The following is a 57,671-nucleotide window of genomic DNA, read 5'->3' on the forward strand; positions in this document are numbered from 1 at the left end:
AAAGCTGTTCGTTTAAAAATTTTCAAAAGAATTTTCGAAGATTTTCAAAGCACTATTTAATTATCAAGGTTCATGTTTTTCTGTTTTGTTGTCTCACTGACAACTCTGATAGAATATCATATCTTGTTATATTTTGTCAACAACTTTTTTAACTTTTTTTATAAGTTTTTATAAGCTGTGATACTTAACAAAACAATTTATCTTTCAGTCTGTGGCTGCTCTCGCAACCAGCTTGATTAGCATAGCATCAGAGCCATCGATTGTCAATACCCAATTTTACATTTATTTACAAATTTTTTATTCGCTCTTTATATGACTTTAAGCCTCATTCTTGTCATCCAATTCAAACCAGAATTCTACACCATTGTCGTAGTTGATCACGCCATACTGCTGATGCATGGACTCCATGATTGCTTTTACAATAGAAAGGCCTACTCCACTGCCTCCATACTCTCTGGTTCTTGCCTTGTCAACTTTATAGAATTTGTCCCAGATACGTCCCACATCTTCCTCTGGAATCGGTTTTCCGGTATTGAAGACACCAGCTCTCACATGTCCATCTTGTCTCTGGATCGTAATCTTGATAATTTTCTCCCCATCCACATGATTCAATGCATTACTGATATAGTTATTAAGTACCTGCTCCATCTTGAATTCATTTGCCCAGGCATAGACTGGCTCCTGCACATCATACACCAGCTTCACATCCTTCTGTTCAAAGAGCACCTGCATGGAACGAAGCATATTATGGATCATGGAAGCCAGATCAAACCGTTCCATAGTCACCACTTCATTGCCAAATTCCAGTTCATTGAGAGTCAGCAGATTCTTCACCAGCTTGTTCATCTTACCCGCTTCATCCATGATTACATCGCAATAGAACTCCCGACTCTCCGGATCGTCGTTGATACACTCTTTTAATCCTTCTGCATACCCTTGTACCAGTGCAATCGGTGTCTTCAATTCATGTGACACATTGGAGAGAAATTCTTTTCTCATCTCATCTCGCTTCTCTTTCTGCTCAATATCCCGCTGCAGTTCGTTATTGGCTGTCTTCAATTCTGAGATGGTCTTCTCCAGGGTCTCCGATAACTGATTCATATGATTTCCCAGAAAAATAATCTCAGAATCTCTTCCGCCTTCAAATTTCACATCAAAATCCAGATCACTCATACGTTCTGATAGCCGTGCCAGTTCCAGGATCGGTTCGGAAATACGTTTGGACACCCAATGGATGATAAATGCGCCAACCAGCAATACGATACTTCCCACATAGATGAGAAAACGGTTTGCCAAAGACACACTTTCCCTGATCGGTTCTACCGCTGTCCGGATAATAAAAGGTTCTCCGCCGCTTAACACACCTGCCATTTTCAGATATCCACCGTTTGGTGAATCCCTGTTCACACTCATCAGATACTGATCATTCTCTGCCAGAATAGATTTCTGATTCGGCCGTATTCCCAGCACATATTCATACAGATCCCGCTGTAGTTCCTCCGAATCATGAACAGATGTCAGCCTTGCCCGTCCATTTTGATCCATGACAAACAGACTGATATTATCGGTCTCACAGATTGTCCGAAGTCCAGCCAGAAATTTTTCGCCGCTCAGATTATCAGCCTTCGAAGCTTCATCCATATATTCATAAGCTTCTTTGATCGCCATGAGTTTGTTCTTTATATAGTAGTCCTGCAGGAAAAAAATATTTGCCACCCAGCAGGCCGCCAGTGCCACGATCAGGACTGCCGAGAAAATAATAGTCATTCGGGTTCCTATGGATCTCACTTTTTTCACTTTATTTTTCTGTCTTTGTTCTGTATGCATACTTCCATCTCCCGTACTGAAAAAAGGCAAAGCACCGAGGCGCTTTGCCTTTTACTGCTGTATTTTATTGTATCACATCACAGAAAAACGTCTATGCTTTTCACAGGAATTTCATATTCCTTCCTATGAAGAACAAAACTCATGATTATGAAGCAGTTCATGTTCTTTTCCTTTGAGGAATCCTTCGTACAGAGACATGATCATCGGGTTTTCATCACTCTTCTTGATCACTGCCACATTATCTGCCCGATAGATGCCTTCCGTTCTGGCTGCCTTGGTACGGTCGCCTGCCAGTCTCGGCTGGCCTCCACCCATAATACAGCCTCTGCGGCACGCCATTACTTCGATCAGATGGTAATTCTTCTCTCCGCTCTTCACCTGCTCCATAACTGCTCTTGCATTTGCCAGTCCACTGACAACGCAGATATTCAGGTCGATTCCCTCATAAGGAATGGAGAACTCTCTGATAAATCCACCGTCACGAACACCACACTCGGCAATAGCTTCCAGCGTTTCTTTGTCATGTCCTGGCACCAGCCGGCGGATCACCGCCTCGGTTACTCCACCAGTTACACCAAAGATCACACCTCCGCCGGAACCAAATCCAAACGGAATATCAGAAGACTCTGGCTCCAGTTCTGCAAATTCAATACCGGTCATGCGGATCATATCGATCAGCTCCGTGGTAGTAATTACATAATCTGTATCCTGTTCTCCATGTGTGAAACTGTTAGATCTCTTTGCCTCCATCTTCTTAGCTGTACACGGCATGAAAGAAACCATCACTGTCTTCTTGCCTTCCGGATTGTTTGCCGGATCGCGGAACCATTCTTTGGTCACTGCTGACATCATTCCCTGTGGAGAACGGCAGGTAGATACATGTTCCTTATATTCCGGGAACTGATCTCCCACAAATTTAACCCATGCCGGACAGCAGGAAGTCAGAAGCGGAAGCTTCTCGCCAGTTTTCAGGCGGTTCAGGAACTCCGCAGATTCCTCCATGATAGTCATATCGGCACTGAATGTAGTATCATATACTTCATCAAATCCAATACGGTGAAGCACATTGACGATCTTGCCCATGACACTCTTACCCTTTGGCAGACCAAAGGCGCTTCCTACTGCCACACGGACAGCCGGTGCCACCTGTGCGACAACTCTGACATCAGGATCAGCCAAAGCTTCCCATACTGCCTCTCTGTTGTGACGGATACTGATTGCTCCGGTCGGACAGAAGATCTGACACTGACCACAGTTTACGCAGTCTGTCGCAGCGATCTCTTTGTCAAATGCCGGCATAACCATAGCTTCTGAACCACGAAATGCAAAATCCAATGCGCCTACACCCTGCAGTTCGTTGCAGACACGAACGCAATTACCACAGAGAATACATTTATTCGGATCTCTGACGATAGACGGAGAACTGAAATCCAGTGGCTTCTGTTCTCTGTAATTGCTGTATCGTACAGAAGTCACGCCAAAACGGTGTGCCAGTGTCTGCAGATTACAGTCACCACTCTTAACACAGGTCGTACAGTCTCTGCAGTGAGATGCAAGCAGAAGCTCAATGATCAGTTTTCTGTATTTTTTTAATTTTCCGGTATTGGTGTAGATCACCATGCCGTCTCTTGGTTCTTCTGAGCAGGAAGCAAAAGTTCTTCCTCTGTCATCCTCTACCGTACACAGACGACAGGCTCCAAACGTGGACAATTCCGAGTGATAGCATAATGTTGGAATATCAATACCCGCTTTGCGGATAACAGTCAGGAGGTTCTTCTCATCGGTAAATTCTACTTTTCTTCCATCGATTGTAATTGTTCCCATATTCGTCCCCCCTATGCTTCAATATAGACAGCGTCAAATGCACAGTTATCCTTACATGCCGAACACTTGATGCACAGGCTCGGATCAATGTGGTAGCTCTCCTTACGCACACCTGTGATAGCTCCCACCGGACAGTTCTTTGCACACTTTCCACAGCCCTTACAGAACTCTGGGTTGATAATGAATCTGCGCATTGCCTGACAGACTTTTGCACGACACTTGTGGTCACGGATATGTTCCTCATACTCATCCCGGAAGGTCTTCAGAGTACTGAGCACCGGCAGCGGCGCACTCTTCCCAAGTCCGCACAGAGCCATGCTCTGAATCATTTTTGCCAGTTCCTCCAGACGGTCCAGATCTTCCATTTCACCTTCATCATTCACGATCCGCTCCAGGATCTCCAGCATTCTCTTGGTTCCTTCCCGACACGGAACACATTTTCCACAGGACTCTCTCTGGGTAAAGCTCATGAAGAAACGGGCAACCTCTACCATACAGGTATTGGTATCCATAACTACCATTCCACCGGATCCTACGATTGCATCGAATTTCTTTACAGAGTCAAAATCCAGAGGCTCATCCAGATGTTTCTCTGTCAGACATCCACCGGAAGGTCCACCGATCTGAACTGCTTTGAACTGAGCACCATTTTTGAGACCGCCACCAATATCAAAGATGATCTGGCGAAGGGTACTTCCCATCGGCACCTCGATCAGACCTGTATTTTCAATAGATCCAGTCAATGAGAAGGTCTTGGTTCCCGGGCTGCCCTCTGTACCGATGGTACGATACCAGTCTGCTCCTTGCAGAATGATTTTCGGCACATTGGCATAAGTCTCTACGTTATTTAATACGGTCGGCTTCTCCCACAGACCTTTTTCTACGGTTCTTGGCGGTTTCACACGCGGCATACCACGCTTGCCTTCAATAGAAGCAGTCAGTGCAGAACCTTCTCCACAGACAAATGCACCTGCTCCTCTGTTAATATGTAAGCGGAAAGAAAAATCTGTTCCCAGAATATGGTCTCCCAAGAGTCCTCTCTCTTCCAGCTGTGCAATAGCATGACGAAGTCTTGCTACAGACATCGGATATTCCGCACGTACATAAATATATCCCTCTGAAGATTCTACTGCGTAAGCGGCGATCATCATGCCTTCGATCAGTTTGAACGGATCGCCTTCCATAACGGAACCATCCATGAACGCTCCAGGGTCACCCTCATCACCATTACATACTACATAACGGGTCTTCTCAGCCTGACGTGCCACCTGTTTCCATTTCTTACCACAGGGGAATCCTCCGCCTCCACGTCCACGAAGTCCGGAACGGTCAACTTCATTGATCACATCCTCTTTGGACATCTCAAACATGGCTTTTGACAGTGCTTCAAAACCTCCTGCTGCAATATATTCATCCAACGACTCCGCATCCACACGACCACAGTTTTCCAGAACGATTCTGGTCTGCTTTGCCATAAACGGAATATCTTCCGGATGACGATAATGCACGTCTTTCTTTGAATAAAGAAGGCGTTCTACCACTTCTCCATGTAGAACAGTCTGTTCAAAAATCTCCTGGCAGTCCTCTTTCTGCACTTTTACGTACTGGATAGTCTCTCCGCCTCTCTGAATTCTGACCAGGGGTCCTAACTCACAGAAGCCCTGACATCCTGTCTTCTTTACCCCCACATGCTCTCCCTCATCATGTGGTGCAAAATCCAGACAGACATTTGGCGTATCTCTTACAAGTTCCAGAAATTCCTCATAAATCTTTGTTGAACCGGTTGCAATACAGCCGGTGCCGGAACAGACAAGAATGCGGCAGTCACAGTCTTCTATATGCGCTTTGGCCGCCGTCCGCACCTGCATTAAATCTTCTCTGTTTTTAATCATCAGCCAATACCTCTCAATTCTTCAATCACTGCCAGCGCTTTCTCCGGTGTCATGGAAGGATGCACCTCTTCATTGACCATCATGGTAGGCGCAAGTCCACAGGCACCCAGACAGGATACGGTCTCTACGGTGAACATCATGTCGTCAGTCGTATGCTTTTTCCTGCTCAATCCAAGTTCTTTCCAAAGTGCTTCCAACACCGGCATAGATTTACGTACATGACAGGCCGTTCCGTCACACACTTTGATCACATATTTTCCCTTGGCTTCAAAAGAAAAATTCTCATAGAAAGTAGCGACGCTGTAAGCTTTTGCCTCTGTGATTCCGATCTGTTCGGCTACATAAGTTAACAGTTCCCCCGGCAGGTAGCGGTACTCCGCCTGAATATCCTGCATAATTGGAATCAGCGAACCGGCTTTCTTGCCGTAGTGCTCGATGATCTCGTCTGTCTTACGATAATAAGACTGGTCCAGCATTCCTTATTCCTCCTTGTCCCATATATTTATTTTGTGCAGTTCGCACATAACCCTATGAATATATATTATCATTTTCTGGTATTATGCACAATATACGAAATAAACAGTTTTTTACTATGCATTTTGACAAATTCAGCAGTTAGTTTTTATAAATGTGCTTTATACAAACGATGTATCTTCTGTCTTTTGTATTACAAAAACTACTTGACATCGTACTTTCCATCCTCTATCATGTATCAAAGATGCAATTTCACTTTGGCGTAAGCTTTACATGTTTTCGGGCTTGTAAAGGTTTCGACGGGGGTTTTGAAGTTGTGGCAGCCATCCGAAGGCACCGCGTAAGGTGCAAATCTAAATATAAACGCTGAAGATAATTTAGCAATCGCTGCCTAATGGCAGCTGTCTGACTCAGAGCACCTACACTTTGTGACCCAGGCATCGACTATGTAGGAAACGACACACGCTAAGCTTTGCGCGTGTGGGCGTATCATGAAGCTACTAAAACTGTAAGCCTGTCATTTGGCGTGCAGCGGAGGGAATGTCAAACAAGTGACTGTGATGGGAGATACCGCAATGAATGGGCTTTCGGACGCGGGTTCGATTCCCGCCAGGTCCATATGGACGAGGAGTTCTGATTTTTAGAATCGGGGCTCTTTTTTTATAAACAAAACCTTACATCGTTGTCTCATTTTCACAAAATAAACATATTCCCTTGCTACAATAAAACAAAAAGACCGGGAGGAGTGTCTGTCATGGATAAACTGAAGATCCTTGTAGTTGATGATGAAAGTCGCATGCGCAAGCTGGTCAGAGACTTTCTTGTAAAACAGAATTTTGATGTACTGGAAGCCGGAGACGGTGAAGAAGCGGTGGACATTTTCTTCCGCGAAAAAGATATTGCACTGATCATTCTGGATGTAATGATGCCGAAGATGGACGGCTGGCAGGTATGCCGTGAGATCCGCGCCTATTCCAAGGTTCCGATCATCATGCTGACTGCTAAGAGTGATGAGCGAGATGAACTCCAGGGATTTGATCTTGGTGTAGACGAATACATTACCAAGCCGTTCAGTCCTAAGATTCTGGTTGCACGCGTGGAAGCGATCCTGCGCCGTTCCAATCTGCTCACCAATGAAGATATCATCTCTGCCGGCGGCATTGAACTGAATAAATCTGCTCATCAGGTGAAGATTGACGGCAAGGACATTGAACTGAGCTTCAAGGAATTCGAACTGTTGGCTTATTTTATGGAAAATCAGGGCATCGCTCTGTCCCGTGAAAAAATTCTTAATAATGTGTGGAATTATGATTATTTCGGTGATGCCAGAACCATTGACACCCATGTAAAGAAACTGAGAAGCAAACTGGGTGAAAAAGGAGAACTTATCAAAACCATCTGGGGAATGGGATATAAGTTTGAGCCATAAAATGCGATACTTGTAAACTTGTAACAGCCCGGGGTGACAGCATAAAAGCTCGTATGACGTGTATCGGACAACGCAATCTCTGTGCATCGGCTGAATACGTACACTTTCAGTGTACGCACCAGCCGATACACGGAGCTCACGTATGTTCGCTCCAAGTCATACAGCGCAGTTTATTGCTGTCACCCTGGGCTGTTGTAGGTTATAAAAGTATATTTTTTATTTGCTTCTTCTTTAGAAGTGAAGATTTCTATTTCTTCACAGACTTTTAATTCAGATTTCCAGTTCTTGCAATTTTCCAAAAATTCTTTAAGATCAGCAGCAATCAGATAAGTTTTTCTGTCTTTGTCGATATAGCAGATCGGCAAATCACTTTCTATATCTGTCGTTCCACCAACGGTTCCGATATAACCATCATCACTGTCCCAAGCCATAATATCGATCCATGGAACGGTAAAAAAATCTATATTCACCATCCTGTCATCAAAAATGAAATGAATGTCATACTCATCTGCATATCTCTGATATTCCTCATCTCTGTCTTCCACCGGCATGGAATATGCCGTTGTTCCCACCGGGACGACCTCTTTTCCTGATACAAAAACCCCAATACAAGCTCCATCCACCTGACTCATGTCTACATAAACTCTCTCCATATTGCTCCCCATAAACACCAGCTTACTAACTCAAATATAGATGAATTTGTCGCTTTTGTAAACTTCCAACAGTTCCTCAAAAATCTTAACAACTATGCATCTGAATAAGTTTCATCAGAATCTGCAACAGCTCCGGACGGCAACATAAAAGTTTTCAAAACCTGAATCAGCCCATGCTGATAGATTTCTACAAACTTTTATGCTGTCGTCCGGAGCTGTTTACAGTATTATTTATTCCTGCGTCGGCTCCTGTGCATTCAAAATCTGCATAAATTCATCACCGGTAATGGTCTCTTTTTCATACAGATATTTTGCCAGTTCGTGGAGCTTCTGCTTATTATTTTTCAGAAGATCCATAGCTTTCTCATATTCTTTCTTCAAAAGCGTTTTTGCTTTTTCATCAACGATTGCTGCGGTCTCAGCGGCACAGGCAAGGGAAGTGTCTCCGCCCAGGTACTGACCATTGACAGTCTCCAGTGCCATCATACCAAACTCATCACTCATACCGTAACGTGTGATCATGGCACGGGCGAGCTTGGTCATCTGCTCAATATCATTGGAAGCACCCGTGGTAATAGAACCAAAGATCAACTCTTCTGCTGCACGGCCTCCCGCATAGGTTGCAATCTTATTTTCCAGTTCTTCTTTGCTGAGCAGATACTGATCCCGTTCCTCCACCTGCATGGTATAGCCAAGTGCTCCAGAAGTTCTCGGAATGATCGTGATCTTGGTGACCGGTGCAGAATGACTCTGCAGGGCTGCCACCAGCGCATGACCCGTCTCATGGTATGCTACGATCAGTTTTTCCTTATCAGAAAGAACAGCATTTTTCTTCTGATATCCAGCAATAACTACTTCGATACTCTCTTCCAGATCTTCCTGGATCACATACGTACGACCATTTCGGACTGCACGGAGAGCTGCCTCATTTACCATATTTGCCAGCTCTGCACCAGACGCACCTGCAGCGGCTCTTGCGATAGCATGGAAATCTACGTTATCTCCCAGCTTCACTTTCTTTGCATGTACTTTTAAAATGGCTTCGCGGCCTTCCAGATCCGGCAGTTCCACCGGGATTCGTCTGTCAAAGCGACCCGGCCGAAGCAGTGCAGGATCCAGAGTCTCCGGACGGTTAGTTGCTGCCAGGATCACGACACCCTTGGAGCCATCAAATCCATCCATCTCTGTCAGAAGCTGGTTCAGGGTCTGCTCCCGTTCATCGTTGCCGCCCACACCGGCACTGTCTCTCTTCTTACCAATGGTATCGATCTCATCAATAAATACGATACAAGGTGCTTTTTCATTTGCCTGCTTGAACAGATCACGGACCTTGGCAGCTCCCATGCCGACAAACATTTCCACAAATTCCGAACCGGAAATGGAGAAAAACGGTACTTCTGCCTCACCGGCAACAGCTTTAGCCAACAATGTCTTACCAGTTCCAGGAGGGCCTACAAGCAGGGCTCCTTTTGGCATGGTTGCACCAATTGCCTGATATTTCCCCGGATTATGGAGGAAATCAACGATCTCCTGCAGCTGCTCCTTTGCCTCATCCTCACCAGCCACATCATGGAATTTGATTCCCGTCTCGCTGGCCACATAAACCTTGGCATTACTCTTACCAAACTGCATGGCATTTCCAAGACCGCCGCCACCCATCTTTTTCATCAGCATCCGGGACAGCATCTGCCCGATTGCCACAAAGACAGCGATCTGCAGGACAAACAAAATAAACTGACTTACCCAGGAATCTTTTTCATCCTGTATTTTTCCAAATTTACATCCGGAATTATAGAGTCGATCTACCAGATCCGGATCATTAAACACAACCGTGGAATAAGCCTGCTGCTTTTCTGCCTTATCAGTGAAATAAATCACATCATCTTCCACCTGAGCAGTATCCACTTCTTTGTCATTCAACATGGTCAGGAAAGTTCCGTAATCCACTTCCTTAATCTGTGTCTTTAATAATGACGGAACTACGATTGTATTTAGCAGCACCATCACAAGAAGGACAACACAATAATAGAAAATCAACGGTTTCTTTGGTTTCTTCACCTGTTGCATCTCGTCACACTCCTCTTTTTTCAGTCTTACCAACAGTTGCCATTATGATACGACAACATAAATTAAATGTAAACCCTGGGAAATATTCAGATTTCGCATAGATTTTCACTTTTCTTTTCTCTTAGTAAATAGTACAATAATCATAATTATTTTAAGACATAGGTCACTTGTCTTTATATCGGAAAGGGGTTAAAATCATGGAATTTTTTGAAAAAGTAAACGAACTGGCAAAAGCTGCCGCTGATAAGACTGCTGAAGTGGTAGAAGATACCCGCCTGAAAGCACAGATTTTGAACGATGAGAAATCCATCCGTGAGCTGGAAACCAAGATCGGCGCCTGGTACTACGAGCAGTTTTCCGCAGGTCTTCCTGTAGCTGAGGAAGTCAGCGAATGGTGTACCGCCATCTCTGTCCATAAGGCAAATATCGAAGAGAAAAAAGAGGCGCTGAAACATACTTCCGCGAAAGATGCTGAGGTGGCAGATGATGTCGCAGAACCGGAAGAGGATCCTTTTGAGTAATTTTATGTATATGTAAAACAAGGGGCTGCTGCACATGCAGCATCCCCTTGTTCAACCATTTTATTCCACCACAATATCTGCAAATTCTGCATTTGCCGCTTTCCGAAGATCCTCCGGCTTTAATTCCAGCTGAGTTCCCAGATGTCCGCCACTGACCACCATGGTCTGCAGATTCTGTGCACTGGCATCGATACGGGTCACGTACTGCTTTTTCATACCAACTGCCGTACAGCCGCCTCTCACATAGCCGGTCACCGTGTTAATGTCCTTCACATGCAGCATGGCAAGGGATTTCTCTCCCACCTCACGGGCTGCTTTTTTCAGATCCAGTTCTCCTTCGATTGGAAGTACAAACACAAAATAATTCTTACTGTTTCCCACCGTCACCAATGTCTTGTATACTTTCTCATGGGGCAGACCCAGCTTGTCTGCGATCTGTATCCCGTCAATAAATTCACCACACTCATAAGTCATCGCCTCATATGGAATCTTCATACGGTCCAGCATACGCATGGCATTCGTCTTGATTTCTTTCTGTTTTGCCATCTTTTTCATCTCCTGCTTCTTCTGTCGGCTCTCTTGTCCCTTATGGCTTTCGCCGACCTTCGCGCCTCATCATAGCACATATTTTTTCAAAAATCCATACAATAATCATATATCGATCAGGCAGGGAGGTATCTCTATGGACACACTGCTTTCCGTCAGTCATGTCTCGTATTCCTACCACACATTGTCGGGTGAGACCCCGGCACTGTCAGATATTACCTTCTCTGTAAAAGAAGGGGAATTCCTATCCATTGTTGGTCCCAGCGGCTGTGGTAAATCCACGCTGCTTTCACTGTTGGCCTCATTGATGGAACCGGAATCAGGTACGATCATTCTTCGAGGGAAGCCTCTGGCTCCTCACACCGCCAATATCGGATATATGCTGCAAAAAGATCATCTCTTTGAATGGCGCACCGTCTACCGGAATATTGTGCTCGGTCTGGAGATTCAGAAAAAAATGACTCCTGCGTACCTTCATCATGTGAATCAGCTGATGGAGGCTTATGGGCTGTGGGCATTTCGTAATTCCAGACCTTCTGAACTGTCCGGCGGCATGCGGCAGCGGGCAGCCTTGATCCGTACACTGGCCCTCGACCCGGAGCTATTACTTCTGGATGAACCATTTTCTGCTCTGGACTATCAGACCCGTCTGACAGTCTGTGATGATGTGCGGCAGATCATCCGTCAGGAAAAGAAAACAGCCATTCTTGTGACCCATGATCTCTCTGAAGCCATCAGCATGGCTGACCGGGTGCTGGTCTTAAGCAGACGCCCTGCGACGATCCATCTGGATCTTCCGACCATCTTCGAAGATCAGACTCTGTCTCCTATGAACCGGCGGCAGGCACCAGAATTTCAGGGGTATTTCAATCAAATATGGAAGGAGCTGAATCACCATGAATGAAACAAGTTCCCTTCAGTCTGCCTTCTTAAAGAAGCACCGGCAGCACCATCATCTGGTACTGTTCTTACGGATTCTCGGATGTATTCTCTTTCTGGGGCTCTGGGAGATCAGCACCCGTCTGTCCTGGATCGACTCCTTCATCTTCAGCAGTCCTTCCGGAATCCTTAAGACTTTAGCTGTCATGAGTGGGGATGGATCCCTCTTTCTCCACACAAAAGTCACCTTATATGAGACATTGGTCAGTTTTCTGCTTGTCATCGGCATCAGTTTTCTGACTGCCACTCTTCTGTGGATCTTTCCAACTGTCTCCGAGATACTGGAACCCTGGCTGGTCGTCCTCAACAGTCTTCCAAAATCTGCACTGGCCCCTCTTCTGATCGTATGGTTAGGAAGCGGTTCCCGCACTATTATCGTTGCAGGCATGTCCGTGGCCATCTTTGGCAGCATTATCAGCATGTATACTGCATTTCGGGAGACTGACAGCGAAAAGATCAAGCTCATCCATACTCTTGGAGGTGGTAAACGAGAAGCTCTGTGCTATGTGATCTTCCCTTCCAGCCTGCCTTCCGTGATCAGCATTCTCAAAGTCAATATCGGTCTCTGCCTGGTCGGTGTGATCATCGGAGAATTTCTCGCTGCCAGAGAAGGTCTCGGGTATCTGATCATCTATGCCAGCCAGATCTTCAAGCTGAACTATCTGATCGCCGCTCTCATGGTGCTGTGTCTGATCGCCCTGATCCTCTACACCGTTATTCAAAAATTTGAGCACCAGATCAAGAGAAGCCGGTCCTGAACGAACCGGCTTCTCTTTCTATTCTTCATCATATTTTGTGACCTGTACACGAATTTTTTCAAACAGCTTTTATTCCAGTCCCGCTTTTTCATCGCGCACTCTCTACAGCCTTCACAATGGCCCGCTCCATCACATGGGCTGCCAGTGTTCCGGTCACATTGATATCTGCTTTCACATCACCAATAGATGCGGCATAGATACTGTCTCCATCTGCCATAGTTCCCACCGGATTAATACAGCGGGCATAGGCATTTCTTGTCATGGATGCGATCTTGTTCATCTGTGCTTTGTTGAACTGGCCATTGGTGATCACTGCACCAATGGTGGTATTTCCCGTAAACAGGTTCTGCGGACAGCCAAGCTTCCACAATTCCTCGCAGCTGTCACCGAATGCTGTTCTGCCTTCATTCATAAGACCTGCCATCTTCGCTCCATTTGCAGGATCAAAAATATCTCCCAGGGCATTGACCACAACGACTGCTGCCACCTGAAGTTCTCCTAATGCCATGGCATAACATCCAATTCCGGTCTTGGAAGCGCGTTCCATACCGCACAGCTTTCCAACAGTCGCACCCGTTCCAGCTCCCACATTTCCCATTGCGGTGGTTGGATGCTCCAGTGCCTGCAGGCAGGCTTCATATCCCATCTTCGCATCCGGGCGGATCGTAGCACTTCCCAGTCCCAGATCAAAGATACAGGACTGACATACCAGCGGAACCTTCGCAAATCCCGTCTCAAATCCAATACCATGGTCTTCCAGACAACGCATGACTCCATCGGATGCTGCCAGTCCATAAGCGGATCCGCCAGACAGTACGATAGCATTCAGCGGATTGTCCGCTGTCACCGGCGAGGTAAGCGGTGTCTCTCTGGAAGCCGGGCCTCCACCGCTTATATCACAGCCTGTCACTGCTCCTCTGTCTTTGTCAAACAGAAGCACCGTCACACCGGTCTTCGCCTCCTGATCCTGTGCGTGTCCCATGGACAGTCCCTTTATCTCCGTGATCGGTATCTCATGAATCAATGCCATGTTCTCTCTCCTCTATGCTCTGTGCAGTGCTGCACCCAGTGTTCTTGAGATCGCACCTGCAAGAACGAAGCACACAACTGCCTCGATCAATCCCTGAACGCCCACGAAGGCTACAACAAAGGTAAACGGATTGCTCACACCAAGAGCAGATACAAATCCCTGAATATATTCGGTGTTATAAAATACTACTACCAGACTGGTCATAAAAAATAGAGTATTCAGAAGCGGACAGGAAAGACTTGCCACCAGATAAGCTCCGTTTTTCATAGATTTTTTCAATGCCTGAAAAATCAGTCCACAGAGCAGTCCTTCCAGAAGTCTTGGTACGATACACACAAATGCAGTTCCCAGCGGATTGATGGAAAACAGCATCGTTCCAAATGCACCCATTCCAAAACACTGCATAAAGCTGGTGATTCCAAATGCAAGTCCACAGATTGCTCCGCCCTTTGGTCCTAAGATAATAGCTCCTACAGCTACCGGTACGGTCAGGAATGTGATGGAAAGTCCCATGGTCTGAAAATATCCCAGCGGGGTAAATGCCATAACGAAGATAATGGCTACCATCAGGGCCAGTTCTACCATAAATTTGGTACGTGCTGCGTGTTGATTGTTCATAATAAGTTTTCTCCTCTTCTTCTCCGATGAAACGGCGTATCAATACGTCCCCTGTCTCTCGGAATATAAAATATGGTCAGCAATATAAAAAATTTCTGCTGCCTGTTGGGGATGTATGAACGTAATAACGGGAAAAACACACAAAAAGAAACTGTCAGTGGGACAGTCTGAGATACATGGCAAATTTTCGCGAACAGTTGCCGCCAGCTCCGGTCAGCACTCTTCTTCTTTGCTTTGTATATAAATAAATGAATGATGCGTTTTCACTCAGGAATAACGTTCTTTTCTACTATACCATTTTTTTCAGAAATCGCAAGAGAAAATTTCAGATTGCTATTCGTTTCAGTTTTTGTTATGATGAACCGGAAGACATACTTTAGGAGGTATTATCATGGAGAAAATTGCAAGTTTTACCGTTGACCATATCCGCCTGATCCCGGGAGTCTATGTATCCCGCAAGGATTCTGTGGGCGATTCTGTTGTAACCACATTTGACCTTCGTATGACCAGCCCCAACGATGAACCAGTCCTGAACACAGCTGAAGTTCATGCTATTGAGCATCTGGGTGCAACATTTCTCAGAAATCATCCGGTCTATGCGTCCAAGGTCGTATATTTCGGACCTATGGGATGCCGTACCGGCTTCTACCTGATCCTGGCTGGAGATTATGAATCCTCCGACATTGTAAATCTGATGATCGAGATGTATGAGTTCATCCGCGACTTTGAAGGCGAGATTCCTGGTGCCTGCGCAAAAGACTGCGGAAACTATCTGGATATGAACCTGCCTATGGCAAAATATGCTGCCCGCAAATATCTGGATGAAGTTCTTTATGATATTACTGAGGATCGTCTGAACTATCCAGACTAAATATTATAACTGCCTGTCCACTGTCAGGCACACACTAAGATGCCGCAAGACCATCTTCTGATGGATCCTGCGGCATCTTTTTTCTCTTTTCTCTTTTCTCTTTCCTATCGAAAACTCTTTACCCAGTTGATCAGGGAATTGTGATACACATTTTCCATCACATCCCGGCGCATCTGATCGGTGATAGGACCGTTTTTGGCCATTTTGTCGAGAATTGCCTGCTGCAGTTCCTCGATAGTCATCTCTTCGTAGGCTTTGTTGGTCGGAACTTCGATCTTATGCTCCGGTGCTGTCACCTTCGCTGCCTGCCCGGACGACTCCAGCCTTAGTTCCTTTGTCTGTACATTCTCCGGCTCAGTCACGGGCATCGCTACCTCAACTTTAACTGCTTTGAATTTCACCGGCTCTATCGGCGTATGCTCCGGTTCTTCTGCTCCACCTTCTTCCGGAATCCAGATTTCTCCACTGTTTGGCTGTAAGGTTACATTGATCTGACCCTGTTCCACCGGAACTTTCATTCCGCTCAGTGCTCCCACATAAGCTCCGCCATTTCCGGCTGCCACATGGATCTGTGCCAGATTCTCATCATTATTGACCGTCACTACCACAGATGTTCCATTCAGATCTCTGGAAAATGCATACTGACGATTGGTCAGCAAAAGTTCTTTATAATCGCCCAGACTTAATGCTTTCGTCTGCTGACGAATCTTCCCTAATGCGGTGATCAGTCTGGTACACGGATTTTCCGTGGCTGCATTTTTGTAATCAGCCAGCTGCAATGCAGGGCGCAGAGAATCGTCACTGTAGCGCTCCTTCTTTCCTTCTATGCCAAATTCCGATCCATAATAAATGGAAGGGATCCCCGGCAGGGTATACAACAACACATGTACCGGGAAGAACTGTGCCTTATTCTGCAATTTTGTATAGATCCGTTCCACATCGTGGTTGTCCACAAAATTATAGAGCTTCAGTCCATCTGGCCGGTTGCCTCCCATCTCATAGAGGCGGCGGACCGTATGTGCAATTTCAAAATAGTTGTGATCGTTGTGCCCGGAGTACAGTGCTTTGTGCAATTGATAGTTGGTCACAGAATGAAGAGTTCCTTCATTTACCCAACGGGTATAATCCCCATGGATCACCTCGCCCATGAGCCAGAACTCCGGCTTCACTTCATTTGCCGTCTGACGCAGGGCTTTCATAAAATCAAAATCCAGTACATCCGCTGCATCCAGACGGATCCCATCAATATCAAACTCACTGACCCAGAAGCGGATCACGTCACAGATATAATCTTTGACTGCTGGATTTCGCTGATTCAGCTTTACCAGCAGATTGTAGCCACCCCAGTTATCATAGGAAAATCCATCGTTATATTCATTATTTCCATAGAAATTCACATTACAGTACCAGTCGCGGTACGGAGACTGCTCCCGGTTCTTCTGAATATCCTTAAATGCGAAAAAATCTCTTCCTGTATGATTGAACACACCATCGAAAATCACTCGGATTCCCTGCGCATGACATTCTGTCACAAATGCTTTCAGGTCTTCATTGGTTCCCAGACGGCTGTCCAGCTTCTTATAGTCTGTCGTCTCATAACCGTGACCCACGGATTCACATAGAGGACCAATATACAGAGCTGTACATCCTATGTTTCTGATATGTTCGATCCATGGGATCAACGTATTTAACCGATGTACCGGTTCCCCATAAGAATTTTCCTTTGGAGCCCCCGTAAGTCCCAGGGGATAAATGTGATAAAATATTGCCTCGTCATACCAAGCCATTCTTGTATTCCTCCCAAAAGAATCAATCTTTTGATTCGATCATAATAAAAATGCCCTGCTTCAGGCTGATCCTTGCTTCATCAGCAGCGATCTCATTGGACACGCCAAAACCACCGCTTCCCTGTACGGTAAAATGCTGATTCTGTACTGGATATTTCAGTCCCTCTAGCGTAACCCCATTCACATCAGTAGTAAATGGAATCAGGGATACATATTTTCCATATTGTTCTGCCTTTTTGATCCGGTATTCTCCCTGGATCAGACGGATGCGATTATGCTCATCCAGGATCTCACAGTCCACTCCTTTTTCCAGCGCCAGGTACAGGCTCTGAATATTTCCCAGCACATGATCCAGTCTGGTTCCTGTTCCTCCAAGAATCGTAACATGATCACTTCCAAGGGAAAGTGCCAGCTCCACGGCGATCTGTGTGTCTGTGGCATCTTTTACCGGATTGTATTCCCGGATCTCGATCTGTGTATTCTTCTTATACCATGTAAGAATTTCCGGGGATAAAGTATCAAAATCCCCAACGATCCGTGTAGGGACGATCTTATGGTCATAACAGAACTTCAATCCACCATCCACGCCGATGATATGATCAAATCTTTTTATTTTCAAAAGACCGAGGGCAAGATCGATCCCGATATTGCCCCCGCTGATAATCAGTGTATCCATTTATGCCTGCCTCTTCTTAAGAATCTCCATGAAATCTCTGGTATTTTTCTCGATGTCATCTTTGAAGATGGCACTTCCTGCCACGATCACATTGGCTCCTGCATCCAGAACCATTTCCAGATTATCCTTTTTGATACCACCATCAACTTCAATATCTGTGGTCAGTCCTCTGTCATTCAGCATCTTACGCAATGCACGGATCTTATCTGTGGATTCAGGAATATATGCCTGTCCGCCAAATCCCGGTTCTACCGTCATCAGAAGTATCATATCTACCTTATCCAGCAACGGTTCCAGAACACTGAGCGGAGTCTTTGGTTTAATGGTAACACCTACTTTTACACCTTTCTCTCTGATCATCTGGATGGTCTTCTCCACATCCTTACATGCTTCATAATGAACCGTGATAATATCAGCACCGCTCTTTACAAATTCATCAATATAGCGGTCTGGATCCTCAATCATCAGATGTACATCCAGAACCAGATCCGTGATCTTACGGACAGACTTCAGAACCGGCATACCAAAAGAAATGCTCGGAACAAACATGCCATCCATAACATCATAGTGCAGATACTGGGTTCCACCCTTCTCCGTTGCTGCAATATCGTCTCCCAGATGTGCAAAATCTGCGGATAAAATTGATGGTGATAAATAGTACTTCATATCAGGAATACCTCCGTCTTTCTCTCTCTTTTAATTCTCTGAAAAAACTGATGTAGCTTTCGTAACGTTCTTTACTGATCTTCCCGTCTTCTACAGCTTCTTTTACTGCACAGCCAGGTTCCCTGTCATGAATACAGCCTTGAAACTTGCAGCTGCCCTCATAGGGATCAAATTCCGGAAAGCAGAACCGCAGTTCTTCTTTCTCCATAGCTTCCGGCTCCAGTGCAGTGAAGCCCGGAGTATCCAGAATGTAACTGCCTTTCTCAAGCCGAAACAGTTCGCTGTGACGGGTAGTATGTTTTCCTCGATCCGCTTTTTCGCTGATCTTTCCGGTCTCCATCTCTGCTTCCGGCACCAGATGATTGATCAGTGTAGATTTTCCCACACCAGAAGGACCTGCCACAGTTGTCATATGTCCTCTTAAACAATCTCTGACCGCGTCTGTTCCTTCTCCTTTTTTTGCACTGATAAACAGAAGCTTACTTCCACAATCCCGGTAGATTTGCCGAAAATGCTCCCTTTCTTCTTCTGACACCATATCGCTTTTATTAAAACAGATAATCGTCGGAATCTCTTTCTGTTTCATCATGATCAGAAAGCGATCCAGAAGCGGCAAGTTCGGAGTCGGTCTTGACAGTGCAAAGATCACCAGTGCCTGATCCACATTGGCTACTGCCGGTCGGATCAGTTCACTTTTTCTTGGCAAAATGGAAATCACGCTGCCCTCTTTTTCTTCCTGGCTTAATACTTCCAGCTCCACCAGATCTCCAACCAGAGGCTTTACCTTCTGGTTTCGAAAAATTCCTTTGGCGCGGCACTCAAAGATACCGTCCTCTGTATCTACATAATAGAATCCTGCAATTCCTTTGACAATTCTTCCCTGCATAAGCTGTTACTCTGTGGTTGACTGCGTACCAAGGCTTACATAGATAGTCACCGTTCCGTCTGGATCGACCGTCTTGCTTGGACTGTATCTGGTCACAAATCCATTTCCTACAGATGCACTGTACTCGGTTGCCTCTTTGACTGTTCCTTTGAATCCGGCATCATTCAATGCCTCCACTGCCTCTTCATAGGTCATTCCCACGCTGACAGATGGAATCGTTACCTGTTCCCGGCCTTTGCTGACAGTGATCGTCACTGTGCTTCCCGGCTGCACATAGGTTCCTCTGTCCGGACTGGTGCTGACTACCAGGCCTGCACGCATATCATTACTATATGTTTCTTTTACTTCTACTTTAAATCCATCCCCCGCCAGTTCTGACTGGGCTCTGCTGGATTCATGACCGATAACATCGGTCACTTTCTTTTTATTCGGTCCGCTGCTCAGCACAATGTTAACTTTTCCACCGCTCTCCGTCTCGGAATTGGCTGACGGAGACTGGCTGATGACAAGACCGGATTCTACTGTATCGCTGGACGCTTCGCTGACCGTACCAACCGTCAGACCTGCTGCCGTGATCGCACTCTTCGCTGCATTTTCATCTTTACCAACTACCGACGGAACTGTCACTTTGCTGTTAGTGGTCGTGGTGGTTGTACCGGAAGTGGTGCTTCCTGTACTGCTGGTTCCATCTGAAGAAGCAGTAGATCCTGCTGCCGCCAAGGTTACTGTCACCGTTGTACCTACCTTCACGCTGTTTCCTGATTCTTCACTCTGCGCAATGATCTGACCTGCAGAATACTGATTGGATTTTTCAGATTCTCCACGCTCGATCTTCAGTCCAAGTTCTTCCAGAACCGTTCTTGCCTCTGCATAAGTCTTTCCAAGAAGGCTCGGCATGTTCACTGTATTCCCCTGGGATGCGGAACTGCTGTCATCTTCTTCGTCCGCGCTCTGCTCTGTCTGCTGGCTGTCGCTGGTATCTGTATTGGATTTTTTGCCGATTCCAAGCACTTTTGAGAACAGCAGAAGCATAATGATCACAATGATCACTGCCAGAACCACTCCTGCGATCGTCATGGCACGTTCAACGGTCGGACTCAGTTCTTCATCATCCTCATCATCTTCGCTGTCTTCGTCTTCTTCCTCATCATCCTCGTCCTCATCCTCATCCTTGCTCAGATTCACTCTGCGGGACTCTTTGACCTTGGACGTGGTTCCTTTTGTCATAATCACGGTCTTGGCCTGCTCATCAAGATCTACCATCTGTACGAAATCACCATCCGGATCTACCAGAGACTGTTTCAAATCTGCCATCAGATCCCCGATATCCTGATATCTGCGGTCCGGACTCTTCTCCGTGCATTTCTTGATGATCTGCTCCAGACTGTACGGAATCTCCGGGCAATACTTGCTGGGCGGAACCATCTGTTCCTGCAGATGCTTCACTGCCACAGTCACCGCAGTCTCCCCATCAAACGGAACACGGCCTGTCACCATTTCATACATGACGATACCAAGAGAATAAATATCGCTTCTATGATCTACATATCCGCCTCTTGCCTGCTCCGGAGATGCATAATGCACAGAACCCATGGCACTGGAAGTCGTGGTCTGGGAAGTGGTTGCCTTGGCAATACCAAAATCTGTTACCTTTACTTTTCCTTCTCTGGAAATAATAATGTTCTGTGGTTTGATATCCCTGTGTACAATATGATTATTATGGGCAACCTCCAGTCCTGCAGATACCTGAATTGCAATACTGGTTGCCTCTTTGATGGTCAGGCGGCCTTTTCTCTCAATATAATTCTTCAGAGTGATCCCTTCCACCAGCTCCATCACAATATAATAGATACCGTTCTCATCACCGACATCATATACATTTACAATATTGGGATGAGCAAGCCCGGCTGCTGCCTGAGCTTCCTCCTTAAATTTCTTTACAAATCCGTCATTGTCACGGAATTCCTCTTTCAGTACTTTGACTGCAACGTAACGGTTCAGCTTATGATCTTTTCCCTTGAAGACCTCTGCCATACCGCCGGTTCCTATTTTTTCCAGAATCTCATAGCGGTCTCCCAGAATCGTTCCCGTCTTTATCATAATCCTACCTCACTGTTATCTATTTCAACCAATACAACTGCAATATTATCCAGTCCACCATTCTTGTTCGCTTTGAGGATCAGCTCCGCACCGATCTCCGAGATATCTTTCTTCTGACTGATCAACCTGCAAAGCTCCGTATCCTCCACCATATTGGTCAGTCCATCAGAACAGAGCAGATAGCGGTTTCCTGTCTCCACACGAAACGGAAACAGATCAATCTGCGCCTCGTCCTGGATTCCCAGTGCCCTTGTAATAATATTTTTATCTGGATGTCTTCTGGCTTCTGTGGCACTTAGTTCTCCCTTTCGCACCAGCTCCGCCACCAGGGAATGATCTTCTGAAATCTGCCGGATCTGCTTCTGTGAGATCTCATACAGCCGACTGTCTCCGATATTGGCTGCCAGCGCTTCATCTTTATATACTGTCAGCACTACCAGTGTTGTTCCCATTCCATGATATTCTTCCCGCTCTTCCGATTTTTCATATAACCGGTAATTGGCGTAGCGGATCGCCTTCTGAAGGATCAGCGCCGGTCTGGTCTCCACGCTCCGGCTGATAGCCTCCACAATGGTCTGCACCGCATAGGAAGATGCCAGGTCTCCTGCTTTATGACCTCCCATTCCATCTGCCACAATGTACAGATTCGGAAGATTTCCGACCGGTGTGTCGGAAGCATACACATAATCCTGATTCACTTTTCTCACACGGCCCACGTCCGTCATTGCGACCGATGTCTGCACTTCCACTTACCTCTCTTTTTCAGTATCCATATAGCTCTTTCTGAGCTGTCCGCATGCGCCGTCAATATCCCGGCCCATTTCCCTTCTAATAGTAACATTTATCCCTGATTTTTCAAGTTTATTTTTGAAATTGAGGATTGCACGGCTGTCCGACTGCACGTAATCCCTCTCTTTGATCGGATTGACCGGGATCAGGTTGATATGACAGTTCAGGTCTTTGACCAGCTCCGTCAGTTCTCTGGCATCCTCGCTGCTGTCGTTGACGCCTCCTACCAGACTGTATTCAAATGTGATCCGTCGGCCAGTCTGTTCAAAATAATACCGGCAGGCATCCAGCACATCTTTCAGATCAAATTTATAGGCCACCGGCATCAGCGTCTTGCGCTTCTCCTGGCTGGACGCATGAAGGGATAATGCCAGCGTGATCTGAAGCTTCTCATCTGCCAGACGACGCATATTCGGAACAATACCGCAGGTAGATACCGTCAGATTCCGCTGACTGATATGAAGTCCTCCCTCATCGGTCAGCAAATGAATAAACCGAAGCAGAGAATCGTAATTGTCCAGAGGTTCTCCTGTTCCCATAACGACCACGTTATGCACCCTCTCCTGGGACCACTTCTGGATCTTATAGATCTGATCCAGCATCTCGGATGGTTTTAACCCACGCTCCAGTCCGTCCAACGTGGACGCGCAGAACCGACAGCCCATACGGCAGCCTACCTGCGAGGAAATACAGACTGAATTGCCGTGGTGATATTTCATCAACACGCTCTCGATCACATTTCCATCTGACAGGCGGAACAGAAATTTACTGGTCTCATCGATCTTCGATGTCTGTACTTCCACCAGCTCCAATGATATCAGTTCATACTGCTCCTTTAATTTTTCCCGCAAGCCTTTGGAGAGATTGGTCATCTCATCAAAACTGTCCACCAGCTTCACATGCATCCACTCATAGATCTGTCCTGCACGAAACTTCTTCTCTCCGATCTTTTCCATCTCTTCCTGCAGTTCTGGAAGAGTCAGTGATTTTATATCAATCATGTTCTTTTCTCTCCATCCCGGCGATGAAGAATCCATCATACTTATCCACGCCAGGAAGCATTATTATCTCTTTTTTCAACAAAAACGGGTGCGTTTTCAAAAACCAATCCACAGTTTCCACATTTTCCGCTTTGTGGACGGTACAAGTACTGTAGATCAGCTTTCCACCCGGCTTCACATACTGCCATACTATATCCAGGATCCTGTGCTGAAGCTCTACCAGCTCCTGCTGTTGTTCCGGTGTCATCCGGTATTTCAGATCATTTTTCTTATTTAATACTCCAAGGCCGGAACATGGAAGATCAGCCAGCACAATGTCTGCCTTTCCGATCCAGGATTCATCAAGGACGGTAGCATCATGGCAGACTGCACGAATATTCGTAAGCTCTGAACGATCGATATTGTCCTGGATCAGTTCAACTTTATAATCCGTCAGATCTCTTGCCTCCACAAGTCCGGTTCCATGAAGAAGTTCTGCCAGATGAAGACTCTTTCCTCCAGGTGCCGCACAAACATCCAGACAGATGTCGCCTTCCTTCGGCGCTGCAGTCAATGCCACCTGCATGGAACTGACATCCTGCACATGGAACAGCCCTTCCCTGAAGGAAGAAAGAGCCCGCAGATAATCAAACCCGGAGATTGCCAGTGCGCAATCCATGCCGTCCACCTCCTGAACGGTCACACCTTCAGATTCCAGACGCGCCTTCAGTTGCTGCTTTGTTGTCTTCGTCTCATTGATCCGAATGGTCACCGGCTTCTCTACATACTGATCCGCCAGCATCCGAACTGCCTTGTCTTTCCCATATTCCTCGACCCACTGGTCTACGATCCACTGAGGTGTAGAATAACAGATGGACAGATCATCAAAAGAAATCTCTTCTATTCCTCTGGCAATGCTTCTGAGCACGCCGTTTACAAACCCTTTCAAGGTTCCGAAGCCTTTTTTCTGCGCCAGACGCACTGCCTCGTTACAGACGGCAGAATCCGGCACCTGATCCATGTATTTCAGCTGATAAACCGACATTCTCAGCAGATTACGGATCACCGGCTTTTGTTTCTTCACCGGCACTTTAGAAAAATGGTTGATGATGGCATCCAGCTCCAGTCTGCGCTCCAGAGTTCCTTCACAAAGGCGGGTCAGGAATGCGCGTTCCTGCTTATCCAGATACTGGTATCGCTCCAACATACCACGAAGTGCCACATGGCTTAAGGCTCCTTTTTCCACTTCCAGCAGAAATTCCAGCGCGAGCCCTCTTGTATTTACCTGATCAGTCACGTCTTCTGTTACCTCCGAACAGGATAATAAGTCTTAACATGGACAGGATCGATGCTGCCGCTGCTGCCACGTATGTCATAGCTGCCGCTGACAGTACTTTCTTTGTCTTAGACAATTCATCATCAGACATCATCCCTGTCTCTCTTAAGATCCGTACCGCACGGCCGGATGCATTAAACTCTACCGGCAAAGTGATCAGCTGGAACAGTACACCAAAGAAGAAGCACAGCAGCCCCACCTGGATCAGGAAATGAGAGCTTCCCAGAAATACACCCAGAAGAAGGATAGGAAAAGCAACCTGTGTTCCCAGATTCGCTACCGGCACAAATGCAGAACGGAACCGAAGCGGAACATAGTCCTCCTGATCCTGGATCGCATGACCACACTCATGAGCAGCCACACCGATGGCAGCTACGGAATTAGATCCATAGACACTGTCGGACAGGCGAAGCACTCTGGCTTTTGGATCATAATGGTCTGTCAGATTACCACTCACATGCTCGATCCTCACATCATAGATACCTGCCTGTCTGAGAATCTGTGCAGCTGCCTGCGCTCCGGTCAGTCCGGAATAACTGTATACCCGAGAGTATTTGTTATAAGTTGATTTTACTGTTGCAGACGCCCACAGTGACAGAACTGCTCCAATGAGTACCAGAATATACGTAGGGTCATAATAATAGAAAAACGGCATAATTTCCTCCTATTCTGCCGAAAGTACCGTTCCCGGAACTACTTTGTATCCTCTTAAAAATGCACCTGCATCCATTCTTGCTTTTCCTGCAAGCTGGATCTCGCGAAGCACCAGGATACCGTCCCCGGTCTGTACATGAATGGCATCTTTTGTCACTTCCAGTATCTCACCACTTTCTCCCTTTGATGCACTTTGGGGCAGCACATCACATGCCCATATTTTCAATGTCTTTCCGTCAAGATGAGTATATGCACTGGGCCACGGATTCAGTCCACGGACCAGACGTTCAATCACGACTGCACTCTTGTTCCAGTCGATATTTCCCATTTTTTTATCCAGCATGGATGCATAAGCAGTCGGTGACTCTCCCTGCTTTTCCGGGGTGATCTCGCCCTTTTCCAGCTTTGCAAGAGTCTCCACACAGAGACGTCCACCAGCCTCACTCAACTTATCAAAGAGACTTCCTCCCGTCTCCTTTTCATCCAGCGGTACGATTGCCTTTGCCAGCATATCGCCGGTATCCAGTCCTTCATCCATCTGCATGATCGTCACACCGGACTCTTTTTCCCCATCGATGACTGCCCACTGGATCGGTGCTGCTCCGCGGTACTTCGGAAGCAGGGAAGCATGCACATTGATGCATCCATATTTTTTCATATGAAGAATGGACGCTGGAATGATCTGTCCAAAAGCCGCTACCACACACACATCTGCTTCCGTCTTCTCCAACACATCCTTTGCCTCACGGATCTTCACCGGCTGGAATACCGGAATTCCCAGCTCTTCAGCCACAACCTTCACCGGTGTGGGAACCATCGCGTGTCCACGTCCCTTTGGCTTATCCGGCTGACTCACTACCAGTGTGATCTCATGACCGGCTTCTGCCAGGGATCTGAGCGTTCCCACTGCAAAATCCGGTGTTCCCATGAAAATAATTTTCATATTCGCTTATTCCTCCTCGTCCATGACAGTATCGTGAAGTTCTCCTTCCACCAGATCCACATACAGCTTTCCATCCAGATGATCGCACTCGTGGCAGATGGCTCTCGCCAGCAGTTCTGTTCCTTCCAGATCATAGGTATTGCCATCCTCACCGGTAAAGCGGACAGTCACTTCGTTAGGTCTGGTCACGATTCCAGCTTTTCCCGGTACACTTAAACATCCTTCGTCTCCGGTCTGAGAGCCTTCCGTCTTTGTGATCTGTGGATTGATCAACACGAACGGACCATCTCCCACATCGATCACAACGATTCTTTTCAGTACACCCACCTGCGGTGCTGCCAGTCCGACACCGCCAGCCTCATACATGGTCTCCAGCATATCATCGATCAGCTCCACGATCTTTGGTGTGATCTCTTTTACTTCTTTGCTTGTTTTACGGAGAATCGGATCTCCTTCATAACGTAAATTTCTGATTGCCATAATGTCCTCCTAATATGCCTGCAATGGATTGTAGTCAAACTGGATAAAAATATCGTTCCAATTATCTGTACCAGCAATCTGCTGCTCCAGCAGTTTTTTTATTTTTAATAAGATAATTTTCTTTTCATGTTTCATATAAATAACCTTGCGGTAACTGTCATTTTTCCGGGCGAGAGCCGCATCAGCCGGTCCGATCAGACATAAGCCCTCCACATGGGCATTACGGATCCATTCTACCAGTTGTTCTGCGCAGCTTTCCAATTTTTCCAGATCTTTTCCCGACAAATAGATACCAAGCATCTCATCCACCGGTGGGTAGCCCATCAATTCCCGGTATAGGATCTCCTGCTCATAAAATGCGTCATAATCCTGCTTTGCCGCGGTCTGAATGCTGTAATGCTCCGGCATATAGGTCTGTATTACCGCTTCTCCTGCCTTGCTTCCTCTGCCGGCTCTTCCCACCGCCTGGGTCAGAAGCTGAAAGGTCCGCTCTGCAGCCCGATAGTCAGACGCATACAGTGAAATGTCTGCCGCAACAATACCAACCAGTGTAACATCAGGAAAATCATGTCCCTTCACGATCATCTGTGTTCCCACTAAAATGTCCGCCTGTCCATTTCCAAAAGCACTTAAGATCTGCTCGTAGCTTTCTCTTGTACGGGTGGTATCATAGTCCATCCGCAGCACTCGCGCCTGAGGAAATAATCTGTGCACCTCCCGCTCGATCTGCTGGGTTCCTGCCCGGAAGCCGGAAATATATGGGGATCCGCAGGAAGGGCAATTCTTCGGCATCGGGATCCGATAACCACAATAATGACATCGAAGGCTTCCATCCTTGTGAAGAGATAAGGTCACATCACAATGAGGACAGCGAATCGATTTCCCGCAGGAACGACAGGACACAAATCCAGACAACCCACGACGGTTCAAGAACAACATGGTCTGCTGTCTTTTTTTTAGCCTGTCATCCATGGCCGACAGAAGTCTCCGGCTGAAAATACTTCGATTTCCATCCCGAAGCTCCTCTCTTAGATCCACCACCGATACTTCCGGCAAAATTGCCTGCCCGATCCGTGAGGTCAGTCGATACCATCCAAACTTTCCTTCCCTGGCTCTCCTGCTGGTCTCCACGGACGGTGTGGCACTTCCTAAGATAAGAGAAGCCCCATGCTTTTTCGCCCGGACAGCCGCCACTTCTCTGGCATCATACCGGGGAACTGTCTCACTTTTATAGGCTCCTTCATGCTCTTCATCAATGATCATAACACCAATCTGTGAAAATGGTGTAAACAACGCAGACCTTGGTCCAATCATCACATCAATTTCTCCGGCTTTGGCCCGAAGAAACTGATCATATCGTTCTCCCTCCGACAGTCTGGAATGCATGACCGATACCCGATCTCCAAACCGCTCATAAAAGCGCCGGACTGTCTGGAAAGTCAGGGCGATCTCCGGAATCAGCACGATTGCCTGCTTTCCTTCTGCGATCACCCGGCTGATCAGTTCCATATACACTTCTGTCTTGCCGCTTCCAGTAACACCTTCCAGCAAATAGGTTTTTCGAATGCCCTGTGCATACTCATCCCAGATTCCATCCACAGCATTCTTCTGCTCTTCTGTCAGCGTCCGCTGTATACCGGTCTGTTCAAATTTTCCGGCAAAAGGATTCCGGTACTGCACCCGGGATATCTGACGGACCACGCCATCTCGTTCCATCCCCTGTATGACAGAAGATGTGATCTTAAGATCTGCTGCTTCCTTTGAAGACAATTTTCCGTCATGATCCAGAAGTCCTGCCAGCAATCTTGCCTTTGCCCGAAAATTTTTATGGAGCACTTCCTTTAATAACTGCTCCGCCTCTTCTCTTGGAATCGCAAGCACAATACATTTTTCCTGTCTGCTGCTCACTTCCTGTTTTACCGGAAGTACCGTTTTCAGAGCCTGGTTCATGGTGGAACCATAAAACTCCTTCATCCATGCCGCCAACGCGATCAACTCCGACTCCGCCGGCACAGCGCCATCCACCAGACCGGTGACCGGCTTGATCTTTTCCACCGGATAATCCGGCACATCCGTGACACCTGTCACATATCCTTTGATGGTTCGATTTCCCATGCCAAAGGGAACCTGCACCTGCATACCGGTGCTGATCTTCCCCTGAAGTTCCTCCGGAATCCGGTACTGAAAGATCCGATCCAGCTTCTCATGGGAAATATCTACGATCACATTGACGAATTCCATCTATTTTTCTGCCATCTCCTTCAATACCTCCTGGATCAGCACACGCTCATCCATGGGATATTTGACTCCTTTGATCTCCTGGTAGTCCTCGTGTCCTTTTCCTGCCAGCACGATGACATCTCCCTTCTGACCATGTTCGATCACATAGCGGATCGCTTCTTTCCTGTCAGAAATCTCCACATATTTTCCTTTGGTTTTTGCCATACCGACCTTGATATCATCAATGATCGCCTGCGGCTCCTCAAATCGTGGGTTATCAGACGTGATCACGGTCAGATCCGCCAGATTACCGGATACCTCGCCCATCTCATAGCGACGCAGCTTGGAACGGTTTCCGCCACAACCAAAGACACATACCAGCCGCTTTGGATGATATTCTTTTAATGTAGTCAACAGGCTCTCTAAGCTCATGGCATTGTGTGCATAGTCGATCATCAGAATGAAATCATCGGATACTTTAATCATCTCAATACGTCCCTTGGTCTTCACTACTTTAAGAGCCGCTTTTAAATCCTCCTGAGACACCTTAAAATGCTCGCAGACAGCAATCGCTACCAGTGAGTTATACACACTGAAGCGTCCCGGCACATCAATTTCCACATCCATATCAATCTTTCCGGATACATGGTATTTTACGCCCAGATAGCCCGGTCTTCCGATCAGTTCCATGTCAGATGCCCGATAATCAGCTCTGTCTGAGAATCCGATGGTCTCCAGATCGCAGGTATGACCTGCCAGTACCATATCAAAATGCTCATCATCCACATTCGCGATTCCATGACGGCACTGGCGGAACAGCATCCCTTTGCATGCTGCGTATTCTTCAAAGCTTGCATGCTCATTGGGCCCGATATGATCCGGCGCCAGATTGGTAAAGATGCCAATCTCAAATGGAATACCGGCAGTACGATGCATCATCAGTCCCTGGGAAGATACTTCCATGACGCAGATCTGGCAGCCTGCCTCCACCATCTGTGCAAAATATTTCTGCACAAGATAGGATTCCGGCGTAGTGTTGCTGGACGGAATATGAGTATCACCGATAATGGTCTCAATGGTTCCGATCAATCCCACCTTGTATCCAGCATGCTCCAGAATTCCTTTTACCATAAATGTAGTAGTGGTCTTTCCCTTGGTTCCTGTGATTCCGATCACTTTCAGCTTTTGCGCTGGGTGATCAAAATACGCTGCGGACAGCATGGAAAGCGCATAACGGCTGTCCTCCACCAATACTAAAGTCACGCCTTCCGGTACCTTCACCGGACGCTCTGCCACGATCACTTTTGCGCCTGCCCGGGCGATCTCCTCTGTATGGTCATGGCTGTCATATGCCGCACCCTTGATGCAGACAAACATACAGTCCTTTGTCACCTTTCTGGAATCATAGACCAGCTCTGAGATCTCTCCTTCTGGCTTTCCGTCTATCACTGTGTACTTCAGTTCCTGTAAAAGTCCTGCAATATTTTTCATGAAAGAATCTCCTTCTCTTTTTCCAATGCGCCTATTATATCACAATTGTCTTATCCTTGCAATTTTGTCTATAAACACGTATACTGTTAGTAACCGTTGGAGCCTGAGGAGATTGACACAGAAGCACAGTGAATGCTCGCACTCATAGGTACTTCTGCAGAAAGCTCTCTGCAGCGGGACACCGCAGCGAGAATGCCACAGATCTCTGAGATTCCAGGCTCCACTATACACTACAGAAATGAGGACCCATCATGAGCAAGAAAAAAGTTGTCGTTGCCCTCGGGCACAAAGCGCTGGGTGCTACCCTTCCCCAGCAGCAGGACGCAGTAAAAGGCGCCGCAAAAGCTATTGCAGATCTTGTAGAGGCTGATTGCCAGGTTATTATTTCCCACAGTAATGCCCCACAGGTGGGTATGATCCATACTGCTATGAACGAATTCGGAAAGCAGCACCCGGATTACACCTTCGCACCCATATCTGTCTGCTCTGCCATGAGCCAGGGTTATATCGGATATGACCTGCAGAACGCCATTCGTGAAGAACTTCTCAACCGTGGCATCAACCGTCCGGTTGCTACCATTCTGACCCAGGTTGTTGTAAATCCATACGATGACTCCTTCTACAAACCAGTCAAAGTCATCGGTCGTATCATGACCAAGGAAGAAGCTGACGCTGAAGAAGAGAAGGGAAATTACGTGGTCAAAGTGGATGGCGGTTATCGTCGTATCGTATCCGCACCGAAGCCGGAAGATATCGTAGAGATCGACAGTATCCGCGCTCTGTCTGATGCCGGTCAGGTTGTCATCGCCTGCGGCGGCGGCGGAATCCCTGTTCTCAAACAGGCAAATCGCCTGAAAGGTGCCAGTGCTGTTATTGAGAAAGATCTGGCAAGCGGCAAGCTGGCTGAGCTTCTGGATGCAGATGTTCTCCTGCTTCTGACTGGCGAGAAAAAGCTGTACCTGAACTATGGTAAGGATAACTGCGAACCGCTGGATACGATCAGTGTAGACAAAGCCCGCTCCTACATTGCAGAGGGTCAGTTTGCTGAGACTTCCATTCTTCCGAAAGTTGTTGCTGCTGTTTCCTTCGTATCCGGAAAGCCGGGCCGCGTAACTGTGATCGCTGACCTGGACGACGCAAAAGCTGCCCTGGAAGAAAAAGCCGGAACCATTATCAAATAATCATTTTCTCTTGTACATAAAAATGCTGTGGTGACCTGAATTTCTTTTCTGGTCTTCCACAGCATTTTTGTTTATTTATTTTTCTCGTAAATAATCTTCAGACCTTTGAGCAGCAATGCATCATCCAATGTGATCTCATGTCTACAATACGGAATCAGAGCTTTCGCCAGTCCGCCAGTAGCGATCACATGAAGCTTCTGTCCCATCTCTTCTTCTATTCGATCCAGCATTCCATCGATCAACGCCACATTTCCATAGAAGACACCGCTCTTCATACAGTCAACCGTATTTTTTCCAATCAGCTTTGCAGGCGGTTCCAGACTGATCTTTGGAAGCTGCGCCGTGCGGGCAGTCAGTGTATCTGCTGCGATCCGCATCCCCGGAATAATTGCTCCGCCAATATAGTTCTTCTTCTCATCCACCACACAGATGGTCGTTGCCGTTCCCATATCAATGATGGCCGCAGGCACCGGATACTCATGGACTACCGCTACTGCATTGACGATCCGGTCACTTCCCACCTGTCTTGGATCATCCATCAGAATATTCAGACCCGTCTTCACACCAGGACCGATCAACATGACTTCCGTATTCAGAATCTTCTCCACAGACCGTTTCACAATATTTGTCACTGGCGGCACAACCGAAGAAATAATCCCTCCGTCCAGCTGCTCAATGGAAATGCCATACATTTCCAGTACATTTTTAAAACTGATCGCATATTCCAGCTCGGTTCTGGTGGCTTCCGTGGACATCCGCTCCACGAAGCAGATTTCCTCACCTTTGATGCATCCCACCACAATATTTGTATTTCCAATATCTACTGCTAAAATCATCTTTTATTGATTCCTCCATGTTTTGCGATTCCGTTCCTGCACGCAGGAATATTTATACTTTATCATCTTTTCCTTTACTTTTCTACCTCTTTATGCCAATATTTAGTGTGAAACTATATGAGCTTACTCATAAATATTCGAAATCTTGGGAGTTGCAAAGCAGCGCAAAACCCTGCAAGCGCAATTTTACAAATGACTGTCTAAACCGTCCAGGAGGAATCTATGTTAAAAAATAAATGTGTCGTATTAGGCGTTACCGGAAGTATCGCCGCATATAAAATTGCAAATCTCGCAAGTGCGTTGAAAAAACTACACTGCGATGTACAGGTCATCATGACCCAAAATGCTACTCAGTTCATCACACCGGTCACCTTTGAAACCCTCACCGGAAATAAATGTCTGGTGGATACCTTTGACCGGAATTTCACCTTTGAGGTGGAGCATATTTCTGTGGCAAAGAAGGCAGACCTTGTACTGGTGGCACCGGCTTCGGCCAATGTGATTGGCAAGCTGGCACACGGCATCGCTGACGATATGCTGACCACTACCATTCTCGCCTGTAAATGCCCAAAGCTCATCTCTCCAGCCATGAATACAGGCATGTATGAAAATCCAATCGTGCAGGATAACTTAAAAACACTGGCCCACTATCACTGGCAGATCATTGATCCTGCCTGCGGCCACCTGGCCTGCGGAGACACTGGAGCCGGAAAAATGCCGGAGCCGGAAGTACTGCTTTCCTATATCTTAAGGGAACTGGCTTACGAAAAAGATCTGACCGGCAAAAAAGTACTGGTCACCGCCGGTCCTACTCAGGAAGCCATTGATCCGGTGCGCTTTATCTCCAATCATTCCACCGGCAAAATGGGATATGCCCTGGCAGAAGCTGCCATGCAGCGAGGTGCTGAAGTGACTCTGGTCAGCGGACCTGTCTCTCTGACTCCACCACCTTTTGTAAACGTCGTGTCCGTCACCTCTGCACAGGATATGTACAATGCAGTCACTTCCCTTGCACCAGAGCAGGATGCAATCGTAAAGGCTGCAGCTGTTGCCGATTATGCACCTTCTCAGGTCAGCACTGAGAAAGTCAAAAAAAAGGACGGCGATATGTCTATCCCCCTGACCCGCACCCAGGATATTCTGAAATATCTTGGTGAGCATAAAAAACCTGGTCAGTTTTTATGTGGTTTTTCCATGGAAACAGAGCATCTGCTGGAAAATTCCCAGGCAAAGCTCATCAAGAAAAATGTAGATATGATCGTTGCCAATAACCTGAAGACCGCCGGTGCCGGATTTGGAACCGATACCAACGTGGTGACATTGATCACCAAAAATGATATCCAGGAACTTCCACTGATGAGCAAAGAAGAAGTAGCACATGCCATCTGGAATAAAATTTTTAAGTGACAATATTTTATTCCGTATAAGTTTTATAGATCTCCACATGATCGTAGATGCACCGCCATCCGCTATGTGCATTTGCGGTCACGCAGATATAATGTTTTCCGCTGTTGGTCACTTCATAACTGGCAGCACAGTTTCCAGACTGCACTACATAGCCGGTCTTGGCACAGACCACTTCTCCGTTCGTCTCTTTATCTTCGATCCGCCGCAGGAACCAGTTGGATATCTGGATTCCCTCCGGGTGCTGTTCCGTAGGAGATGTTGTATAAGTATGTGCCGACATGACTTCCCTGCACAATTCATTTTCCATCGCCGCTTTCAAGATCACTGCCATATCATAGATACTGCAATAATGATTTTCATTATACAGACCCACACAGTTGGTAAAATGTGCACTGTCTGACAGGCCAAGATCCCTCAGCTTCTGGTTCATCATGTCCACAAAGCTGTCCATAGAACCGGCCACATAACAGGCAAGACCGGCTGCTGCATCTCCGCCTGAGGGAAGAATCGTTCCATAGAGCAGATCTTTTACTGTGACAACCTCATTTTCACCAAACCCAACTGCACTGCAGTCATTGGAATAACTGAAGTCTGTAATCTCACGGGTAATGGTAAATGTATCCTCCAGATCTGTCACATGCTCTGCTGCTACCAGAACTGTCATAATCTTGGTCATAGATGCCGGATTGATCCGATCCCTGGCATTTCGCTGAGTGACAATTGTATTATCATCCAGATCCACCAGCAATGCATAGGTGCTCTGTACTTCCCCATTGGTTCCTGATGTGGAATCCGTAGTTGAAAATTCATAGCCTGCTGCAAATGGAATATCTGCCGAAGCTGTGCCTGCTGTCATATCTGCGTCCGATTCATCAGATATATCTGATTCTTCCGATGTGTCTGAACCTTCCGATGCGGTTTTCACCGCATCTTTCCCCTGTTCCGTGGCATCTGAATCTATATTCGCTGTTACCTCTGTCAGCACTGCGTTCTGTTCCTCTATGGTTTCGTGCTGCGTATTCTGTGCTGTATCAGCTGCTTTCTTCTTTCCTGCAATCAATCTGCCGCCCGCTGTCAGAAGAATTATCACTCCCAGCCCCATACAGCTCAATACTAGGATCTGTTTTCTTCTTCGTTCCCGTCTTCTCTTTTCCCGCAGCTTTGCCCGTCTCTGCGCTCTTAATTGCTGCCTTGCAGATTCCTCTGTATCAAAATCCTGCAATTTTAAGTCCTCCGTTATCGTAGATTCCTATATAGAATACCCCATCACGGAGGATTTTACAACTGTTTGCAAATGTCTGACTACCTATTATTGGCATCGCCGGACTGTAATTCCTGTAAGATCCACGCAGACCAGTCATCATAATAAGAGCCAAGGACATGTGCTCCATCTGCAGAATAATCAGCCTTAAGGCATCCATTTTCGTCATCAAACAACACATTCACATCCAGATACCCCAGACCATTTTCCTGTGCAAGCTGACGAATATTTTCATTCACCTGATTGATATTTTCATTATTAAAAATATTATCTTTTTCCGACTGTGCCTGCGTCACATGAAGATTCGCTTCCAACACGATCCATGCATTCGGCTGGAGCTCCCGGATGTGCTCTACCAGTTCTGCGTATCTCTTATAAGACACATTTCTGTCATAGCCAAGCTCATTGATACCCAGCATCAGAAGGATTATCTGATAGTTCTTTTCCTGCAGTCGCTCATCAAGTGTATGTTTTTCACCATCTGGCGCAGGCAAAGCTTTTTTCGTCACATTGTAGACACTCATCCCTGTGTCTGCAAATACATCTGCATTTCCAAGCTTTCCATATTCAGACAGTCCCACTGTCCGGGAATCTCCGACAAAAAGAGCACCTGTAAAATCATCCGGAATCTGTGGCAGCTCCCTCTGTGGCTGCTCTGTGGGCTTCTGATCTGACGTGACTGTATCCGTATTATCTGAAGCAGTCCCATCGGAACTATCTGCATCTGCCGAATTCAGACCATCAGCCGCCGCATCATCTGTCGACTGCATCTCTTCTTCCACTCCATCCGTCCAGAAGCTCCCCTCAGAAAAGCTTCCTTCAGAAGGATTAAACACATACTGCAGTGCCGCCCGTGCGATCTTCATGCTGTCCGGCGCATATACTCCCGCTATATAGATCATACCTGCCACAATACAGGTAGAAAGTAAAAAAATCGTGTACCAGTTTCGTTGTTTCATGTTGTCTGTCCTTTTTTGAAATTGCTATTTCACTATCAGAAGGCGAAGTACATAAACGGATCATCCTGTCCAATCCAAATGCAGTACACACTGAACCAGAAGATCAGGATCAGTACCAGTGCCGACCACATGCTGCCTTTGTACCGCTCGTAAAGCTTTCGCGGAAGTGGTGTGATCAGAATCATTCCTGCCAGCAGTGTGATCAGATACATTTTGCCGTATTTCAGATAATCACCGGCAAACCAGGAAAATCTTCCCGCCGCTGCCAAAAATGGAAACAGCCGCTGCACATAGATCCAGATCTGTCCTGGATCAGAGATGGCAAATATCAGCCATGACAGAGGGATGGCCAGAATCATATATACATGTCCCAGAATCGGAACACGTCGGAATACTTTTAGTAAACACAATTTTTCCACTGCGACCAGAACAAATAACAGGAATCCCCACAGAAGAAAGTTCCAGCCTGCACCATGCCACAATCCGGTAAGCAGCCATACTACCAGCAGATTCCGGATCATTTTCCCTTTGCTGCAACGACTGCCTCCCAGCGGGATATACACATAATCTCTGAACCAGCTTCCCAGCGTCATATGCCAGCGACGCCAGAAATCTGTCATGGAAGTCGCCATATACGGGTATTGAAAATTCTTCGGCAGATGGAATCCGAACATTTCGCCAAGACCAATTGCCATCAGTGAATAACCGTAAAAATCAAAGTAAATCTCGAAGCTGAATGCCACAATACCAAGCCATGCCAATGGTGTAGAGATACTTTCATAGCCCACTGCCCGGATCTTTTCCCATAAATCTGCCATCTGATTAGCCAGCAGAACTTTCATGCCAAGTCCGATGGTCAACTCCCGCAGACCATTTTCCAATGCATCCAGCCCTCTGTTTTTCCGGGATAAATCCCTGCTGGTATCCTTCCAACGCAGAATCGGACCTGAAATCACATGAGGAAACAGAGTCATAAAGGTTCCGAATTTCACAAAATTCGCATCCTGCATCCGGCCTTCCCGATATACATCAATCAGCCATCCCACCGCCTGAAAGGTATAAAAACTGATTCCCAGCGGTAATCTATGCGTAAATTTAAATACGGCCAGAATAGACAGATTAAAGATCACTCCCGCCGCCAGTCTTCGCTTTTTCTGTACCGGCTCCAAACTGCCGTCGATCCAGAAACTCATCCTGTAATTCACAATTATGGAAACTAAAAACAGGGCAAGATACCATGGTGTATCCTTCACCCCATACAAATAGAACAAAAGACTGCCCGCAAACAGGCACAGATTCTTCCATGCCTTTGGACAGAACATATAGATCACAAAAAAAATCGGTAAAAATTTAAATAAAAAATCAATACTTGAAAATACCACTGCACTTATATCCTGTTCATCTGATGTATATAAAGGAGAAGCCCACAAAAGCTCCTCCTTTCTGAATTATATACAATCTGTTCCAGCAGTGTCAATCATCTGCAGTCATCTTAAATAAATCTTAAGAACCTGTTAGACCTGAACCTTCAATACCGTTCCGCAGCCATGGAAAACAACGGTTTTCTTGCCTGCAGGAACAAAAAAGCAGTCCGCCGGACGGTAGACTAATGACTCCTCTCCACAGGATACCTGACCGCCTCCCTCCAGTACCACAAAGGCACGGAAACTGGAGTCATCCAGATTAAAGGAAACCTCTCCATCAAACACGCTTTTCTCAATCGAAAAGTATTTGCATTCCATGGTCTTGGCGGCTTCCATATCTTTCTCATGGAAATTCGTCACCTCCATGGCCTTGTCAATATGCAGTTCCCGCAATTCTCCGTATTTGTCGCGTCTCTGGTAATCATACAGACGGTATGTCACATTAGAACTCTGCTGGATCTCACAGATCAGTACACCTGGTCCAATGGCATGAACCGTTCCATTTTCAATAAAATAACTGTCTCCCTTTTTTACAGGAATCTTATTCAGGATCTCCGTCAGTGTACCATCCTCGATCCGGCGGCGCACCTCTGCCTCATCTGTGTCTCTGGAAAATCCACAATACAGATAAGACTCTGGTTCACAATCCACCACATACCACAGTTCATTTTTTCCATATTCGTCTTCCTTCTGCAGTGCATAATCATCCCCAGGATGCACCTGAATAGAAAGACTTTCTCTGGAATCAATAAACTTGATCAGAAGCGGAAATCGCTCATAAGGATCACATTTCCAGCCTAATATACCTCTGCCAAACCGGTTGATATACTCACCCAGCATAAGACCTTTATTTTTTCCCGTAGCAACGATACTCTGACCGGCTTTATGTGTGGACAATTCCCAGCTCTCCGCTACAATATCATAATCGCATTTCTTGCCGTAGACATCCCGCAGACGGGTACCTCCCCAGAGATTGTCCTTAAAAGCAGGCTCCATGCGAACGATCTCATCACAGTCCGTCTTCACAATAGACTGACCTGCCAGGCGGGTCAGATCATTTCCATGACCATATTCCAGCTCACCTACACTTACTTCAATGACTACGAGATCTTCCGTTCCCCGGTTGGCGATCTGATGAGGTGTTCCCATGGGCACAGAGATACTTTCACCTGATCCATACTCACCCATCTGTTCATCCAGCTGAATGGTTGCGACTCCACTGATCACAGACCAATGCTCTGTCCGAAGCTTATGCACATGTCTGGACAGCTCTTTTCCCGGAAAAATCGTGATCTTCTTTACCTTGCAGGAATCCCCGTAATGTATGGTCTCTTTGATGCCCCAAGGGGTATAATAGACTGTTCCCTCATCAAAATAAGACTGCTGCTTCTCGTAATTCTCCCGGATAATGCTCTTGATCTGATCCGCTTCGCTCTTTCGGGACACATAGACCGCATCTGCTGTGTTGACAATGATCACATCTTCCAATCCATTGGCAACCACCAGCTGATGCGCCGCTTCATTCATCACTGACACATTTTCACAGGCATTACGGATCACCCGGCCGGAATCCTCTCCATGATAATACTGATCCAATGACTCCAGCGTCATGATTCTTCTCCAGTTGAAATCTGCCTGTAAAAGCAGCACTTTATCTGACACACTGGTCACTGCCCGTCCAATGCTTACCGGCTCCAGTTCTTCCACAAGTCTGCCCGGCACCAGAACATTTCTCTCGTAGGTATCAAGCTGATCCACACATTCTCTGATCTGAGCATAGAGAGCCGGTGATTTTCTGGACAGTTCATGAAGAAAATCCCCACCATTAAACAATAAGATTCCGGTATCATAGTACCATTTTTCTCCTGCCGGGATCTCTTCCGTCATATCGCTGTGCCGAAACTCTGTCCGTTCTTCCACCTGTCTGAAGTATCCATATCCAGGCTCAAACCGCCAGGCAGGAATGCCAAGACACACGATCTTTCCCTGCGGAATATATTCCCGACCCTTTGCGATGGCGCCCTTATAATCTCCACCTTCGATCATATGGTCTGTGGATACCACCAGATAATCCTCTGAACGGTTGTCACACAGACAGGCAATAGCTACCGCAGGGGCAGTTTTCTTACCCTCTTCCTCGTAAAAGCATCGATAACGAAGTCCCTGAAAGACCTGCAGCTGTCCTTCTACGATATTGGCATACCGATTGGATGTAATAATATAAAATTCCTCACAAAATGGGATATTTCTGGCAATAGTCTCCTGAAACAAGGAGCGGTTTTCCTTGATATGAATAAACTGTTTGGGATAATTTTTGCGGGAGAGGGGCCATAAACGGTCCCCGCTTCCTCCCGCCAGCACAATACATTTCATATATCTTCTCCGAAATGGGTGTTACTGTACAATCTTTGTCATGGCTTCTTTAAGGCCTTCCAGAGCATGCTCAGCCTGTGTAAGTCCTTCTTCCTTCACACCCATGTAGAATTTCACTTTCGGCTCTGTACCGGAAGGACGCACACAACACCATGCACCATGCTCCAGTTCATAATAAAGTACATTGGATTTCGGCAGACCTGTGGCAGTTACCTTGCCTGTCTCCATATCCAGTCTGGTGTCCGCATCATAATCTCTCACAGCCAGTACCTTGTAGTCACCGATCTGTTTCAGCGGATTTTCGCGCATCTGCTTCAGAATGCTCTGGATCTTCTCAGCTCCATCCACACCTTTCATGGTAACAGATACCAGAGTTTCCTTGTAATATCCATATTTTTCATAGATCTTCAGCATCTGATCCCACAATGTCAGACCCTGCTTCTTGTAGTAAGCCGCAGCCTCACATAAAGCCATTACAGCCACAACCGCATCCTTATCTCTTGCATGGGTTCCTACCAGACAACCGTAGCTCTCCTCGTATCCAAAGAGGAAGGTATGAGAATGATCCTGCTCAAAGAACTTGATCTGCTCCCCAATGTATTTGAATCCGGTCAGGACTTCAATCACATCAATGCCGTACTCTTTTCCGATTGCTTCTGCCATATTGGAAGATACGATGGTAGTCACCAGTGCACCATCTTTTGGCAGACGCCCCGTCTCTTTTCTGGTGCTCAGCTCATACTCAGCGATCAGAAGACCAGACATATTTCCGGTAAATGGCATATAATTTCCGGTTTTGGAATCTTTTGCATAAATACCAAGGCGATCTGCATCCGGGTCTGTTGCCAGAACCAGATCCGCATCTGTCTTCTTTGCCAGTTCCAGAGCCAGCGCAAATGCTTTCGGATCTTCTGGGTTCGGATAAGACACAGTTGGAAAATCTCCATCCGGCAGTTCCTGCTCAGGAACCACCTGTACCTGCGTGAACCCAAGCTCTTTGAGCACGCGCCGGACCGGAAGATTACCGGTTCCATGGAGCGGCGTATAGACAATCTTCAGGCTGTCAGCCATCTCTTTGATCACATCCGGACTTAAGACCAGCTTTTTCAGCTCTTCCATGTAACGATCATCAATCTCTTTTCCGATCACATGGAACAATCCCTTCTCTTCTGCCTCTGCACGATCCATCATCTTGATGGAAGCAAAATCAGTCACTGCATTCACTTCTGCGATGATCTCTTTATCCTTCGGTGCTGTGATCTGTGCGCCATCTTCCCAATATACCTTGTATCCATTATACTCTGGCGGATTGTGACTGGCAGTCACAACAATACCTGCGATACAATGAAGTTCTCTCAAGGCAAAGGAAAGCTCTGGAGTCGGTCTGAGCGTCTCAAAACGATAGGTCTTGATTCCGTTGGCATTGAGACACAGCGCTGCCTTCTCAGAAAATTCTACAGACATGTGACGGGAGTCAAATGCGATTGCCACACCTTTATCCTCGCCGCCCTGTTTTTTAATATAATTAGCCAGACCCTGCGTTGCCTTGGTCACCGTATACACATTCATCCGGTTGGTTCCAGCTCCGATCACGCCGCGAAGTCCACCTGTTCCAAAGGACAGATCTTTGTAAAAACGATCCTCGATCTCTTTTTCATCTCCTGCAATGGCAGAAAGTTCGGCCTTCGTCTCCTTATCAAAAATAGGATCCTGACACCACTGCTCATATTTTGCTTTATAATCCATGCTTATTCTCCTCTTGCGCTTTTGCATATCCTTTATAGCAATCCCGTTCTGCCCTGTTCCTGCAAGGTATCTACTACTTTCTTCACATCCTGCACCCGGTCTTTGCTGCATACTAAGACAGCATCTTCCGTTTCCACAACAACAAGATTATCCACGCCAATGGTCGCGATCATTTTTCCAGTAGAAAAAGAAATTGTGTTTGTTGTATCAATGTTCACCTGATCTCCTACAATGATATTTCCATTCTGGTCCGCATCATAGATGACCTTCATCATATCCCAGCTTCCCACATCGTTCCAGCCGAAATCACCGGATAACACCAGAACGTCAGAAGAACGTTCCATAATACCGTAATCAATGGAAATCTTCGGAATCACCGGATAGATCTCCTGTATCACATTCTCTTCTTCCGGAGTATTCATAGCATCCCCGATCTTCACCAGACACTCATAAATATCCGGCAGGAGACGCTCAAACTTCTTCAGGATGGTAGACGCTTTCCACACAAACATTCCACTGTTCCAGGCATAGTTGCCACTCTCTACATAGGCTTTCGCCGTCTCAAGATCCGGTTTTTCCTTGAATTCCTCTACCTTGCGGGCAATGGCATCTTCTTTTTTATCAAATTTAATATAGCCATAGCCTGTGGATGGGAAGGTCGGAGCAATTCCGATGGTGATCAGCTTATCCTGCTCCTCTGCTGCCTTGATCGCTTCACCAAGGATTTCCTTAAAAGCAGCCTCTTTCTTCACAAAATGATCTGACGGAAAGATACACATGATGCCATCACCATATTTTTTGACGATCTCCATAGCTGCATATCCGATGCATGCTGCCGTATTTCTTGCAGACGGCTCTGCCAGAATGTGGTCTTTTGCAATTCTGCCATCCACACACTCTAACATCTTTCCTGCCTGTTTCTCATTTGTCACGATAAACATATCACTTTTCTCGATGACACCATCCAGACGATCGATCGTCTCATTGATCATCCGATCTTTGCCGCTTAGATTCAGCATCTGCTTCGGCATTGCCTGACGGCTCAACGGCCAGAAACGGGTTCCTCCACCACCGGCCATAATCACTCCATAATGTTTCATACCGGCTCCTATCTCTCTGCTCTCATGGGATTGTGAAGGAAATCTTCGTAAGTCAGACGGATTCCCTCTTCCAGCTCAGTCTTATAATGGAAGCCCAGACCTTCCAGCTTGGATACATCCAGAAGCTTTCTCGGTGTTCCATCCGGCTTGGACGGATCCCATTTAATCTCTCCTGTATAACCAACCACTTTTGCCACCAGTTCCGTCAGTTCCTTAATGGTCAGCTCTTTTCCAGTACCCATGTTGACAGTCTCATTTCCACTGTAGTTATTCATCAGATAAACACAGCCATCTGCCAGATCATCCACATACAGGAACTCACGAAGCGGTGAACCAGTACCCCAGCAGGTAACCTCGGTCAGCCCCTGCTCTTTTGCTTCATGAAAACGACGGATCAGTGCCGGAAGTACATGGCTGTGGGTCGGATGATAGTTATCATTCGGTCCGTACAGATTGGTCGGCATACAGCTGATATAATCGGTTCCGTACTGACGGTTCAGGAACTCGCAGTATTTCAGACCACTGATCTTTGCCAGTGCATAAGCCTCATTGGTCTTCTCCAGTTCAGAAGTCAGCAGACAGTTCTCTTTCATCGGCTGCGGAGCCATTCTCGGATAAATACAGCTGGATCCAAGGAACAGAAGCTTTTTACAGTTATTTTTCCATGCTTCGTGGATCACATTCATCTCAAGGATCATATTGTCATACATAAAGTCAGCCAGAGCTTCGCTGTTTGCGACGATTCCACCTACTTTTGCAGCAGCCAGAAATACATAATCCGGCTTCTCCTCTGCGAAGAATTTTTCCACCTGATCCTGACGGGTCAGGTCCAGTTCTTTATGGGTTCTGGTAATAATATTGTGGTATCCGTTTCTCTCCAGAGAACGTACGATGGCAGAACCTACCATTCCCCGGTGACCTGCTACATAAATCTTTCCATCTTTATTCATCATGATTTTCTCTCTCCTGTCTACTGCACGTTTCTTAATGCTGCTTCTCTCTTTGCCAGCTCCAGGTCATGTTTTGCCATGATTTCTACCAGTTCCTGGTAAGTGGTGGTCTGCGGATTCCATCCAAGAACCGTCTTCGCCTTGGTCGGATCTCCCCACAGATTATCCACGTCGGTCGGACGGAACCATGCTTTGTTGACGCATACCAGCATCTTTCCGGTCTTCACATCATAACCCTTCTCATCAATGCCGGTTCCTTCCCAACGAAGGTCGATGCCAACTGCTTTGAATGCGCGCTCAGTGAAATCACGTACCGTATGCTGCTCTCCGGTTGCGATAACAAAATCTTCCGGAGTCTCATGCTGCAGCATCAGCCACATACACTCTACATAATCCTTGGCATATCCCCAGTCTCTTAAAGAATCCATATTTCCAAGCTCCAGGTGATCCTGAATACCACAAGCGATTCTTCCTGCTGCCAGAGTGATCTTTCTGGTTACAAAATTCTCTCCACGACGCTCAGACTCATGATTGAACAGGATTCCGTTTACAGCAAACATACCATATGCTTCTCTGTATTCCTTCACGATCCAGAAGCCATACTGTTTTGCTACTGCATACGGGCTGTACGGATGGAACGGAGTGGTCTCACGCTGCGGAACCTCCTCAACTTTTCCGTAAAGCTCAGAAGTGGATGCCTGATAGATCTTCGTTTTCTTGGTAAGACCGGTGATTCTGACAGCCTCCAGGATTCTTAAGACGCCAAGTGCGTCTACATCTCCTGAATACTCCGGTACATCGAAGCTTACCTGTACATGGCTCTGTGCAGCCAGGTTGTAGATCTCATCTGGCTGTACCTCTCCGATAATACGGATCAGACTGGATGAATCAGACAGATCTCCATCATGAAGAGTCACTGCATGTTTCTCCAACAGATGGTCGATTCTTCCAGTGTTTGCCAGAGAAGAACGGCGGGTAATGCCGTGTACCTCATACCCTTTTCCCAGCAGAAACTCTGCAAGGAAAGAACCATCCTGTCCGGTGATACCTGTGATCAATGCTTTTTTACTCATATATTCCTCCTAAAAAATAGTAATAACTTGTATTTACTTTACAAAAACCGGACTATATTATAAGATAGAAAATATAAGAAATCTATGTAAATCCTTGCGAAAAAATAGTATTATATTGCTCCTATATATTTTACTCCTGGAGGTATGTTCATGGCAGTAATTTTACAAAATGATCAGATCTGTCGCTATATCCATACGCCAAGCTCATTTGCCCGTCAGAATCTTCTGTATATTCAGGAAACTGGACGGCTCAAGAGCCGGGACCGTCATATCAGCCGTCGGTCCCATCTGGAATCCTATCTTTTCTTTATTGTATTGTCCGGCCGCGGAACAGTCACTATCGGAAAGAACCTCTGGGAAATCGGTCCTGGCGATCATATCTTTCTGGATTGTCAGGAACCTTATGCTCACGAAAGCAGTGAGGACGATCCCTGGACTCTCCTGTGGGTGCATTTTTACGGAACTGCAATGTCCGGATATCATGCTTATTTTACCCGTCACCAGAAGGCTTCTGTCTTTCATCCGGACAGCCCTTCCGATTTTCAGTCCATCCTGGAGCAGATACTGATCCTGGAGAAAAATCGTGCCGGTAACCGAGAGCTGCTGGAAAATGAACTGCTGCACCGTCTGGTCACACAGATTCTGACCTGGCAGACTGAAATTCCTGTAAAAAAAGAGGATAATATCACCTCTAAACTTCTGGAGATCCGTGGATTTCTGGATGAGCACTTTACTGAAAAAATATCCCTTGATGAACTGGCAAACCTGTTCTATATCAGCAAATACCATATGTCGCGAGAATTCAAAAAAGCCTTCGGAATCACCGTTGGAAGTTATGTCAATTCCCAACGGATCACAAAAGCCAAAGAACTATTACGTTTCAGTGATCAGCAGATTGAAACGATCGCCCGAGCCTGCGGAATCGAAGACAACAGCTATTTCAATAAAGTATTTCAAAAAGCAGAAGGAATCACTGCAAGAGAATATCGCAGAAAATGGAGGGGACAATGATGTCAAAAGAATCCTATAAAATGGATATGTGCAATGGCCCGGTCTTACAAAAGGTCATTGCATTTAGTTTGCCTTTGATGCTGTCAAGCTGTCTGCAGCTTCTGTTCAATGCTGCGGATGTGATCGTGGTTGGCCGTTTTGCCGGAAGTACTTCCCTGGCAGCTGTAGGTTCCACTACTGAGCTTTTAAGCCTGCTGACCACATTATTTATCGGATTTTCCATCGGAGCCAATGTAAATGTGGCACGAACCCTTGGAAACCAGGACGATCAGGAAACGAAAGACGGCATCCACACAGCCGTCAGTGTCAGTATTTTATCTGGATCTGCCATGATTCTATTAGGATTTTTATTTGGTCGGCCAATGCTCCAATGGATGGGGACTCCTGCCGATGTCATTGATAAAGCTTCTCTATATTTAATGATCATTTTTATTGGTATGCCTTCCAACATGGCATATAATTTCGGCAGTGCAATCCTGCGTGCCATGGGCGATACCAAGCGGCCGCTTTATTTTCTGTCTGCTGCAGGAGTGCTAAATGTTGTCCTGAACCTGATCTTTGTGATCGTGCTTCACATGGATGTGGCCGGTGTTGCTCTGGCAACGATCCTGTCCGAGACCTTAAGTGCCGTTCTGATCCTGAATTGTCTGTGCCGGACAGATGGCCCCTGTCACCTGAACATCCGAAAGCTGTATATTCAGAAAGATCAGTTGATCCGCATGCTGCGGATCGGGCTGCCAGCCGGAATCCAGAGTGGTATGTTTTCCTTTTCCAATGTGCTGATCCAGTCCTCCATCAACTCCTTTGGTTCAGTAGTCATGGCCGGCAGCAGTGCTTCTGCCAGTATCGAAAATTTTGTATATATTTCCATGAATGGAGTTCATCAGGCAACGGTCAGCTTCATAAGCCAGAATAACGGTGCCGGGAAACCTGAGCGGATCAATAAGATCCTTTTCTCCTGCTTAGGACTTGTCACTGTAACCGGTATCCTTATGGGTGGTACTGCCAACCTGTTTTCCAGACAGCTTCTATCCATCTACTCCACAGATCCAGCTGTGATCTCTGCCGGACAGATCCGAATGTTCTGGATCGCCATGCCGTATTTTCTATGCGGTATCATGGAAGTGGTCATGGGTGTTATGCGCGGCCTTGGATACGCGATCACACCCATGCTGGTGGCTGTCTCCGGTGCCTGTCTGTACCGGATCATCTGGCTTGCCACCATATTTACCTGGTTCCCGACCCAGCAGGTATTGTACCTTTGCTATGCCACCTCTTGGATCCTGACCACATTGATCCACACAATTACATATCTTTACGCAAGAAAACATCATCCGCTGTTCACAAGCAAAAACGAATGATGTTCCCTGATCTTAACGGCGGCAGGTAAAATAAATGATCTGCCGCTGTTTTCCTATTTGATTCAATAATTCCAGTGTCCGCGCCCGCTTCTCTTCATCCAGATTCACAAAGGGATCATCCAGGACCGCCACCGATGATTCTCCTTCGCACAACGCATCCATCAGTGCAAACCGTTGCGCCAGCCGAAACAGGTCCTGCCAGCCAGTGCTGAAATATTCCGGATCACGCAGGAGTCCCTGCTGACGGATCCGAAGCTTCAGATTCACATCCATCTCAATACTGTCCTTCCATGCCGGTTCCAGAACAGCAAGATACTCCGCTGTTTTTTCCTTCAGTGTGGTCAGATATCTTCCCAGGAATCGATCTCTGGCTGTCTTCAGAAGTTCCAGCGTTCGGGATAACAGTTCATATTTTCGCTCCAGCTCCTGAATCTGCTCTGATAAATCCGTCAGTTTTTCTTCCAGTTCCAGACGAACCTCCGTCTGTCCCACATGTTTTTCCTGCTGTTCATAGGAATCCAGTTCCTGCTGACACTTCCGTACCTCTTTTCGATGATTCTCACAGCTCTGACGTAGATTCTGAAACTCCCTGCTCCGCTCCCGTTCCTGCTGCCAGCACTGCTCCAGCATCTCTCCGTCTGGAAGCTGCTCCATGACATAGCCCGTTGCTTTCCGAAGCTTTTGCAGAATCGGATCCTGCTCCTGTTCTTTTCTCTCTGCTTCTGCCTCATCCCACTGCTTTTTCAACTGCTTGCTCTGCTTCTGATACTGCTGCAGTTCTGCCAGACGTTGGTTGTAGATCTCTTTTGCAAGATGACAGGAACGCTGATTTCTGGATAACTGGAGAAATGAGGTGATTGTCAAGACAAGACCGAGCAGTATCAAAATGCCAAGCAGTGCTGTCATGAATATGTTGTCTGAAAAGCAACATACCATCAACACAATACCCGTCAACATCACGATCAGACCAGTCACACCTGTCAGCATCCATTTTCTGTCGCTGTATTTCTGCTCCTGTGCACACTCACGAACCTCTTCCAATTCCGCTTTTCGTCTCTCTTCCTGCTTCTGGGCTTGCATATATTGCTGCTTCGCTGTCTGCTCCCGTTCCTGGGCAGCCTGAAACCGGAAAATCTGCTCTCGCAGCCGATCAAGCTCCTGCTCTTTCATTGGAAGCTCCTCATATCCCGCCAGGCGCACGTTAGCTTCCTGAAGCTTCTCCTCCTGCTCCTTCAATCTCTTCTCCAACAGTTCCTGCTGCGCCTTCCAGAGCTTTTCCTGCTGAATCTCATAAGCCTCCATCTGTTCTCTGACCTGCCTTCGTTCCTCCTGAAGCTTTGCAATCTCCCCTCGATTGCCCGTCTTCTTCAGAAACTTCATGCGCTCTTCCAGAGACGCTGCTGCCCGCTCATAATTTTCAATATCGCCTGCATCCTCTTCTGCATGACTGAGCCTTGCATGCAGACTGTCATTTACCAGCACTTCCAGCTTCCGCTGTCCAAGATAGCAGCTCCGTTCCCATGCTCCACGGTCAATATGAAATAATTCTTCTCCCAGCCGCTCCGAATAATCAGTGCTCAGAAGTCCAGTGCTCAGATCATACAGTGCAAAGGTATCATCCTTTTCTTTGCTGCCAAAGGTACGCTCTGCACGATAAGTCTTTCCACCAGCTGTAAATTCCATACTTCCACCATAAGCTCCACCCTGCCAGGGCTGATAATGGCGTCTCTCATTTTCCAGAAGAGAACGTCTGGTGGTTGCTTCCATGCCATACAGCATCGCTTTGATAAATGCCGCCATGGTGGATTTCCCCCAGCCATTTTCGCCGGTGATCGTCTGAAACCCTTCAGAAAAATCCAGTTCCATATCATGCAGTTTTCCAAAATCCACAATCTGTATCCGTCTGATCTGCATGCTATGCCTCTCCCTTCAGCGCCTGTATCCCAAGCTTCAATATCTCGCTTTGATCTTCCTCTGAAAGATCTGTCTCCTGAACTAACCTCACAAACTCACCCTTCAAAGACCGGTCATACTGATAATCCTCTGCTCGCACTGCGACCTTTGTCTGATCCTTGATCTTCAGAAAATAATAATCGGACTCCAGCTTCCGCTTCATCCACAGCAGATCAAGATCACACTCCGGACTTACCTGCCCCTTCAGAACTATTTTTATCAGATCCTGCGACGGAATCTCTGTTAACTGCCCTTGTATCTGAGCCATGATCTCCTGCTCTGTATATGTCTCTGTGACTTCAATCACCACCTCACGCAGCGTCCGCTTGGCCACCAGCACAAATGTGGGCACCAGATGCTGAGCCACCGTCTCCAGCATCACATAACCCTTCGTTCCGCACTCGTCAAACCCTCTGCCTTCCAGACATCCGCTGTAACACCAGATTCCCTGTTCATCCAGCTTTTCCTGTCGGAAAGAATGCACATGCCCAAGTGCCAGATAATCAATGCCCCGTCCACGCAGATCCCGAAGTGCGATTCCTTCTTCTCCCTGACCATATTCACTGACCATTCCATGAAGCATTACGACATGTAGTTTGCCCGGATAATCAGAAAGCTCCTCCTGCAGCTGATCAGCCCATGTCGGATCCCATTCTCCTGATAATTCCATTCCGGTAATGGTAATGTCCCCTTGCTCATAAGTAGTCCATCCGTCATTAAATGTGCGGAGATTTTGTATCCTTTCTGTGGATGTCCGCTCCATCCGATCATGATTTCCTCGCAAATAATAAAACATGATCTCCGGGTGTGCCTCGATCGTATTTCTCACCACACTCTTTGTCCGGACAGACACCTGTTCCGTATCAAACAGATCTCCGCAAAGCAACATAGCTTCCACGCCTTCGCTGGAAGCACGTTCCACCATATTCACAAATGTATGCAGCAGTTCCATACGCCTCTCCTGCGCCTTCGCAGGCGGCAGTCCAGATTCCATTCTGGAACCCAGATGCAGATCCGCACAATGTATCAGTTTCAATCCATGTCCTCCTTCAGGATATGTGCAAGCAGCCCTTCGCAACCCTCTGACACATCCCGATATGTCTCATCAAAATTACCGGTATACCACGGATCCGCAATATCTCCACCCCGGTTCGTATACTCCAGCAGCTTATGGATCTTATGATCTGGATCCGCTCCAACAATCCGGTTCATATTGCGAATATTCCAGGTATCCATGCCGATCAGATAATCATATTCCTCATAATCTCCACGTGTCATCTGTCGTGCCCGATGGTCTCCGCATGGGATTCCCACCTCACGCAACTTCGCACGGGTTCCATGATGCACCCCATTTCCGATCTCCTCTCTGCTGGTGGCAGCAGAATCAATGTAAAAACAGTCGGATAAGCCCCGCTTGTCCACTAAATATTGCATGACATATTGAGCCATGGTGCTGCGGCAGATGTTGCCGTGGCAGATGAAAAGTACTTTTATCATTGTTGCATAACCTCGCATTTCTTAGTTTTTCTTGGTTTTTCGGGCTTTGTAAGCCTTTGTAAATTTTTGCTTTCCGGCATAATCTGGTTTATTTTCGCATAATATCGTCAGCAAAAGGTGTAAAATAAGGTGTATGTTTTTCTATTTTACACCTTGCTATTTTTAATTAAAAATCGTAATTACACAACCTGAATCCGGGCAATTTCTTCCCTGGCATCCTCAAGATTTACATGCGTATATGTATTCAACGTTACGCTGATCTCTGAGTGGCCCATCAAATATTGCAATGCTTTTGGATTCATTCCGGATTTTGCCATATTTGAGCAATAGGTGTGCCGGCATACATGCGGGGTAATGACAGGCATTTGTACTTTGTAAGTATTATTATACTTCTGAATGATGTGTTGGAAATAATGCTCCCAGTGCAGGGAATAACAGATACTTTCATTTTTATCAAAGTATAAAAAACCACTTTTTCCATCTACCATAGGTTCTGCTTTTGGCGGGTTTCGTTTTTCTATTATTTTCCGAAAGCATTCCTCTACATCTGCAGTCATAGGTATCTTTCTCGTTCCGCTGGTTGTTTTAGTCTCTTGAATATAATATCCAATTTTTGATTTTTTCTGCAATTGATGATCAATGTTGATCGTATGCTCCTTGAAATCAATATCAGAAATCGTCAAACCACAAAATTCCGAGATGCGAAGGCCTGTTTTAAATAAAATGTAGATTCCTTCATAATACCTGCAAAAATGAGGATCCTCTTTCACAAATCGTAGAAACTTACGTTCCTCCGCTCTGCTGATTGCTTCTCTTGTCACACTGTCATTCACAACCACTTCCATTAGCTGAAACTGAAATGGATTTTTCCTGATCAGGTCATCATCCACTGCCAACTGAAATGCCGGACGAAGAACTCCTCGGATTGAATGTATGGAACTATAACTTTTCTTTTCTACCTGCTGAAGATGTATCAGCCAACATTTTGCATCCGAAATCCGAACCGTATCAATCCTTCTTTTTCCAAATGGATCTTTCTTCAATAAATTGATAACTGTTCCGTATCCTGCAACTGTAGTAGGTCTGACACCGGTTTTTGTTGATGTATATTTTTCAACCAGTTCCAGCACTGTCATGTTTCCGCCATTTGTTGCAATCTGCTCGAAATGGTCCGCCTGGATTTTCTTCTCCATCTCCCGAAGCGACAAAGTACGGCGCTTTCCTTTCGGAGTTGCATCGTTATGGTCTAAGCGCCAGCTATATACGCAGCGCTCCTTTCCCATCTCATCGACATACTTAAATCGATATCTGCCATTAGATAACTGTATTTCTCCATTGTGTAATATACGTCCTCTATGATCTCTCCTTTTTTCACTCATAATCTTTTAGTCTCCTTCATCAAATGTTCATTTAACTTGGAAGACCGTCTCGGTTTATTCATTATATCACAAGACCTTCTCTTCGCTAAGATAAAATGAACATTATTTTCATTACTATTTTTTCTATTCTGTTACTTAAACTGTGCTGGCTGTATCCAGATAATCTTCAAACAATTTCCTTTTGAATCGGATATGCGAACCAACTTCCAGAATAAAATCTGCTCCTTCATTTTCACCTGCGATCTGTCTTAATCTCTTTTCGCCAATTCCGTAATATTCAGCTGCTTCGGAAACATTTAAAGAATATTTCTTCCAAACAGGTATTGTTTTTTCTGTATGATTCATTCGCATTCCTCCCCTCTGTTTGTATTCAACAGAGTTTTCGCTTTCTCCATTTTCATACTTGCGATCGCTTCTCGTTTGCTTGTGCCTCCAACATACATAGGCGTACACATTTCTAAAATACGGTCATAGATACGCCTTTTATCCAACATGGTCTCGCTTTTTATTTCTTTCAGTGGAAGATTCGTTGTAATGATCAAAGGTCGTCCTGAACGGATCCTGCGGTCTATGACACTAAAAATAATTCCTAACGCATATTCTGAATTTCGTTCTACTCCAAGATCATCAATAATTAGAAGCTGATAAGAAGCCAATGCATTGATATATTCCGTTTTGTCTGCCAGTGGAAATATATCATCAATAATGGTATTGAAATTTGTCATTTTTACCGTTACTTCCTGTTTAAGAAGTTCATTGGCAATACACCCAGCAATAAAACTTTTCCCAGTTCCAACCGGTCCCCAGAACAAACAGCCTATATGATTTCTTTTCATTTTCTCCCAGTTATCAACATAATTTTTTGCCGTATGCATTACAGCATCTGACATATCTGCATTTTCAAATGTCCACTCTTCCATTCTGCTCTCGTCAAAACAGATGCTCGTATTTCTGTTGACTAATTCCCGGTGCTCTTTGTCTTTAAAATATTTTTGTTCCTCTTCATATGCTTTTCTGTCACAGGCACATTGCCTGGAATGTTTCTTCATTCCCATAAAACCTCCCTCAGGAAAAAATGCTTCTTTCGCTTCCCCACAGACTTTGCAGTATTGCAAACCATCACTGCCTACACATACGGTATCTTCTTCTCTCATCACAAACTCTCTCCTTCCCCATAGCAATAATTTACTTCATGATATTTATTACTTTTATATTTCTCAGTTACTTTACTAGGTGCCACATTTCCGACTCCTGCACAGCCATTTTTACGACCAGATGATGGGGGCTTTTCCGACTCTATTACAGCCATCTTTTCAACCGCTTTATTGTCAATCGGCTGTAAAACTATCTCATCAGATGGAATTTTTACATATAAATGATTGGGTTTTGAAAAACCACCGGATCTGCGAACCAATAGTCCCACATCATCTAATTCCTTCAACGCTGTTTTTACAGAAGATTTGCATTTGTCGATTTGAACAGACAATTCTTCTATTGGAAATATCAGATAAACATTTCCATACTTATCTATCCAGCTATTCTTTCTCGATATCCGTGCCCGGTCATACAAAATCATATAAAGAAATTTTGCAGTTTGAGAAATGCGCAGCTTCAGCAAAAACTTCGGAAACTGGAAGTACTGAAGCATCTGCTCTGACTCCTTCATGTATTCATATTTCATTCTTTTCTCGCCTCGTTTCTGTTTCTAACTGTTGTAAAAATCATTTTTATGCCGGCTCAAAAATGTCCTTACACATATTCAAAAGATGAAGAGCATAAATACAGGTTCTTGATAAAATTTTTTTATTTTTTCCTGTCTAAAATACCCTTTCATAAAACGAAACGCTGAGAGGCATTTTTACAGCCCCCTGATGAAATTTTTTTAATTTTTTCGGTTAATTGAATATTTGAAAACAAAAAACACTCACCTATTCCAGGTGAATACATTATTGGTATGATGAATACTGCTGATCGTAGTCTTGCTATGTTAGATTATGCTTTAAGACGACGTTTTTCATTTTTTACTATGAAACCGGGATTTAATACGCCTGGTTTTCAAGCTTACCAAGACTCTCTAAAAAGTGATGCCTTTAACAAATTAATTGCTTGTGTGAAACAGCTCAATTCCAAGATAGCAGAAGATATATCACTAGGTGAAGGATTCTGTATTGGTCACAGTTATTTTTGTGGTTTAACACCAGAGACAACCAACGCACAAACTTTGTCATCCATTGTAGAATACGAATTGATTCCACTTTTAAAAGAATATTGGTTTGATGAGCCCGCAAAAATCGTAGATTGGTCTGATCGTCTAAGGAGTGCTGTTAAATGATTCCTGTACAAAATATTTATTATATGCTGTCCTACGCTTTTCAAGCATTACAAGCACAAAACTACAAAGATCTGGCTACAGAAAATTTTCATAATACCGCTGAATTATGTGCAGCCATTCTTGATAAGGGCATTAGCGTACAGCTAAAACGAGGCTTAGGAAGAGATTATCTGCCAAAATCAGAATCTCTTTCTACGCTACAGGGAAAGCTCAATATTTCTGAATCCATTAAAACTCAGACTCTGCTGAAGAAGCAAATGATTTGTACATACGATGAATTTTCAACTAATACACAATTTAACCGAATCATCAAATCTACACTGTTATTGCTTCTTAAAGCCAATATTACAAATACTCGCAAAAAGAGTCTACGGAATCTGTTATTATTTTTTTCTGATGTTAATGAAATTGATTTACGCTTTGTAAATTGGAATCAACATTATAATCGTTCCAATCAAAGTTATCAAATGCTAATCGGAATCTGTTATCTGATTTATAACGGACTTCTACAGACACAAAACAACGGTACCACAAAAATAATGGATTTTTTTGACGAACAGCGTATGTGCCATTTATATGAAAAATTTTTGCTTGAATACTATCGTAAAGAACATCCAGAACTATCTGCCAATGCATCACAGATTGCATGGCAACTTGATGATTCTGAGAACCAATTGCTTCCCAAAATGCAAACTGATATTATGTTGTCTCAGGGAAACAATATACTTATTATCGATGCAAAATATTATTCACATATGACTCAGCAGCAATATGGAACAAACACCTTGCATTCCAATAACCTCTATCAAATTTTTACATATGTGAAAAACAAAGAATTTGAATTAAGAGAGCTGGAACATACCGTCTCTGGAATGCTCCTTTATGCACAGACTGATGAAGATGTTATTCCCAATAATACATACCAGATGAGCGGAAATCAGATTTCTGTGCGTGCATTGAATTTAAATCAAAATTTTTCGGAAATCACAAAAGATTTGGATTCTATTGTAAAAGTTCATTTCTAATTGAATAAAGCTGGGAGAACTAATCATAATTCTCCCAGTCTTTCTAAATCCACTATTCTTTCTTTTCTAGTCCTAAAAAATATGTATTATTATGTTCAAATGACACAACATATATACGTCTTTTAACCAACTCTATATCTTCTTTTCTGGAATCTCTATGCCTTATGCATGATTGAATAAAAATATTTTTAACATCTTCCTCCTTCTCAGCTTTATATTTATATATAATCAATTCTGCATTTTCACTTAAAATTGTATCAAATATCTGGTCTAGCCACCATCCATCAGTTATCGATAATGACATTCCAAATATTATAAACAATTCTGCTTCATCAAAATAAGACTGATATTTTATATCATATTGCGCCCAATATGACTTAACAAATCGTTTTTCCTTTGACCTTCCCTTATCGTATACATCCATGTCTATTCCGAATAAAATAGATCTTGGAATTTCCTGTATCCCGTGTGGATGGATAATGTCTGTAAGCAAATATGACGACCAATTAGTAGGATTTTTCCCAGAAGAGCCTCCACATTCTGGATAAAATTGAAAATTTCTGTCTGCATTTTTCCAATAATGAGGATCAAACTGTGTTTTATCTAAATATAAATAATTATCCAATAATGCTGTATAATTAAAATTAAAAAACACAAAATTATACAAGTCATAATAATTAGTTTTCGAAGGAAACTCTATATCACATGAACTCTCTAAATCATTTAAAAAATGTCCCAAACTTTGCGTTGCTAATTTTTTCTCTTGCACATCAGAATTAATTTTCAATAATAAATCTGCATCAACAAGATCATTTAAAAATCTTGTAAAGCAGTTTTGAAACTCATCAATTGATTTCTCAATTTTATTTTGTTGTATTTTTCCCTCCAAAACTAATGCATTAATGATTAATTCAAAGTCACTCCAATTAGAATCATAAGACATTTGTTCGGTCATTTTCTTAAATAATATGTTTTTCTCATCACATAAATTATAATATTTTATATATTCATAAAAATCACTATAACTAGACGTTTTCCCTTTCATTTTTCCTGTTTTATATTTATTCAATAAAGCAATATCAAATCCATTCCCAACCAAAACCATAATATTATGTTGTGATTTTATTTCATTAAATGTCTTTTTATCATACTTACCAAACATATCTTATTCTCCATTGTAAAAATTATACATCTCTTACAATCATATATTATTTTAAAATGCTTTTTTCCGCAAGAGCTTTTAACAATTAAACAACCTTTATCTTCTTACCTAACTATCCATTTGTACCGTTCTATTTTATAACTACTATATGGTAGGTATATACAGTCAGATAGATTCCTATAACCCCCATATATTCTTTCAAATTACAAATTAATACATTATATCATCTAATAAGTTTTACTTTCATTTTCCCTCATGATCATGAGGATTTTTTCGTTCAAATTGTGCGATTATATGTAAAAAGCGTAGGATTTCTCCCACGCATTTATATTATTATTTCAGCTTTTCCGATTCGATCTTCCAAAGGTATAAATAAGGTGTAATTTCTACGTTGTCGTCCAAGAAACCCAATAAACTCAAGGCTTTTCACCCCGTCCCTTAAACACTGCCGTGGCAGATAAATAATACTTTTATCAAAATGTAATTCCTCCTAAAATGCGCTGTCCTGCACCGATTTGCTCCGATTTATCTCGCCTGTTTTTAGGGTGTAACAGCATCTACTCTGTCACAGTTTTCCCGAAACAGAGCAAAATGGAGCAAGTTACGGCAGGCTGTAGTAGTAAAATGGTAGTAAAAATCGGGGTGTTTTACTACCGCTAAGATTTTATTTATCCCAAAAGTGTTTTATCTTATACTGCCATATAGCTTTTCTGACTGCTTTATCAACTTCTTTGGCTCTCAAATTACGCACTTCTGCAGGTTGCTTGATATCTTCCATAGTATCATATTTTGAATTATAAATTTTAATAAACATTTTTATATAAGTTGGATCATAACCTAAATAATCTAACAGTTCATTCCAATACATAGCCATAAAACGCAAATCTATAAAATAAGTAGATAACCTATTTCCTAAATCGTTTAGTTCCTTTTCATTTTTCTCCAATTCATATTTTTTGTATAATTCCTTGATTTCCGGATAATTTTTCCTCAAATTTGGCAATCTATTTTTTATATTATTCACAATACTAAGCAGCTTAAAATTTAGATTAATAAGAAAACAAGACTGTACTGAATCAATAAGAAGATCATTATTTTCATAAGACAAACTCAAGGTGATTATATCCACATCACCACTATTCTTTTTATAAAATTCATAGAACATCAATGACTCTCTTCTTCTC

At 45.2% G+C, this 57,671-nt stretch carries 50 protein-coding genes, 1 other RNA gene and 1 pseudogene (1 of these 52 running past the window's edge); 12 read left to right on the forward strand and 40 right to left on the reverse strand.

Annotated features, from left to right (window positions below; translation table 11 throughout):
• Positions 1-318: 318 nt before the first annotated feature.
• From WMO62_RS05125 to WMO62_RS05140, 4 genes are all read right to left on the reverse strand, one after another.
• Entirely contained in the window at positions 319-1,827 is a 1,509-nt protein-coding gene (locus WMO62_RS05125; protein ID WP_118440768.1) for a sensor histidine kinase, read from the reverse strand.
• A gap of 123 nt (positions 1,828-1,950) precedes the next feature.
• Positions 1,951-3,651, reverse strand: coding sequence for a [FeFe] hydrogenase, group A (locus tag WMO62_RS05130; protein ID WP_349144033.1), 1,701 nt, complete (start codon positions 3,649-3,651; stop codon positions 1,951-1,953).
• Positions 3,652-3,662: 11 nt separating this feature from the next.
• The gene (locus WMO62_RS05135) at positions 3,663-5,546 is read right to left on the reverse strand and encodes an NADH-ubiquinone oxidoreductase-F iron-sulfur binding region domain-containing protein (RefSeq protein WP_349144058.1); all 1,884 of its coding nucleotides are present in this window, start codon (positions 5,544-5,546) and stop codon (positions 3,663-3,665) included.
• Entirely contained in the window at positions 5,543-6,019 is a 477-nt protein-coding gene (locus WMO62_RS05140; RefSeq protein WP_117496800.1) for a complex I 24 kDa subunit family protein, read from the reverse strand. Before WMO62_RS05140 ends, WMO62_RS05135 begins: the two co-directional genes overlap by 4 nt.
• Before the next feature lie 279 nt (positions 6,020-6,298).
• On the opposite strand from WMO62_RS05140, the gene ssrA reads away from it, so the two are divergent.
• Positions 6,299-6,638, forward strand: a transfer-messenger RNA (tmRNA) gene (gene ssrA, locus WMO62_RS05145).
• 133 nt (positions 6,639-6,771) lie between these two features.
• On the forward strand, positions 6,772-7,446 hold the full coding sequence (locus WMO62_RS05150) for a response regulator transcription factor (protein WP_117496799.1): 675 nt from the start codon (positions 6,772-6,774) through the stop codon (positions 7,444-7,446).
• Positions 7,447-7,625: 179 nt separating this feature from the next.
• Here WMO62_RS05150 and WMO62_RS05155 read toward each other — a convergent pair whose 3' ends face one another.
• Entirely contained in the window at positions 7,626-8,099 is a 474-nt protein-coding gene (locus WMO62_RS05155; protein WP_349144034.1) for a hypothetical protein, read from the reverse strand.
• A 231-nt stretch (positions 8,100-8,330) separates the two neighbouring features.
• Positions 8,331-10,166: an ATP-dependent zinc metalloprotease FtsH gene (ftsH, locus tag WMO62_RS05160; RefSeq protein WP_117496797.1), complete on the reverse strand. Its 1,836-nt coding sequence runs from the start codon at positions 10,164-10,166 to the stop codon at positions 8,331-8,333.
• A gap of 197 nt (positions 10,167-10,363) precedes the next feature.
• Between ftsH and WMO62_RS05165 the strand changes: the two genes are divergently transcribed.
• A complete protein-coding gene (locus WMO62_RS05165) occupies positions 10,364-10,687 on the forward strand; it encodes a hypothetical protein (RefSeq protein WP_349144035.1) in 324 nt (107 codons plus the stop codon).
• A gap of 60 nt (positions 10,688-10,747) precedes the next feature.
• On the opposite strand, the gene ybaK is transcribed toward WMO62_RS05165, so the two are convergent.
• The gene (ybaK, locus tag WMO62_RS05170) at positions 10,748-11,233 is read right to left on the reverse strand and encodes a Cys-tRNA(Pro) deacylase (RefSeq protein WP_349144036.1); all 486 of its coding nucleotides are present in this window, start codon (positions 11,231-11,233) and stop codon (positions 10,748-10,750) included.
• 136 nt (positions 11,234-11,369) lie between these two features.
• On the opposite strand from ybaK, the gene WMO62_RS05175 reads away from it, so the two are divergent.
• Entirely contained in the window at positions 11,370-12,137 is a 768-nt protein-coding gene (locus WMO62_RS05175; protein WP_349144037.1) for an ABC transporter ATP-binding protein, read from the forward strand.
• Positions 12,130-12,930 (forward strand): ABC transporter permease, encoded by an 801-nt coding sequence (locus tag WMO62_RS05180; protein WP_349144038.1) that lies wholly within the window; start codon positions 12,130-12,132, stop codon positions 12,928-12,930. The genes WMO62_RS05175 and WMO62_RS05180 overlap by 8 nt, the downstream gene beginning before the upstream one ends.
• An 88-nt stretch (positions 12,931-13,018) precedes the next feature.
• Here WMO62_RS05180 and WMO62_RS05185 read toward each other — a convergent pair whose 3' ends face one another.
• Positions 13,019-13,960, reverse strand: coding sequence for a P1 family peptidase (locus tag WMO62_RS05185; RefSeq protein WP_349144039.1), 942 nt, complete (start codon positions 13,958-13,960; stop codon positions 13,019-13,021).
• A gap of 12 nt (positions 13,961-13,972) precedes the next feature.
• A complete protein-coding gene (locus WMO62_RS05190; RefSeq protein ID WP_178755291.1) occupies positions 13,973-14,578 on the reverse strand; it encodes an ECF transporter S component in 606 nt (201 codons plus the stop codon).
• 391 nt (positions 14,579-14,969) lie between these two features.
• On the opposite strand from WMO62_RS05190, the gene WMO62_RS05195 reads away from it, so the two are divergent.
• A complete protein-coding gene (locus tag WMO62_RS05195) occupies positions 14,970-15,449 on the forward strand; it encodes an S-ribosylhomocysteine lyase (protein WP_117496790.1) in 480 nt (159 codons plus the stop codon).
• A gap of 104 nt (positions 15,450-15,553) precedes the next feature.
• On the opposite strand, the gene WMO62_RS05200 is transcribed toward WMO62_RS05195, so the two are convergent.
• The 13 genes from WMO62_RS05200 to WMO62_RS05260 are packed head-to-tail and all read right to left on the reverse strand — an operon-like array spanning position 15,554 to position 30,457.
• The gene (locus WMO62_RS05200; RefSeq protein WP_349144040.1) at positions 15,554-17,236 is read right to left on the reverse strand and encodes an alpha-amylase family glycosyl hydrolase; all 1,683 of its coding nucleotides are present in this window, start codon (positions 17,234-17,236) and stop codon (positions 15,554-15,556) included.
• A 22-nt stretch (positions 17,237-17,258) separates the two neighbouring features.
• Positions 17,259-17,912 carry a thiamine diphosphokinase gene (locus tag WMO62_RS05205; RefSeq protein WP_349144041.1) on the reverse strand — a complete coding sequence of 218 codons (654 nt, stop codon included), beginning with the start codon at positions 17,910-17,912 and terminating at the stop codon, positions 17,259-17,261.
• Positions 17,913-18,578: a ribulose-phosphate 3-epimerase gene (rpe, locus tag WMO62_RS05210; RefSeq protein ID WP_117496787.1), complete on the reverse strand. Its 666-nt coding sequence runs from the start codon at positions 18,576-18,578 to the stop codon at positions 17,913-17,915.
• A gap of 1 nt (position 18,579) precedes the next feature.
• Positions 18,580-19,464 carry a ribosome small subunit-dependent GTPase A gene (rsgA, locus tag WMO62_RS05215; RefSeq protein ID WP_349144042.1) on the reverse strand — a complete coding sequence of 295 codons (885 nt, stop codon included), beginning with the start codon at positions 19,462-19,464 and terminating at the stop codon, positions 18,580-18,582.
• 6 nt (positions 19,465-19,470) lie between these two features.
• Positions 19,471-21,564 (reverse strand): Stk1 family PASTA domain-containing Ser/Thr kinase, encoded by a 2,094-nt coding sequence (pknB, locus tag WMO62_RS05220; protein ID WP_349144043.1) that lies wholly within the window; start codon positions 21,562-21,564, stop codon positions 19,471-19,473.
• Positions 21,561-22,307, reverse strand: a complete 747-nt coding sequence (locus tag WMO62_RS05225) for a Stp1/IreP family PP2C-type Ser/Thr phosphatase (protein ID WP_349144044.1) — start codon at positions 22,305-22,307, stop codon at positions 21,561-21,563. Before WMO62_RS05225 ends, pknB begins: the two co-directional genes overlap by 4 nt.
• 6 nt (positions 22,308-22,313) lie before the next feature.
• Positions 22,314-23,354: a dual-specificity RNA methyltransferase RlmN gene (rlmN, locus tag WMO62_RS05230; RefSeq protein ID WP_117496784.1), complete on the reverse strand. Its 1,041-nt coding sequence runs from the start codon at positions 23,352-23,354 to the stop codon at positions 22,314-22,316.
• A complete protein-coding gene (gene rsmB / locus WMO62_RS05235) occupies positions 23,347-24,630 on the reverse strand; it encodes a 16S rRNA (cytosine(967)-C(5))-methyltransferase RsmB (protein WP_349144045.1) in 1,284 nt (427 codons plus the stop codon). The genes rlmN and rsmB overlap by 8 nt, the downstream gene beginning before the upstream one ends.
• On the reverse strand, positions 24,623-25,324 hold the full coding sequence (locus WMO62_RS05240; RefSeq protein ID WP_117496782.1) for a zinc metallopeptidase: 702 nt from the start codon (positions 25,322-25,324) through the stop codon (positions 24,623-24,625). The genes rsmB and WMO62_RS05240 overlap by 8 nt, the downstream gene beginning before the upstream one ends.
• Positions 25,325-25,333: 9 nt before the next feature.
• A complete protein-coding gene (fmt, locus tag WMO62_RS05245; RefSeq protein ID WP_118717918.1) occupies positions 25,334-26,266 on the reverse strand; it encodes a methionyl-tRNA formyltransferase in 933 nt (310 codons plus the stop codon).
• A gap of 6 nt (positions 26,267-26,272) precedes the next feature.
• Positions 26,273-26,746, reverse strand: coding sequence for a peptide deformylase (gene def / locus WMO62_RS05250; protein WP_117496780.1), 474 nt, complete (start codon positions 26,744-26,746; stop codon positions 26,273-26,275).
• A 9-nt stretch (positions 26,747-26,755) separates the two neighbouring features.
• On the reverse strand, positions 26,756-28,987 hold the full coding sequence (priA, locus tag WMO62_RS05255) for a replication restart helicase PriA (protein ID WP_349144046.1): 2,232 nt from the start codon (positions 28,985-28,987) through the stop codon (positions 26,756-26,758).
• Entirely contained in the window at positions 28,988-30,457 is a 1,470-nt protein-coding gene (locus WMO62_RS05260) for a UDP-N-acetylmuramoyl-L-alanyl-D-glutamate--2,6-diaminopimelate ligase (RefSeq protein ID WP_349144047.1), read from the reverse strand.
• Between the two features lie 251 nt (positions 30,458-30,708).
• On the opposite strand from WMO62_RS05260, the gene arcC reads away from it, so the two are divergent.
• Positions 30,709-31,638 (forward strand): carbamate kinase, encoded by a 930-nt coding sequence (gene arcC, locus WMO62_RS05265; protein ID WP_117496777.1) that lies wholly within the window; start codon positions 30,709-30,711, stop codon positions 31,636-31,638.
• A 71-nt stretch (positions 31,639-31,709) separates the two neighbouring features.
• Here the strand turns inward: arcC and WMO62_RS05270 are convergent, their stop codons facing one another.
• Positions 31,710-32,474, reverse strand: a complete 765-nt coding sequence (locus WMO62_RS05270; protein ID WP_117496776.1) for a type III pantothenate kinase — start codon at positions 32,472-32,474, stop codon at positions 31,710-31,712.
• Positions 32,475-32,696: 222 nt separating this feature from the next.
• Here WMO62_RS05270 and coaBC point away from each other — a divergent pair, with 222 nt between their 5' ends.
• A complete protein-coding gene (gene coaBC / locus WMO62_RS05275) occupies positions 32,697-33,881 on the forward strand; it encodes a bifunctional phosphopantothenoylcysteine decarboxylase/phosphopantothenate--cysteine ligase CoaBC (protein WP_349144048.1) in 1,185 nt (394 codons plus the stop codon).
• Positions 33,882-33,888: 7 nt separating this feature from the next.
• Here coaBC and WMO62_RS05280 read toward each other — a convergent pair whose 3' ends face one another.
• The 8 genes from WMO62_RS05280 to gmd form a co-directional block, all read right to left on the reverse strand.
• Entirely contained in the window at positions 33,889-35,103 is a 1,215-nt protein-coding gene (locus WMO62_RS05280; RefSeq protein ID WP_349144049.1) for a D-alanyl-D-alanine carboxypeptidase family protein, read from the reverse strand.
• 80 nt (positions 35,104-35,183) lie between these two features.
• Positions 35,184-36,101 (reverse strand): GDSL-type esterase/lipase family protein, encoded by a 918-nt coding sequence (locus WMO62_RS05285; protein ID WP_349144050.1) that lies wholly within the window; start codon positions 36,099-36,101, stop codon positions 35,184-35,186.
• Positions 36,102-36,136: 35 nt separating this feature from the next.
• Entirely contained in the window at positions 36,137-37,531 is a 1,395-nt protein-coding gene (locus tag WMO62_RS05290; protein WP_349144051.1) for an MBOAT family O-acyltransferase, read from the reverse strand.
• 84 nt (positions 37,532-37,615) lie between these two features.
• Positions 37,616-39,898 (reverse strand): type I phosphomannose isomerase catalytic subunit, encoded by a 2,283-nt coding sequence (locus tag WMO62_RS05295; protein ID WP_349144052.1) that lies wholly within the window; start codon positions 39,896-39,898, stop codon positions 37,616-37,618.
• Positions 39,899-39,919: 21 nt separating this feature from the next.
• Positions 39,920-41,644, reverse strand: coding sequence for a phospho-sugar mutase (locus WMO62_RS05300; protein ID WP_349144053.1), 1,725 nt, complete (start codon positions 41,642-41,644; stop codon positions 39,920-39,922).
• Positions 41,645-41,676: 32 nt separating this feature from the next.
• On the reverse strand, positions 41,677-42,744 hold the full coding sequence (locus WMO62_RS05305; RefSeq protein ID WP_349144054.1) for a mannose-1-phosphate guanylyltransferase: 1,068 nt from the start codon (positions 42,742-42,744) through the stop codon (positions 41,677-41,679).
• An 8-nt stretch (positions 42,745-42,752) separates the two neighbouring features.
• Positions 42,753-43,694, reverse strand: a complete 942-nt coding sequence (locus tag WMO62_RS05310; protein ID WP_349144059.1) for a GDP-L-fucose synthase family protein — start codon at positions 43,692-43,694, stop codon at positions 42,753-42,755.
• 20 nt (positions 43,695-43,714) lie between these two features.
• Positions 43,715-44,767: a GDP-mannose 4,6-dehydratase gene (gmd, locus tag WMO62_RS05315; RefSeq protein ID WP_117496767.1), complete on the reverse strand. Its 1,053-nt coding sequence runs from the start codon at positions 44,765-44,767 to the stop codon at positions 43,715-43,717.
• 150 nt (positions 44,768-44,917) lie between these two features.
• On the opposite strand from gmd, the gene WMO62_RS05320 reads away from it, so the two are divergent.
• Both WMO62_RS05320 and WMO62_RS05325 read left to right on the forward strand, forming a co-directional pair.
• On the forward strand, positions 44,918-45,778 hold the full coding sequence (locus WMO62_RS05320) for an AraC family transcriptional regulator (RefSeq protein ID WP_349144055.1): 861 nt from the start codon (positions 44,918-44,920) through the stop codon (positions 45,776-45,778).
• Entirely contained in the window at positions 45,778-47,139 is a 1,362-nt protein-coding gene (locus WMO62_RS05325) for an MATE family efflux transporter (protein ID WP_349144060.1), read from the forward strand. The genes WMO62_RS05320 and WMO62_RS05325 overlap by 1 nt, the downstream gene beginning before the upstream one ends.
• Positions 47,140-47,151: 12 nt before the next feature.
• On the opposite strand, the gene WMO62_RS05330 is transcribed toward WMO62_RS05325, so the two are convergent.
• The 7 genes from WMO62_RS05330 to WMO62_RS05360 all read right to left on the reverse strand — a co-directional run bounded on the left by WMO62_RS05330 (position 47,152) and on the right by WMO62_RS05360 (position 53,649).
• A complete protein-coding gene (locus WMO62_RS05330; protein ID WP_349144056.1) occupies positions 47,152-49,053 on the reverse strand; it encodes an ATP-binding protein in 1,902 nt (633 codons plus the stop codon).
• Position 49,054: 1 nt separating this feature from the next.
• On the reverse strand, positions 49,055-50,128 hold the full coding sequence (locus WMO62_RS05335; protein ID WP_147602333.1) for a metallophosphoesterase: 1,074 nt from the start codon (positions 50,126-50,128) through the stop codon (positions 49,055-49,057).
• Positions 50,125-50,589, reverse strand: a complete 465-nt coding sequence (locus tag WMO62_RS05340; protein WP_147602334.1) for an arsenate reductase/protein-tyrosine-phosphatase family protein — start codon at positions 50,587-50,589, stop codon at positions 50,125-50,127. The genes WMO62_RS05335 and WMO62_RS05340 overlap by 4 nt, the downstream gene beginning before the upstream one ends.
• Positions 50,590-50,768: 179 nt before the next feature.
• Positions 50,769-51,968 (reverse strand): site-specific integrase, encoded by a 1,200-nt coding sequence (locus tag WMO62_RS05345; RefSeq protein WP_055282971.1) that lies wholly within the window; start codon positions 51,966-51,968, stop codon positions 50,769-50,771.
• Between the two features lie 135 nt (positions 51,969-52,103).
• Positions 52,104-52,313, reverse strand: coding sequence for a MerR family transcriptional regulator (locus WMO62_RS05350; protein WP_004844954.1), 210 nt, complete (start codon positions 52,311-52,313; stop codon positions 52,104-52,106).
• Entirely contained in the window at positions 52,310-53,122 is an 813-nt protein-coding gene (locus tag WMO62_RS05355; RefSeq protein WP_055282968.1) for an ATP-binding protein, read from the reverse strand. Before WMO62_RS05355 ends, WMO62_RS05350 begins: the two co-directional genes overlap by 4 nt.
• Complete coding sequence (locus tag WMO62_RS05360; protein ID WP_055282964.1) at positions 53,122-53,649, reverse strand: replication initiator protein A; 528 nt, start codon at positions 53,647-53,649, stop codon at positions 53,122-53,124. The genes WMO62_RS05355 and WMO62_RS05360 overlap by 1 nt, the downstream gene beginning before the upstream one ends.
• A 258-nt stretch (positions 53,650-53,907) precedes the next feature.
• Here WMO62_RS05360 and WMO62_RS05365 point away from each other — a divergent pair.
• Both WMO62_RS05365 and mcrC read left to right on the forward strand, forming a co-directional pair.
• Positions 53,908-54,300, forward strand: a pseudogene (locus WMO62_RS05365) (AAA family ATPase); the annotation flags it as partial.
• Positions 54,297-55,325, forward strand: coding sequence for a 5-methylcytosine-specific restriction endonuclease system specificity protein McrC (gene mcrC / locus WMO62_RS05370; RefSeq protein WP_055282960.1), 1,029 nt, complete (start codon positions 54,297-54,299; stop codon positions 55,323-55,325). The pseudogene WMO62_RS05365 and the gene mcrC, both read left to right, overlap by 4 nt.
• Positions 55,326-55,377: 52 nt before the next feature.
• Here the strand turns inward: mcrC and WMO62_RS05375 are convergent, their stop codons facing one another.
• Entirely contained in the window at positions 55,378-56,487 is a 1,110-nt protein-coding gene (locus WMO62_RS05375; RefSeq protein ID WP_055282958.1) for an AbiH family protein, read from the reverse strand.
• A gap of 664 nt (positions 56,488-57,151) precedes the next feature.
• Positions 57,152-57,671, reverse strand: partial view of a hypothetical protein gene (locus tag WMO62_RS05380; RefSeq protein ID WP_129974457.1) — the 3' portion only. 356 nt of this gene lie beyond the right edge of the window; only the last 520 of its 876 coding nucleotides appear in the window; its start codon lies beyond the right edge, outside the window; it ends in the stop codon at positions 57,152-57,154.

Source organism: Hominiventricola aquisgranensis, from assembly GCF_040096225.1.
Lineage (GTDB): Bacteria > Bacillota > Clostridia > Lachnospirales > Lachnospiraceae > Hominiventricola > Hominiventricola aquisgranensis.

Bases quoted from the DNA above. Each gene is read 5' to 3' on its own strand.
- WMO62_RS05125 (WP_118440768.1), bottom strand. From the start codon at position 1,827: ATGCATACAGAACAAAGACAGAAAAATAAAGTGAAAAAAGTGAGATCC.
- WMO62_RS05130 (WP_349144033.1), bottom strand. From the start codon at position 3,651: ATGGGAACAATTACAATCGATGGAAGAAAAGTAGAATTTACCGATGAG.
- WMO62_RS05140 (WP_117496800.1), bottom strand. From the start codon at position 6,019: ATGCTGGACCAGTCTTATTATCGTAAGACAGACGAGATCATCGAGCAC.
- WMO62_RS05150 (WP_117496799.1), top strand. From the start codon at position 6,772: ATGGATAAACTGAAGATCCTTGTAGTTGATGATGAAAGTCGCATGCGC.
- WMO62_RS05155 (WP_349144034.1), bottom strand. From the start codon at position 8,099: ATGGAGAGAGTTTATGTAGACATGAGTCAGGTGGATGGAGCTTGTATT.
- ftsH (WP_117496797.1), bottom strand. From the start codon at position 10,166: ATGCAACAGGTGAAGAAACCAAAGAAACCGTTGATTTTCTATTATTGT.
- WMO62_RS05165 (WP_349144035.1), top strand. From the start codon at position 10,364: ATGGAATTTTTTGAAAAAGTAAACGAACTGGCAAAAGCTGCCGCTGAT.
- ybaK (WP_349144036.1), bottom strand. From the start codon at position 11,233: ATGGCAAAACAGAAAGAAATCAAGACGAATGCCATGCGTATGCTGGAC.
- WMO62_RS05175 (WP_349144037.1), top strand. From the start codon at position 11,370: ATGGACACACTGCTTTCCGTCAGTCATGTCTCGTATTCCTACCACACA.
- WMO62_RS05180 (WP_349144038.1), top strand. From the start codon at position 12,130: ATGAATGAAACAAGTTCCCTTCAGTCTGCCTTCTTAAAGAAGCACCGG.
- WMO62_RS05185 (WP_349144039.1), bottom strand. From the start codon at position 13,960: ATGGCATTGATTCATGAGATACCGATCACGGAGATAAAGGGACTGTCC.
- WMO62_RS05190 (WP_178755291.1), bottom strand. From the start codon at position 14,578: ATGAACAATCAACACGCAGCACGTACCAAATTTATGGTAGAACTGGCC.
- WMO62_RS05195 (WP_117496790.1), top strand. From the start codon at position 14,970: ATGGAGAAAATTGCAAGTTTTACCGTTGACCATATCCGCCTGATCCCG.
- WMO62_RS05200 (WP_349144040.1), bottom strand. From the start codon at position 17,236: ATGGCTTGGTATGACGAGGCAATATTTTATCACATTTATCCCCTGGGA.
- WMO62_RS05205 (WP_349144041.1), bottom strand. From the start codon at position 17,912: ATGGATACACTGATTATCAGCGGGGGCAATATCGGGATCGATCTTGCC.
- rpe (WP_117496787.1), bottom strand. From the start codon at position 18,578: ATGAAGTACTATTTATCACCATCAATTTTATCCGCAGATTTTGCACAT.
- rsgA (WP_349144042.1), bottom strand. From the start codon at position 19,464: ATGCAGGGAAGAATTGTCAAAGGAATTGCAGGATTCTATTATGTAGAT.
- pknB (WP_349144043.1), bottom strand. From the start codon at position 21,564: ATGATAAAGACGGGAACGATTCTGGGAGACCGCTATGAGATTCTGGAA.
- rlmN (WP_117496784.1), bottom strand. From the start codon at position 23,354: ATGATTGATATAAAATCACTGACTCTTCCAGAACTGCAGGAAGAGATG.
- WMO62_RS05240 (WP_117496782.1), bottom strand. From the start codon at position 25,324: ATGCCGTTTTTCTATTATTATGACCCTACGTATATTCTGGTACTCATT.
- fmt (WP_118717918.1), bottom strand. From the start codon at position 26,266: ATGAAAATTATTTTCATGGGAACACCGGATTTTGCAGTGGGAACGCTC.
- def (WP_117496780.1), bottom strand. From the start codon at position 26,746: ATGGCAATCAGAAATTTACGTTATGAAGGAGATCCGATTCTCCGTAAA.
- priA (WP_349144046.1), bottom strand. From the start codon at position 28,987: ATGGAATTCGTCAATGTGATCGTAGATATTTCCCATGAGAAGCTGGAT.
- WMO62_RS05260 (WP_349144047.1), bottom strand. From the start codon at position 30,457: ATGAAAAATATTGCAGGACTTTTACAGGAACTGAAGTACACAGTGATA.
- arcC (WP_117496777.1), top strand. From the start codon at position 30,709: ATGAGCAAGAAAAAAGTTGTCGTTGCCCTCGGGCACAAAGCGCTGGGT.
- WMO62_RS05270 (WP_117496776.1), bottom strand. From the start codon at position 32,474: ATGATTTTAGCAGTAGATATTGGAAATACAAATATTGTGGTGGGATGC.
- coaBC (WP_349144048.1), top strand. From the start codon at position 32,697: ATGTTAAAAAATAAATGTGTCGTATTAGGCGTTACCGGAAGTATCGCC.
- WMO62_RS05285 (WP_349144050.1), bottom strand. From the start codon at position 36,101: ATGAAACAACGAAACTGGTACACGATTTTTTTACTTTCTACCTGTATT.
- WMO62_RS05295 (WP_349144052.1), bottom strand. From the start codon at position 39,898: ATGAAATGTATTGTGCTGGCGGGAGGAAGCGGGGACCGTTTATGGCCC.
- WMO62_RS05300 (WP_349144053.1), bottom strand. From the start codon at position 41,644: ATGGATTATAAAGCAAAATATGAGCAGTGGTGTCAGGATCCTATTTTT.
- WMO62_RS05305 (WP_349144054.1), bottom strand. From the start codon at position 42,744: ATGAAACATTATGGAGTGATTATGGCCGGTGGTGGAGGAACCCGTTTC.
- WMO62_RS05310 (WP_349144059.1), bottom strand. From the start codon at position 43,694: ATGAATAAAGATGGAAAGATTTATGTAGCAGGTCACCGGGGAATGGTA.
- gmd (WP_117496767.1), bottom strand. From the start codon at position 44,767: ATGAGTAAAAAAGCATTGATCACAGGTATCACCGGACAGGATGGTTCT.
- WMO62_RS05320 (WP_349144055.1), top strand. From the start codon at position 44,918: ATGGCAGTAATTTTACAAAATGATCAGATCTGTCGCTATATCCATACG.
- WMO62_RS05325 (WP_349144060.1), top strand. From the start codon at position 45,778: ATGTCAAAAGAATCCTATAAAATGGATATGTGCAATGGCCCGGTCTTA.
- WMO62_RS05330 (WP_349144056.1), bottom strand. From the start codon at position 49,053: ATGCAGATCAGACGGATACAGATTGTGGATTTTGGAAAACTGCATGAT.
- WMO62_RS05340 (WP_147602334.1), bottom strand. From the start codon at position 50,589: ATGATAAAAGTACTTTTCATCTGCCACGGCAACATCTGCCGCAGCACC.
- WMO62_RS05345 (WP_055282971.1), bottom strand. From the start codon at position 51,968: ATGAGTGAAAAAAGGAGAGATCATAGAGGACGTATATTACACAATGGA.
- WMO62_RS05350 (WP_004844954.1), bottom strand. From the start codon at position 52,313: ATGAATCATACAGAAAAAACAATACCTGTTTGGAAGAAATATTCTTTA.
- WMO62_RS05355 (WP_055282968.1), bottom strand. From the start codon at position 53,122: ATGAGAGAAGAAGATACCGTATGTGTAGGCAGTGATGGTTTGCAATAC.
- WMO62_RS05360 (WP_055282964.1), bottom strand. From the start codon at position 53,649: ATGAAATATGAATACATGAAGGAGTCAGAGCAGATGCTTCAGTACTTC.
- mcrC (WP_055282960.1), top strand. From the start codon at position 54,297: ATGATTCCTGTACAAAATATTTATTATATGCTGTCCTACGCTTTTCAA.
- WMO62_RS05375 (WP_055282958.1), bottom strand. From the start codon at position 56,487: ATGTTTGGTAAGTATGATAAAAAGACATTTAATGAAATAAAATCACAA.